Origin of the sequence: Occultella glacieicola, from assembly GCF_004353825.1 — a bacterium.
GTDB lineage: Bacteria > Actinomycetota > Actinomycetes > Actinomycetales > Beutenbergiaceae > Occultella > Occultella glacieicola.
The window spans coordinates 340897-396725 of sequence record NZ_SMNA01000005.1 but is presented as its reverse complement, the minus strand read 5'-3'; the positions used below and the strand labels follow the sequence as shown (position 1 = coordinate 396725).

Annotated in this window: 53 protein-coding genes and 1 pseudogene (2 of these 54 only partly in view); 25 read left to right on the top strand and 29 right to left on the bottom strand. The window is 72.0% G+C overall.

The window, feature by feature from the left end; translation table 11 throughout:
- From EXU48_RS12185 to EXU48_RS12170, 4 genes are all read left to right on the top strand, one after another.
- A protein-coding gene (locus tag EXU48_RS12185; RefSeq protein WP_133107915.1) for a MogA/MoaB family molybdenum cofactor biosynthesis protein crosses the window boundary here: on the top strand, positions 1-330 show its 3' portion. 156 nt of this gene lie to the left of the window's left edge; only the last 330 of its 486 coding nucleotides appear in the window; its start codon lies off the left edge, out of view; it ends in the stop codon at positions 328-330.
- Positions 327-752 (top strand): molybdenum cofactor biosynthesis protein MoaE, encoded by a 426-nt coding sequence (locus tag EXU48_RS12180; RefSeq protein ID WP_133107914.1) that lies wholly within the window; start codon positions 327-329, stop codon positions 750-752. The genes EXU48_RS12185 and EXU48_RS12180 overlap by 4 nt, the downstream gene beginning before the upstream one ends.
- Positions 749-1765 carry a GTP 3',8-cyclase MoaA gene (moaA, locus tag EXU48_RS12175; protein WP_133107913.1) on the top strand — a complete coding sequence of 339 codons (1017 nt, stop codon included), beginning with the start codon at positions 749-751 and terminating at the stop codon, positions 1763-1765. Before EXU48_RS12180 ends, moaA begins: the two co-directional genes overlap by 4 nt.
- A gap of 108 nt (positions 1766-1873) precedes the next feature.
- Positions 1874-2656, top strand: a complete 783-nt coding sequence (locus tag EXU48_RS12170) for an inositol monophosphatase family protein (protein ID WP_133107912.1) — start codon at positions 1874-1876, stop codon at positions 2654-2656.
- Between the two features lie 24 nt (positions 2657-2680).
- Here the strand turns inward: EXU48_RS12170 and EXU48_RS12165 are convergent, their stop codons facing one another.
- Together EXU48_RS12165 and EXU48_RS12160 are read right to left on the bottom strand one after the other, a co-directional pair.
- Complete coding sequence (locus tag EXU48_RS12165) at positions 2681-3304, bottom strand: TetR/AcrR family transcriptional regulator (protein WP_133107911.1); 624 nt, start codon at positions 3302-3304, stop codon at positions 2681-2683.
- A 9-nt stretch (positions 3305-3313) separates the two neighbouring features.
- Positions 3314-4039 (bottom strand): hypothetical protein, encoded by a 726-nt coding sequence (locus EXU48_RS12160; RefSeq protein WP_133107910.1) that lies wholly within the window; start codon positions 4037-4039, stop codon positions 3314-3316.
- A 128-nt stretch (positions 4040-4167) separates the two neighbouring features.
- Between EXU48_RS12160 and EXU48_RS12155 the strand changes: the two genes are divergently transcribed.
- Positions 4168-4926: a TetR/AcrR family transcriptional regulator gene (locus tag EXU48_RS12155; protein ID WP_133107909.1), complete on the top strand. Its 759-nt coding sequence runs from the start codon at positions 4168-4170 to the stop codon at positions 4924-4926.
- Here EXU48_RS12155 and EXU48_RS12150 read toward each other — a convergent pair.
- From EXU48_RS12150 to EXU48_RS12115, 8 genes and pseudogenes are all read right to left on the bottom strand, one after another.
- On the bottom strand, positions 4900-6120 hold the full coding sequence (locus EXU48_RS12150; RefSeq protein ID WP_133107908.1) for an acyltransferase family protein: 1221 nt from the start codon (positions 6118-6120) through the stop codon (positions 4900-4902). The genes EXU48_RS12155 and EXU48_RS12150 overlap by 27 nt on opposite strands.
- A gap of 21 nt (positions 6121-6141) precedes the next feature.
- A complete protein-coding gene (locus tag EXU48_RS12145) occupies positions 6142-6378 on the bottom strand; it encodes a MoaD/ThiS family protein (protein ID WP_133107907.1) in 237 nt (78 codons plus the stop codon).
- Complete coding sequence (locus EXU48_RS25070; RefSeq protein WP_133107906.1) at positions 6375-7367, bottom strand: NTP transferase domain-containing protein; 993 nt, start codon at positions 7365-7367, stop codon at positions 6375-6377. Before EXU48_RS25070 ends, EXU48_RS12145 begins: the two co-directional genes overlap by 4 nt.
- A gap of 43 nt (positions 7368-7410) precedes the next feature.
- Positions 7411-7464, bottom strand: a pseudogene (locus EXU48_RS25500) (hypothetical protein); the annotation flags it as partial.
- Positions 7465-7519: 55 nt separating this feature from the next.
- Complete coding sequence (gene moaC, locus EXU48_RS12130) at positions 7520-7996, bottom strand: cyclic pyranopterin monophosphate synthase MoaC (RefSeq protein WP_133107905.1); 477 nt, start codon at positions 7994-7996, stop codon at positions 7520-7522.
- On the bottom strand, positions 7993-9240 hold the full coding sequence (locus EXU48_RS12125) for a molybdopterin molybdotransferase MoeA (protein WP_133107904.1): 1248 nt from the start codon (positions 9238-9240) through the stop codon (positions 7993-7995). Before EXU48_RS12125 ends, moaC begins: the two co-directional genes overlap by 4 nt.
- Positions 9225-10475 carry a ThiF family adenylyltransferase gene (locus EXU48_RS25325; protein ID WP_133107903.1) on the bottom strand — a complete coding sequence of 417 codons (1251 nt, stop codon included), beginning with the start codon at positions 10473-10475 and terminating at the stop codon, positions 9225-9227. The genes EXU48_RS12125 and EXU48_RS25325 overlap by 16 nt, the downstream gene beginning before the upstream one ends.
- 119 nt (positions 10476-10594) lie before the next feature.
- Positions 10595-11359 (bottom strand): SDR family NAD(P)-dependent oxidoreductase, encoded by a 765-nt coding sequence (locus tag EXU48_RS12115; RefSeq protein WP_133107902.1) that lies wholly within the window; start codon positions 11357-11359, stop codon positions 10595-10597.
- A 218-nt stretch (positions 11360-11577) separates the two neighbouring features.
- Between EXU48_RS12115 and EXU48_RS12110 the strand changes: the two genes are divergently transcribed.
- Genes EXU48_RS12110 through EXU48_RS12095 form a run of 4 tightly spaced genes read left to right on the top strand, consistent with a single transcriptional unit; the run spans position 11578 to position 14844 of the window.
- Positions 11578-11982: a TOBE domain-containing protein gene (locus EXU48_RS12110; protein ID WP_133107901.1), complete on the top strand. Its 405-nt coding sequence runs from the start codon at positions 11578-11580 to the stop codon at positions 11980-11982.
- Positions 11979-12824 (top strand): molybdate ABC transporter substrate-binding protein, encoded by an 846-nt coding sequence (modA, locus tag EXU48_RS12105; protein WP_235856985.1) that lies wholly within the window; start codon positions 11979-11981, stop codon positions 12822-12824. The genes EXU48_RS12110 and modA overlap by 4 nt, the downstream gene beginning before the upstream one ends.
- On the top strand, positions 12821-13705 hold the full coding sequence (locus tag EXU48_RS12100; protein ID WP_133107900.1) for an ABC transporter permease: 885 nt from the start codon (positions 12821-12823) through the stop codon (positions 13703-13705). Before modA ends, EXU48_RS12100 begins: the two co-directional genes overlap by 4 nt.
- Positions 13702-14844: an ABC transporter ATP-binding protein gene (locus EXU48_RS12095; RefSeq protein WP_133107899.1), complete on the top strand. Its 1143-nt coding sequence runs from the start codon at positions 13702-13704 to the stop codon at positions 14842-14844. Before EXU48_RS12100 ends, EXU48_RS12095 begins: the two co-directional genes overlap by 4 nt.
- On the opposite strand, the gene EXU48_RS12090 is transcribed toward EXU48_RS12095, so the two are convergent.
- From EXU48_RS12090 to EXU48_RS24500, 3 genes are all read right to left on the bottom strand, one after another.
- A complete protein-coding gene (locus tag EXU48_RS12090; RefSeq protein WP_133107898.1) occupies positions 14773-16275 on the bottom strand; it encodes a sensor histidine kinase in 1503 nt (500 codons plus the stop codon). The genes EXU48_RS12095 and EXU48_RS12090 overlap by 72 nt on opposite strands.
- 1 nt (position 16276) lies before the next feature.
- Positions 16277-17014, bottom strand: a complete 738-nt coding sequence (locus EXU48_RS12085; RefSeq protein WP_133107897.1) for a response regulator transcription factor — start codon at positions 17012-17014, stop codon at positions 16277-16279.
- A 147-nt stretch (positions 17015-17161) separates the two neighbouring features.
- Entirely contained in the window at positions 17162-17827 is a 666-nt protein-coding gene (locus EXU48_RS24500) for a class I SAM-dependent methyltransferase (protein WP_165962786.1), read from the bottom strand.
- Positions 17828-17952: 125 nt separating this feature from the next.
- On the opposite strand from EXU48_RS24500, the gene EXU48_RS12075 reads away from it, so the two are divergent.
- Positions 17953-18576 carry a hypothetical protein gene (locus tag EXU48_RS12075; RefSeq protein ID WP_133107896.1) on the top strand — a complete coding sequence of 208 codons (624 nt, stop codon included), beginning with the start codon at positions 17953-17955 and terminating at the stop codon, positions 18574-18576.
- On the opposite strand, the gene EXU48_RS12070 is transcribed toward EXU48_RS12075, so the two are convergent.
- From EXU48_RS12070 to EXU48_RS12060, 3 genes are all read right to left on the bottom strand, one after another.
- Complete coding sequence (locus tag EXU48_RS12070) at positions 18536-19114, bottom strand: NYN domain-containing protein (protein WP_133107895.1); 579 nt, start codon at positions 19112-19114, stop codon at positions 18536-18538. The genes EXU48_RS12075 and EXU48_RS12070 overlap by 41 nt on opposite strands.
- Before the next feature lie 132 nt (positions 19115-19246).
- Positions 19247-20113 (bottom strand): PspA/IM30 family protein, encoded by an 867-nt coding sequence (locus EXU48_RS12065; protein ID WP_207947710.1) that lies wholly within the window; start codon positions 20111-20113, stop codon positions 19247-19249.
- 71 nt (positions 20114-20184) lie between these two features.
- Positions 20185-22314 (bottom strand): TPM domain-containing protein, encoded by a 2130-nt coding sequence (locus EXU48_RS12060; RefSeq protein WP_165962785.1) that lies wholly within the window; start codon positions 22312-22314, stop codon positions 20185-20187.
- Between the two features lie 111 nt (positions 22315-22425).
- Here EXU48_RS12060 and EXU48_RS12055 point away from each other — a divergent pair, with 111 nt between their 5' ends.
- Positions 22426-23184, top strand: a complete 759-nt coding sequence (locus tag EXU48_RS12055) for a type 1 glutamine amidotransferase (protein WP_133107892.1) — start codon at positions 22426-22428, stop codon at positions 23182-23184.
- 144 nt (positions 23185-23328) lie between these two features.
- On the opposite strand, the gene EXU48_RS12050 is transcribed toward EXU48_RS12055, so the two are convergent.
- Positions 23329-24039: a head GIN domain-containing protein gene (locus tag EXU48_RS12050; protein WP_133107891.1), complete on the bottom strand. Its 711-nt coding sequence runs from the start codon at positions 24037-24039 to the stop codon at positions 23329-23331.
- A gap of 183 nt (positions 24040-24222) precedes the next feature.
- Positions 24223-24906, bottom strand: coding sequence for an N-acetylmannosamine-6-phosphate 2-epimerase (locus tag EXU48_RS12045; protein ID WP_133107890.1), 684 nt, complete (start codon positions 24904-24906; stop codon positions 24223-24225).
- A gap of 103 nt (positions 24907-25009) precedes the next feature.
- Here EXU48_RS12045 and EXU48_RS12040 point away from each other — a divergent pair, with 103 nt between their 5' ends.
- Positions 25010-25462: a hypothetical protein gene (locus tag EXU48_RS12040; RefSeq protein WP_133107889.1), complete on the top strand. Its 453-nt coding sequence runs from the start codon at positions 25010-25012 to the stop codon at positions 25460-25462.
- A gap of 241 nt (positions 25463-25703) precedes the next feature.
- Complete coding sequence (locus EXU48_RS12035) at positions 25704-27185, top strand: arylsulfatase (protein ID WP_235856984.1); 1482 nt, start codon at positions 25704-25706, stop codon at positions 27183-27185.
- Between the two features lie 36 nt (positions 27186-27221).
- Here EXU48_RS12035 and EXU48_RS12030 read toward each other — a convergent pair whose 3' ends face one another.
- The 8 genes from EXU48_RS12030 to EXU48_RS11995 form a co-directional block, all read right to left on the bottom strand.
- Positions 27222-28877 carry a DNA repair helicase XPB gene (locus EXU48_RS12030; RefSeq protein WP_133107888.1) on the bottom strand — a complete coding sequence of 552 codons (1656 nt, stop codon included), beginning with the start codon at positions 28875-28877 and terminating at the stop codon, positions 27222-27224.
- A gap of 55 nt (positions 28878-28932) precedes the next feature.
- Positions 28933-29676: a dipeptidase PepE gene (gene pepE, locus EXU48_RS12025; protein ID WP_207947709.1), complete on the bottom strand. Its 744-nt coding sequence runs from the start codon at positions 29674-29676 to the stop codon at positions 28933-28935.
- A 41-nt stretch (positions 29677-29717) separates the two neighbouring features.
- Positions 29718-31193, bottom strand: coding sequence for an arylsulfatase (locus EXU48_RS12020; protein ID WP_133107887.1), 1476 nt, complete (start codon positions 31191-31193; stop codon positions 29718-29720).
- A 61-nt stretch (positions 31194-31254) separates the two neighbouring features.
- The gene (locus EXU48_RS12015) at positions 31255-32901 is read right to left on the bottom strand and encodes an FAD-dependent oxidoreductase (protein ID WP_133107886.1); all 1647 of its coding nucleotides are present in this window, start codon (positions 32899-32901) and stop codon (positions 31255-31257) included.
- 65 nt (positions 32902-32966) lie between these two features.
- A complete protein-coding gene (locus EXU48_RS12010; protein ID WP_133107885.1) occupies positions 32967-33869 on the bottom strand; it encodes a carbohydrate ABC transporter permease in 903 nt (300 codons plus the stop codon).
- Between the two features lies 1 nt (position 33870).
- Entirely contained in the window at positions 33871-34818 is a 948-nt protein-coding gene (locus EXU48_RS12005; RefSeq protein WP_165962783.1) for a carbohydrate ABC transporter permease, read from the bottom strand.
- Positions 34802-36145, bottom strand: a complete 1344-nt coding sequence (locus EXU48_RS12000) for an ABC transporter substrate-binding protein (protein WP_133107883.1) — start codon at positions 36143-36145, stop codon at positions 34802-34804. Before EXU48_RS12000 ends, EXU48_RS12005 begins: the two co-directional genes overlap by 17 nt.
- 59 nt (positions 36146-36204) lie before the next feature.
- Positions 36205-37245, bottom strand: a complete 1041-nt coding sequence (locus EXU48_RS11995; RefSeq protein ID WP_133107882.1) for a LacI family DNA-binding transcriptional regulator — start codon at positions 37243-37245, stop codon at positions 36205-36207.
- Positions 37246-37427: 182 nt separating this feature from the next.
- Here EXU48_RS11995 and EXU48_RS11990 point away from each other — a divergent pair, with 182 nt between their 5' ends.
- The 9 genes from EXU48_RS11990 (at position 37428) to EXU48_RS11950 (ending at position 48244) form a co-directional block, all read left to right on the top strand.
- Positions 37428-38996: an alkaline phosphatase D family protein gene (locus tag EXU48_RS11990; RefSeq protein WP_133107881.1), complete on the top strand. Its 1569-nt coding sequence runs from the start codon at positions 37428-37430 to the stop codon at positions 38994-38996.
- Positions 38989-40587, top strand: coding sequence for a beta-N-acetylhexosaminidase (locus tag EXU48_RS11985; RefSeq protein WP_235856983.1), 1599 nt, complete (start codon positions 38989-38991; stop codon positions 40585-40587). The genes EXU48_RS11990 and EXU48_RS11985 overlap by 8 nt, the downstream gene beginning before the upstream one ends.
- A 286-nt stretch (positions 40588-40873) precedes the next feature.
- Positions 40874-41821: a DUF1177 domain-containing protein gene (locus EXU48_RS11980; RefSeq protein ID WP_133107880.1), complete on the top strand. Its 948-nt coding sequence runs from the start codon at positions 40874-40876 to the stop codon at positions 41819-41821.
- A 147-nt stretch (positions 41822-41968) separates the two neighbouring features.
- Complete coding sequence (locus tag EXU48_RS11975) at positions 41969-42721, top strand: IclR family transcriptional regulator (protein WP_133107879.1); 753 nt, start codon at positions 41969-41971, stop codon at positions 42719-42721.
- 42 nt (positions 42722-42763) lie between these two features.
- The gene (locus tag EXU48_RS11970; protein WP_133107878.1) at positions 42764-44428 is read left to right on the top strand and encodes an OPT/YSL family transporter; all 1665 of its coding nucleotides are present in this window, start codon (positions 42764-42766) and stop codon (positions 44426-44428) included.
- 37 nt (positions 44429-44465) lie between these two features.
- Positions 44466-45533, top strand: coding sequence for a M29 family metallopeptidase (locus EXU48_RS11965; protein WP_133107877.1), 1068 nt, complete (start codon positions 44466-44468; stop codon positions 45531-45533).
- Positions 45533-46828 carry an alpha/beta fold hydrolase gene (locus EXU48_RS11960; RefSeq protein WP_133107876.1) on the top strand — a complete coding sequence of 432 codons (1296 nt, stop codon included), beginning with the start codon at positions 45533-45535 and terminating at the stop codon, positions 46826-46828. The genes EXU48_RS11965 and EXU48_RS11960 overlap by 1 nt, the downstream gene beginning before the upstream one ends.
- A 7-nt stretch (positions 46829-46835) precedes the next feature.
- Positions 46836-47522, top strand: a complete 687-nt coding sequence (locus EXU48_RS11955) for an AroM family protein (RefSeq protein ID WP_133107875.1) — start codon at positions 46836-46838, stop codon at positions 47520-47522.
- A complete protein-coding gene (locus EXU48_RS11950) occupies positions 47519-48244 on the top strand; it encodes an aspartate/glutamate racemase family protein (protein WP_133107874.1) in 726 nt (241 codons plus the stop codon). Before EXU48_RS11955 ends, EXU48_RS11950 begins: the two co-directional genes overlap by 4 nt.
- Before the next feature lie 9 nt (positions 48245-48253).
- Here EXU48_RS11950 and EXU48_RS11945 read toward each other — a convergent pair whose 3' ends face one another.
- Both EXU48_RS11945 and EXU48_RS11940 read right to left on the bottom strand, forming a co-directional pair.
- Positions 48254-49135, bottom strand: a complete 882-nt coding sequence (locus EXU48_RS11945; RefSeq protein WP_133107873.1) for a sigma-70 family RNA polymerase sigma factor — start codon at positions 49133-49135, stop codon at positions 48254-48256.
- A 55-nt stretch (positions 49136-49190) separates the two neighbouring features.
- Complete coding sequence (locus EXU48_RS11940; RefSeq protein WP_133107872.1) at positions 49191-50546, bottom strand: FAD-binding oxidoreductase; 1356 nt, start codon at positions 50544-50546, stop codon at positions 49191-49193.
- Between the two features lie 172 nt (positions 50547-50718).
- Here EXU48_RS11940 and mgrA point away from each other — a divergent pair, with 172 nt between their 5' ends.
- On the top strand, positions 50719-51762 hold the full coding sequence (gene mgrA / locus EXU48_RS11935) for an L-glyceraldehyde 3-phosphate reductase (RefSeq protein ID WP_133107871.1): 1044 nt from the start codon (positions 50719-50721) through the stop codon (positions 51760-51762).
- A gap of 153 nt (positions 51763-51915) precedes the next feature.
- Here mgrA and EXU48_RS11930 read toward each other — a convergent pair whose 3' ends face one another.
- Positions 51916-52425: an endonuclease domain-containing protein gene (locus tag EXU48_RS11930; protein ID WP_133107870.1), complete on the bottom strand. Its 510-nt coding sequence runs from the start codon at positions 52423-52425 to the stop codon at positions 51916-51918.
- Positions 52426-53153: 728 nt separating this feature from the next.
- Between EXU48_RS11930 and EXU48_RS11925 the strand changes: the two genes are divergently transcribed.
- Both EXU48_RS11925 and EXU48_RS11920 read left to right on the top strand, forming a co-directional pair.
- Positions 53154-54359 carry a serine hydrolase domain-containing protein gene (locus tag EXU48_RS11925; RefSeq protein ID WP_133107869.1) on the top strand — a complete coding sequence of 402 codons (1206 nt, stop codon included), beginning with the start codon at positions 53154-53156 and terminating at the stop codon, positions 54357-54359.
- Between the two features lie 102 nt (positions 54360-54461).
- Positions 54462-55829, top strand: partial view of a sensor histidine kinase gene (locus EXU48_RS11920; RefSeq protein ID WP_133107868.1) — the 5' portion only. The gene runs 294 nt beyond the window's last position; only the first 1368 of its 1662 coding nucleotides appear in the window; it begins with the start codon at positions 54462-54464; its stop codon lies off the right edge, out of view.

The following is a 55829-nucleotide window of genomic DNA, read 5'->3' as shown; positions in this document are numbered from 1 at the left end:
GTCGAGACCGCGCTGCGGGACGCCGTCGACGGCGGTGCCCGGCTCGTCCTGACCAGCGGCGGTACCGGCATCTCGCCACGGGACCGCACCCCGGAGGGGACCGTTCGGGTGCTCGAGGTGGAACTTCCCGGGATCGCCGAGGAACTGCGCCGCCGCGACGCGGCCGTCGTGCCGACGGCGATCCTGAGTCGGGGTGTGGCCGGCACCCTGGGTGGGGCGTTCGTGGTGAACGCGCCCGGGAGCCCGGGCGGGGCCGCGTCCGCGGTGGCCGTGCTGCTGCCGCTCGTCCCGCACATCCTGGACCAGCTGGACGGCGGTGACCACGGATGAGCGTGCGCCTGACCGCGATCTCCCCCGAGCCACTCGACGTCGCGACCCACATGGGGGCCGTCTCCGACTCCGGCACCGGCGCCGTCGCCAGTTTCATCGGGACCGTCCGCGACCACAGCCCGGACGCGAACGGTACGGTGACCCGGCTCGAGTACAGCGCCCACCCCGACGCCCCGCGGGTGCTCGCCGAACTCGCCGACCGGGTCGCCGGCCGGCACCCGGACGTGGCCCTCGCGGTGAGCCACCGCACCGGCGACCTCGCCGTCGGGGACCTCGCCATCGTCGCGTGCGCCGGCAGTGCGCACCGGGCGGCGGCGTTCGATGCCTGCCGCGACCTCGTCGAGGTGGTCAAGGCCGAACTGCCGATGTGGAAGAAGCAGTTCCTGGCCGACGGCAGCCACACCTGGGTGGGGTCGGCATGAGCGTCTCCCCGGAGCTGGCCCGCCCGATCATCGACCGATACGGGCGGGTGCACCGCGACCTGCGGATCTCCCTGACGGACAAGTGCAACCTGCGGTGCACCTACTGCATGCCGGCCGAGGGCGTGCCGTGGCTGCACAAGGACAACATCCTCACCACCGACGAGCTGGTCCGGGTGACCGAGGTCGCGGCCGCGCTCGGCATCGTGGAGGTCCGGCTCACCGGCGGCGAGCCGCTGCTGCGCCCGGACGCCGTGGACGTGGTGGCCCGGATGTCCGCGATCATCGGTGACGACGGGCAGCTGGAGCTGTCGATGACCACGAACGGGATCCGGCTGCCGACGCTCGCCGGGCCGCTGGTCGAGGCCGGCCTGACCCGGGTGAACATCAGCCTGGACACGCTGCGCCGCGACCGCTTCCACGCCCTGACCCGGCGGGACAAGCTGCCCGAGGTCCTGGACGGCATCGACGCCGCGTTCGCCGCCGGCCTGGCGCCCGTGAAGATCAACGCCGTCGCCATGCGCGGGGTGAATGACGACGAGCTCGTGGACCTGGTCGCCTTCGCCCGCGACAAAGGCGCCGAGATGCGGTTCATCGAGCAGATGCCGCTGGATGCCGGGCACACCTGGACCCGGGCGGCGATGGTCACCGGCGAGGAGATCCTCGCCGTTCTCGAGCAGGAGTTCGAGCTCACCGAGTTCGGGGACCGGGGCACCTCGCCCGCGGAGCGGTTCCTGATCGACGGCGGACCGACCACCGTGGGCGTGATCCGTTCCGTGACGCTGCCATTCTGCGGAGCGTGCGACCGGGTCCGGCTGACCGCCGACGGGCAGCTGCGCAACTGCCTGTTCGCGCGCGAGGAGTCCGACCTGCTCGGGGTGCTGCGCGGCGGCGGCACCGACGACGACATCGCGACCCTGATGCACACCTGCATCGCGGGCAAGCTGCCCGGGCACGGCATCGACGACCCCGGCTTCCTGCAGCCGGACCGCCCGATGAGTGCCATCGGCGGCTGACGGCCGCTGCCGGTGAGCGGCTCATGCCGGTGAACGGCCGGTGACGGCGCGGCACCGGCCGTGAGACGCGGTCGCGCCCGGTCGTCCGTCTCTGGCAGGTTGGACGGCATGGATACCGACGCCGTCCTCGACCTGCTGAAGGAGACGGCCGCCACCGTCATCACGCCACGGTTCCGTGCCCTCTCCGGCGGGCAGGTGTTCGAGAAGGCCCCGGGTGACCTGGTGACCGTGGCGGACCGGGAGAGCGAGATCGCCATCGCCGCGGTGCTGCAGGCCGCCTACCCGGACGCGCTCGTGCTCGGCGAGGAGGCCGCCTCCGCGGATGCGAGCCTGCTCGAGGCGTTCGCCGCGGCGGAGCACTCCTTCACGATCGACCCGATCGACGGCACCAAGAACTTCGTGAACGGGTCCCCGGACCATGCGGTCATGGTGGCCGAGGTGCGCGGCGGTGCGGCGGTCCGCTCCTGGATCTGGGTGCCCGAGCGGGCGGAGGCGTTCGTCGCCGAGGCCGGGGCCGGGGCGTACCGCAACGGGGTCCGGATCGAGCGGCCCGCCGTCGTGGCGGGCCTGCCCCTGCGCGGCGCGACCTCCAGCCAGCCCCTGCGCAGCAACGCCCCGGCGCCGCTGCAGATCTCCGACTCCTGGATGTGCGCCGGGGTGGACTACGCCAAGGTGGCCCTCGGTGAGGTGGAGTACGTCGCCTTCCGCAACGACTGGCCCTGGGACCACGTACCGGGCGCGCTGCTCCTGGCCGAGGCCGGCGGCTTCACCGGCCGGCTCGACGGCTCCGCCTACGCCCCATGCGGACCGCTCACGCCGTGGCTGATCGGCGCGGCCTCGTCGGAGGTGCTCGAGGCGGTGCGGGGACCGATCGCGTCCCTGGTCGGCTAGGGTCCGTTCGCTGGCCGGCGGTGGTCAGCGGCGGCCGTAGCGCGCCAGGATCGTCCGCGCGGCCTGGTCGACCACCTCGCGGGTCTCCTGCTCGTTGAGCGACCAGCCGCCGTGGACCAGGCGGGGCCAGAAGACGACCGTGGCGATCATGCCGAGGAACTGCGGTGCCGCCACCTCCGGATCGTCGACGTCGGCGGTTGCCGCATCGTTGGCCGCTCGGAAGTAGCGCTTCAGCGCCGCGAGCACGGGCAGCGCGCCGAAGTCGAAGGTCCGCTCCCGCAGTTCCGGGAACCGCGGGGACTCCGCGATCAGGGTCCGGATCAGGTCCGCGACCCGCGGGCGGGACAGCAACTCCACATAGGCGAGGCCCAGGACGACCAGACCGGCGCGGAAGTCGCCCACCGGCGGGTCCGCGAGCACCTCGTCGGGACCGGCACCGGCCGCGAGCACCGTCGCCTCGAACAGCTCCGCCTTCGTCGGGAACTGCTTGAACAGGGTCGCCTTGGACACCCCGGCGCGCTCGGCTACCCGGGCCAGCGAGGTCCGGTCGTAACCGCGTTCCAGGAACAGATCGGTGGCCGCGGCCAGGATGGCCTCGCGGTTGGCTGCGGCGACCTGCCGGTGGTACGCCGAGAGTTCGCGTGGCATCTGCCCAACCTAGCACGGTGGTGAGTCGCGTGACTCACCACGGCGCCCGCCCCACGCGGCGGCCATCAGGAGGCACCCCAGTGCGAGCAGGACGCCATGCCCGATCCGCATCGCCGGCGTACCGAAGTACTGCGCCAGGTACAGGGCCAGCATCAGTCCGGTGAGGAGTTCGCTCACACGGGCGAGGCCCCGGGACCGCCACCCCTCGCGGACGAGCAGGACGCCGGCCGCCGCAAGGGCGAGCAGCCCGAGCCCGAAGAGGACCATCGGGACGGGTGCGTAGCGGAAGGCGCCGGCCAGTTCGAGAAGGCTGGCGTCGCCGTCGGCCAGTGCGCGGGCGCCGATGACCGGGAGGCCGAACGTCTCGGCGCCGTAGTACGGCAGGATCAGTGCCGTGCCGACGGCGGCTACGACGGCGTTCGCCCAGCCCGTGCCGACCGCGACCGACCTGAGCGCCAGCGCGACCGTGAGCAGCATGAAGGCGAACATGCCCATCGTGTGGGCGGCCACCCATGCCGGAGAGGCGAACGCGGCCGCGCCGGCCAGGGTCGTCTCATCGGTCCACGGGCGCAGGGCCGGGTAGGCCGCGAAGAGCACGCCGGCCGCGGCCAGGGCGGCCCGGGCGGACATCGGCGTGCGGCTCGGGCCGCCGACCGGATCCACGGGTCCGACGGCGGTGGTCGCCTCGGTGATCGGCGTCGCCGCCGCGGTGGGCTCCGTGTGCGAGGTGGTCATGGAGAGCTCCGCTCGTCAGGACGAGAGCGATGCTCTCGGTTGTCGCCATCATGCCCGCTGCTCCACCGGATGACAAGAGCGGTGCTCACAATTCAGAGCAGCGATCTCGCTTGTGGCAGACTCCTGCCATGGCGGCCCCAGGTACGGCCCGCGCCATCGCCCGCGCGGAGCTCACCGAGCAGATCAAGAACGAGGCCCTGCGCCAGCTCGGCGACGCGGGCGCGGGGGAGCTGTCGCTGCGGGCGATCTCCCGCGAGCTCGGCATGGTGTCCTCGGCGCTGTACCGCTACTTCGCGAGCCGGGACGACCTGCTCACCGCCCTGATCGTCGACGCCTACGCCGACCTCGCCCACGCGCTCGAGTCCGCAGACCGCACTGCCGGTGCCGGCGGTGCTGCCGGCGTGCGCGCGGACACCCCGGCCGCGGGCGGCGGGGCCCGTCCCGCGGCCGCGGACCCCGCCCGGCGGTGGGCCACGGCCGCCAGCACCCTGCGGAGCTGGGCCCTGGTCCAGCCGCACCGGTTCTCCCTGATCTACGGCACCCCGGTGCCGGGCTACCGCGCGCCGCAGGAGACGACGGTTCCGGCCGAGCGGGTGATGCTCGCGTTCTTCCGACCGCTCGAGGCGGCTGAGGACCGACCGCTCGAGGCGGCCGAGGTCACCGACCCGGGCCTGGACGCCCAGCTCCGCGCCGCCGGATCGCTGCTCGGCCCGCGGGTCCCGCCCGCCCGGCTGGCGGCGGGCGTCACGGCGCTGGCCCAAGTGATCGGACTCGTCACCCTCGAGATCGGCGGCCACTTCCACGGCGGCTTCGAACCGGCCGACGCCCTGTACGCCCACGCCGTCGAGGCGCTGACGGCGTCACTGGGACTGACCGACCGACCCTGACGTCCGGGCGACCGGTGGATCCGAGGCCGGCAGGTCCGGCGTGGCGCGCGGCGGGCTGAGGCGCGCCTCGAGCCACCGGCGCATCCTCCGGTGCCACCGCTTCTCCACGAACCGGTGGATCAGCCAGGCCAGGCCCAGGCACACGCCGACCGCGACGGCCAGGGTGCCCCACTTCCCGAGCACGGGATGCAGCGCCTCGATCAGCGCCCAGCCCACGTACTCGTGGGTGAGGTACAGCGGGAACGTGAGGGTGCCGACGGCGGTCAGCCAGCGCCAGTCCAGATCCCGGATCGCCGGCACGAACGCGATCACCGCCACCGCGGCAACCACGCCCAGGACCGCCAGCGCGAGGACCAGCGGGGAGACCTCGGCTCCGGAGGAGATCGCCTCGATCGAGTCGGTCTGGGTCAGGGCCGCGACCAGCACTCCCTGTGCGGTGTTCAGGGCGACCAGCGCCCACAGCTTCACGCTGTGCCCGTCCCGGTAGATCAGGTACATGACCATGCCGGCACCGAACATCGACACCCAGCTGAGCGCCGTCACGGTCTCGGTCGCGCCTGGCATCGTCAGGGTGAGCGCCGTGCCCACCAGCGGCAGGGCCGTCGCCGTGACCAGGACCCGGCGCCGGGTCAGCCCGAGCGCCACCAGGACGGCCATGAGCAGGTAGAACTGCATCTCCACCCAGAGCGTCCAGTACACGCCGTCCACGTGCACCACGTCGAACGGCTCATGGAACATGGTCAGGTTCGCGAGCACCTCCGGCACCGAGCGCGCCTCGAACGTCGGCCAGAGCCAGCGCAGCGTCGCGGTGAGCAGCACGGCGACCCAGAACGCGGGGTACAGGCGGCTGATCCGGGAGGCCACGAACGAACCGGTCGATCGCCCCCAGGCGGACATCAGGATCACGAACCCGCTCAGCACGAAGAACAGGTGCATCCCGACATAGCCGTACCGGAGCACCTCGCTCAGGCCCGGGAACAGCTCGTGTGGAAGCACGTCGACACCCCACCGCCCGTGGTCGCGGGTGGTGAAGTGCATCAGCACCACGGTCAGCGCGGCGAGTAGTCGCAGGGCGTCGAGGGCGCGCAGGCGCGGCGCCGCCCCGGGCGCCCGGTCACGTGACCCGGTCGTCCTGGTCGCTTCGGTGGCTGCCCTGGGGGCAGCCGTGGTCGCTGCGGTGGGGGCCGGCCTCAACGGCCGCTGCCGCCGAGGTTCTCAGCCTCCCGCGAACGGGGGGAGTACGTCCACCACGGTGTCGTCATCCAGCGAGACATCATCGGGGGAGGCTACCCCGTCGACCAGGAGGGAACAACGGGAGAGCACCCGTTCCAGGGCCTCGCCGTGCCGGCTCACCATCAGTTCGCGCAGTTCCCCGACGGTGCCTGCGGCGAGCGACTCGCCGCTGCGACCAGCGGCTTCGGCGGCCGCGGCGAAGTAGCGGACCTCGGTCATCGGTCGGCCGCCGGTCCGGCGCCGGCGTGATCATCGCCACTGCGGGCGCGGGCGAGGTCGGAGGTGCGCGCGCACAGCTGTTGGACCTGGTCCACCGAGGCCCCGGAACCGGCGGCGAGTCCCACGATGAACGCACTCACCGGGGCCGCCGGGCGGTCCACGTGGTGCGCGACGTCCCGGGTCATGTCGAGCAGCGCGCGCAGGTCCACCAGCGCGGGATCGACCCCGAGCTCGGCCGCCAGCGTCTCGACCCAGTCCTGGATCGGGGGTAGTTCACGACTCATCGGTCCTCCTCGCCGTTGAACAGACTCTGCCACATCGGCGCCGACCCCAGGACCGTCCCCGGCCCGAGGCTCGCCCAGCCGCTCCCGGGCGCCCGCGACCTCCGCCCAGGTGTCGACGTCCCGGGCGTCGACACCGCCCACCCCGACCAGCCGCAGCGGTGCCACCAGGGCCCGCACGGAGGCGCCCTGGACGCTGCCGTGCCTGCCGAGCGCGCCGAGGGCACGTCGCAGCGCCTCGCGCCGGTAGGCACCGACGAGCCACTGCAGGCGGCCGTCCTGCTCGGCGCACGCACCGTCCTCGTCCTCGCCGAGCGTGGCGAAACGCTCCAGCAGGGGCCCGACGGCGGTGCTGACGTACGGGAGGTCGCAGGCCAGTACCAGCACGGGCAGGTCGGGGGGGCGGGCCGCACCGGCCCACGTCTCGAGCTCGGCCAGGCCGGCGGCGAGCCCGGCCACCGGGCCACCGAACGGCGGGTCCTCACGCACCACCCGGAGCGCCAGACCGGCCCGCACATCCGTCGAGGCGAGCTCGGCCGGGCCGACGACCACCGCGCGGACGGGGTGCCCGGCGTCGTCGGAGGCTGCCGCAAGCACCCGCTCGAGCAGTGTCTGACCACCGACCCGCACCTGCGGCTTGCTGGCCCCGCCGAGCCGCTCCGCGCGGCCGCCGGCGAGCACGATGACGTCGCGGGCGGCGCCGGTCACGGCTGCTGCCGTCCCGGCTCCGGCCGAGCCCGGCGCACCGGAACGAACAGTGCCGGAACGAACAGTGCCGGAACGAACAGTGCCGGAACGAACAGTGCCGGAACGAACAGTGCCGGGTCGATCGGGTACGGCGGGCCGACGGTCATCGTGGGTCAGCTCTGGTCCCGGTGCCAGTCCCCGGACTTCCCGCCGGTCTTGCTGAGCAGCCGGATCCCGGTGATGGACACCGCCTTGTCCAGTCCCTTGACCATGTCCACCACGTTCAGGGCCGCGACGCTCACCGCGGTCAGGGCCTCCATCTCCACCCCGGTCCGGTCGGCGGTGCGCACGGTCGCGCGCAGGTGAACGCCGTCGTCGCCGATCTCGGCCTCGACCACCACCCCGTGCACCCCGATCACGTGCGCGAGCGGCAGCAGTTCGGGGGTGCGCTTCGCGGCGGCGATCCCGGCCACGCGGGCCACGGCGAGCACGTCGCCCTTCGGCACCGAGTCCTCCCGCAGGGCCGCCACCGCGCGCGGGGCGCACTCGACCAGCGCCTCGGCGGTCGCCGAGCGGACGGTCGGCGTCTTCTCGGTGACGTCGACCATGCGGGCCTGCCCGGCGCCGTCGAGGTGGGTGAATCCGGTCATGAGGCCCCCCACAGCACCGCGACGCGGTCACCGGCACTGACCTCGTCGACGTCGGCGGCCACCCGGGCGAGGCCGTCCGCCCCGGCCAACCCACCGACCAGGTGTGAGCCCGACCCGCGCCGCGCGGAGGGGCGCACCCGCAGGAGTCCGGCGCCGCCGTCGGCCCCGTCCTGAGCTATCACGACCGGCATGTACTGCTCCCGCCCGGGCGGCGAGCGCCAGCCCACCTCGGCCACGGCGTCGACCGGGCGCGGCAGCGGCGCGGTGTCCCCGGCCAGCCGGCGCAGTCCCGGGCGGACGAACACCTCGAAGGACACGTACACGCTCACCGGGTTGCCGGGCAGCGCGAACACGACCGTGCCGTCGGCGAGGCGGCCGAAGCCCTGCGGCTTGCCCGGCTGCATCGCGAGCGGCCCGAACCACATCGACGGCAGCGGCGCGAGCACGGCCTTGACCACATCGAACGCGCCCACGCTCACCCCGCCGGACAGCACGATCGCGTCCACGTCGGGGGACACCTCGGCGAGCAGTCGCGCGAACGCGGCCTCGTCGTCGGGCACCGCGCCGATCCGCACCGGGGCGCCGCCGGCCTCGGTCACGGACTGGGCGAGCAGGTAGGAGTTCGAGTCCGGGATCTGGCCCCAGGCCGGCTCCGTGCCGGGGTCGACGAGCTCGGTGCCGGTCGAGATCACGGCGACCCGGGGTCTGGGATGGACCGGCAGCGAGCCGTGCCCGGCGCCGGCCGCCGCGGCGAGGTGCCGGGCGGTCAGCCGGGTGCCGGCGCGCAGCACCAGTTCGCCGGTGGCGAGGTCGTCCCCGGCCCGGCGGATGTGGGCCGCCTCGGCGGGCTCGGCGGTGATCGTCACCGTGGTGGTGCCGGCGTCGGTTTCCTCGACGGGCACCACGGCGTCCGCTCCCGGAGGCATCGGCGCGCCGGTCATGATCCGGGCCGCGGTGCCCGGCCCGATCTCGGGGCGTTCACCGGTCCCGGCGGGCAGGTCCGCGATCACCGGCAGGGCCACCGGATGGTCCGGCCCTGCGCCGATCAGGTCCGCCCGGCGCACCGCGTAGCCGTCCATGGCGGAGTTGTCGAAGAGCGGGATCGGCGTGCGTGAGCGCACGTCCGCCGCGAGCACCGCGCCGCCCGCCCCGCCGATCGGCACGTCGCGGGCGGGCAGCGGCTCGAGGGCGGCCAGCACGGTGCGCTGGTGCTCGGCGACCGAGCGCTTCACCGGTTCTCCCATGCGTCGATCCCCCCGGCCAGCACGGCGGTCCGGAATCCGGCACGCTCGAACGCGGTCGCGGCGCGGTCGGCGCGCGGCCCGGTCTTGCAGTACAGGATCACCTCGGTGTGGGTGTCCAGACCGGTACGGCCGGCCTCGGTGAGGGCGAACGACAGCGGGATCAGCTGGGCGCCCGGGATCGAGTTCTGGGCGAACTCGGCGGGGTCGCGCACGTCGACGAGCTCGAAGTCGTCCTCGCGCCGGCGTCGCGCCTGGAGTCGACGGTCCAGCTCGTCGGCGCTGATCCGGCCGATGCCCGACGGCGCCGGCGGGGTCGGGCGGGCCGGTCCGGTGCGGCCGGGGTGCGGCGGGTAGCCGCCCGGGGGCGGCGGGACCCGGGTGAGGGGTACTGGCGGCACTGATGGCACCGATGGCACCGGCGGCACCGACGCAGCCGGACGCGCGCCCGGCCCGGCCTGCGCCGTCGCCCGTGGGCGAAGCGGCACCTCGGTCCAGCGAGCATTCAGTGCGTCCACCACGAGGACCCGACCGAGCAGCGGTTCGCCAAACCCGGCGATGAGCTTGAGGGCTTCCGCGGCCATCACCGAACCGACCTGCCCGCACAGCACACCGAGCACGCCGGCCTCCGCGCAGGAGGGCACGGAACCCTCCGGCGGTGCCTGCGGGAACAGGTCGCGCAGCGTCACCGGCGCGGCCGGCGCGGGCGGGCGGGACCAGAACACGGAGACCTGCGCGTCGAACTGGAAGATCGAGGCCCACACCAGGGGGGTCCCGAGGCGCGCGCAGGTGTCGTTGACGAGGTAGCGGGTGGTGAAGTTGTCGGTGCCGTCGAGCACCACGTCGTACCCGCCCAGGATCTGCTCGGCGTTGCCGGCGTCCAGGCGCACGGCGTGTTTGACCAGCGTCGCCCGCGGGGCGAGCTCGGCGATCTTCTCGGCCGCGGAGTCCACCTTGCGGCGCCCGATGTCGGCGACGGTGTGGAGCACCTGCCGCTGGAGGTTGGAGCGCTCGACCACGTCGTCGTCGATGATCGCGATCGTGCCGACGCCGGCCGCGGCGAGGTACTGCAGCACGGGTGAGCCGAGGCCGCCGGCGCCCACCACGGCCACCCTCGCGGCCATGATCCGGCGCTGCCCGTCCTCGCCGACCTGGGGCAGCATCAGGTGCCGGGCCAGCCGGTCCGAATCGGCGCGGGTCAGCGGCGGGCCGGGGGCGACGAGGGGCGGCAGCGGCATGGTCCCACCGTAGCCCGTGCGTGCGCGGTTCCGACCGCCGCGAGGTTCGTCGTGTGGTGCGATTCCGACGTACCGGGTGCGTCGGAGTCACACCGCTACAGGTCCCGCCGCCGCCGCTCTCAGCGCGGGGGCATCCGGAGGGCGCCGTCGAGGCGGATGACCTCACCGTTCAGTAGCGGGTTGTCCACGAGGTGCGCGGCGAGCGCGGCGTACTCCTCGGGACGTCCGAGCCGGGACGGGTGCGGCACGAGCCCCTCCAGGGACGTCCGGGTCTCCTCCGGCAGGCCGGCCATCATCGGTGTCTCCATGACGCCCGGCGCGATGGTCACGACCCGGATGCCCAGGGCGGCGAGGTCGCGTGCGGCGGTGAGGGTCAGGGCGACCACCCCGCCCTTGGAGGACGCGTACGCGGCCTGGCCCACCTGCCCGTCGTACGCCGCGACCGAGGCCGTCATCACGACCACGCCGCGATCGCCGTCGACCTCGGTGTTGCCGGCCATCGCCTCGGCCGCGAGGCGCAGCACGTTGAACGTGCCGATGAGGTTGATCTCGACGACGGTGCGGTAGGTGTCCAGGGGGAGCAGGCCACGCTTGCCGAGGATCCGGCCGGGCGTCGCCACGCCCGCGCAGGTCACCGCGATCCGGAGCTCGCCCAGCCCGGTGGCCGTGGCGACGGCGGCGCGCACCTGGTCCTCGTCGCGCACGTCGGTCGGGGCGAACGCGGCGCGCGGGCCGAGTTCCTCGGCGAGGTCGGCACCGCGGGAGGTGGGGAGGTCGGCCAGGACGACGGCGGCTCCGTCGGCGAGGAGCCGACGGGCGGTCGCCTCGCCCAGGCCGGACGCGGCGCCGGAGATCAGAGCAACGCTGCTCGAGGTGATGCGCATGTCTCTCAATGTAACGACCGCGCGGCTCGGGCAACCACACACCGAGCCGACCCGATCGACTACCTCGCCGGTCGGCCGAGCGGGTTGCGGCCGACCGAGCGTTGCACGGCACGCTCGCTCGGCGCCGGGGGGCTCGGTCGATCGGGAACCGGGAGTAAGTCGCAGATGCATCTCACATCCGCCGCTTCGCGCGCAGTTGCGTTGATATGCTCCGCAATGTGACGCACTATCGAATCAGCGAGGCCGCTCGTCTCATCGGCGTGAGTGCGGACACGGTGCGCCGCCGGGTGGAGTCGGGGTCCCTGAACGCCACCCGCGACGAGGCCGGCCGGCAGGTGATCCCCGGGGTGGAGCTGGCCCGCTGGGCCCAACAGCTGGCCCACGCACCCGAGGACCCGACCGCTACCGCCAGCAGTGCCCGGAACCGGTTCGTCGGCCTGGTCACGAACATCGTCGCCGACACCGTGATGGCGCAGGTCGAGCTGCAGTGCGGCCCGTTCCGGGTGGTGTCACTGATGTCCAGCGAGGCCGTGCGCGAGCTCGGCCTCGAGGTCGGATCCACGGCCGTGGCCGTGGTCAAGGCGACCACCGTGATCGTCGAGACGGAGAGGCAGCCCCGGTGACCCGGTCCCTCCCGTCCTGCGCCCGGCAGCACGCCCGCCGCGGCACTCGTTCGCGCACGCTGATCGCCGTGCTCGGCGCGGCCGCGATGGGCCTGGCGCTCGTCGCGTGCTCCTCCGGCGACGGTGGTGGCGACCCGACCGACGCCGGCTCCGGGACCGGTGACGCCCAGGAACTCGGCGGCTCCCTCACCGTGTTCGCTGCCGCCTCGCTGCAGGAGCCCTTCGACGACCTGCTCGCGGCGTTCGGCGAGCTGTACCCGGACGTGGAGATCGGGCCGGCCGTCTACGACGGGTCCTCGACCCTGGTCACCCAGCTCGAGGAGGGAGCGAACGCCGACGTGCTCGCCACCGCCAACACCTCGACCATGGACGCCATCACCGCGGCCGGCCTGGAGGCGAGCGCCCCCGAGTCGTTCGCCACGAACACGCTCGTGATCGCGGTGCCGGCCGGGAACCCGGACGGGATCGCGGACCTGCCCGACCTCGACGACACCACGTTCGTAATCTGCGCGCCCGAGGTGCCGTGCGGCGACGCCACCACCCGGCTGTTCGAGGCGCAGGGGTTCACCGGCACCCCGGTGAGCCAGGAGCAGAACGTGACCGCGGTGGCCGAACGGGTGGTCAACGGCGACGTCGGCGCCGGCCTCGTCTACGGCACCGACGTGGCGTCCCGGGCCGACGACCTCGAGGCCGTCGTGCCGACCGGCGCCGAGGACGTCGTGAACACCTACCCGATCGTCGAACTCGACGGTGCCGAGCCCGCCGGCGCGCTGTTCGTGCAGTTCGTTCTCTCCGATGCCGGACGGGCGGTCCTGGCGGAGCACGGCTTCGGCGCCCCATGACCACCGACCCGAGCGCCGCCGGACCGCCGGGACCGGCCGGCCCGACGCCCGCTCCGGCCTCCGCGCGCTCGCGCGGGGAGCGCGGCGCCGCACCGCGCCCGCTGCCGGTGCTGCTCGCGGTGCCCGCGGTGCTCGGACTCGTCGCGGTGCTGCTGCCGCTCGTGGCCCTGTTCCCGCGGGTCGACTGGGCCACGTTCCCGGCGGCGATCACGTCGCCCGCTGCCCTGTCCGCGCTGAGCCTGTCCCTGCGCACGGGGCTCGCGGCCATGGTGTGCTGCCTCGTCCTCGGAGTGCCGCTCGCGCTGTATCTGTCCCGGGCGCCGAGCCGCCTGGCGGAGGTTCTCCGGATCATCGTCACCCTCCCGCTGGTGCTGCCGCCGCTCGTCGGCGGCATGGCCCTGCTGTACCTGTTCGGCGTCAACGGCTACCTCGGGCAGGTCCTGACCGTGGTCGGGATCACGGTCCCGTTCACCACCCTGGCCGTGGTGATGGCCCAGACGTTCGTCGCGATGCCGTTCCTGGTGATCTCGCTCGAGGGTGCACTGCGCACCGCGGGCACCCGGTACGAGTACGTGGCCGCCACGCTCGGTGCCGGGCGCTGGACCGTGCTGCGCCGGATCACCCTGCCGCTGGTCATGCCGGGACTGATCGCGGGCACCGTGCTCGCGTTCGCCCGAGCGGTCGGTGAGTTCGGGGCGACCGCGCTGTTCGCGGGCAACCAGCCCGGCGTCACCCAGACGATGCCGATGGCGATCTACACGGCGTTCAACGGAGCGGGCGTGACCCGGGACTCGGCGCTCGCGCTCGCCGTGCTCCTCGTGGTGGTCTCCCTGGTGATCCTGCTGGTCCTGAGGGACTGGCGCCGCCGGGAGGCGTGGTGACCGGGCCGGCGGCCGGGGTCTCGGCCAGCGTGCGGGTCGAGCGTGGCCACTTCACCCTGGACGTCGCACTCGAGGTCCCGGCCGGTGAGGTGCTGGCCGTGGTGGGCCCGAACGCCTCCGGCAAGTCCACCCTGCTGCACGTCGTGGCCGGGCTGGTCCGGCCGACCACCGGGACGGTGCGGGTCGGGGAACGGGTCCTGACCCGCCGCAGTCCGCGCGGGTCAGTGCCGGACCGGCCGGACGGGCCGGACCTGCTGGTCGCCCCCGAGCACCGCGGCGTGGGGCTGCTCGGCCAGGACCCGCTGCTGTTCCCGCACCTGAGCGCCACCGAGAACGTCGCGTTCGGCCTGCGCAGCTCCGGCATGCGGGCCGCCCCCGCGCGCGAGCGGGCCCGCGAGTGGCTGGCCCGGGTCGGCCTGGACGGCACCGGTGACCGGCGCCCGGGTGAGCTCTCCGGCGGGCAGCAGCAGCGGGTCGCGATCGCCAGGGCGCTCGCCGCCGAACCCGCCGTGCTGCTGCTGGACGAGCCGCTCGCCGCCCTGGACGCGACTTCGGCCCCGCAGATCCGGCAGCTCCTCGCCGAGCAGGTGCGGGCCACCGGCACCACCGCCGTCGTGGTCTCCCACGACGTGCTCGATGCCGTTGTGCTCGCGGACCACGTCGCGGTGCTGCGCGAGGGTGAACTCGTCGAGCGCGGCCGGTGCGCCGAGGTGTTCAGTGCACCGCGGACGGCGTTCACCGCCGCGCTCGTCGGCACGAACCTCCTGCCCGGGCGACGCGACCGCGCCGGGGTGCGCACCGCCGTCGGGCCGCTCGAGGCGGTCGCACCCGAGGCCGCGACCCGCGGCCGACCCGACGGCTCGCTCGAGCAGCCCGACGGCGGGGCGTGCGTCGTGCGGTTCCGGCCCTCCGCCGTCGAACTCTTCGAGGATCGGCCGGACGGGCCGAACGTGTTCGAGGCGACCGTGCGCTGGCTCGAGCCGGCCACCGGCGGGGTCCGGGTGCGCCTGGCCGGGACGCCGGAGCTGCTCGCCGACCTGGAGCCCGCCCAGGCACAGGGCGACTGGCTACGGCCTGGTGGGCGCGTGTGGGCGCGCGTCGACCCGGCCGCCGTCCACGTCGCCGCGGGCGACTCCTGAGGCGATCGGCAGTCGGACCACGATGGTGGTGCCACCACCGGGCGTCGGCCGGTGCCGGACGGTGCCGCCGTGCGCGGCCACGATCGTGGCGACGATGGCCAGGCCGAGGCCCGAGCCGCCGCCGGCGTTGCGGGCCCGGGAGGAGTCCGGCCGGTAGAAGCGTTCGAAGACGCGCTCGCCGTCCTCCGGGCGGATCCCGGGCCCGTGGTCGCGCACCTCGATGACGGCCACCCCGGGCTCGCCGGGTGCGGGGACCTGCGCGGGCGCCTCGGCGTGCACGGCGATCTCCACCGGGGTGCCCTCAGGGGTGTGCTGCACGACGTTGCCGATCAGGTTGGTGACCACCTGGCGCACCCGGTCGGAGTCCGCCTCGACCCACAACGGCCCGGCCGCCAGCAGCTCGCCCTCGCGGGTGGGGTCGAGCGCGCGCAGATCGGCGAGCGCGTCGGAGGCGACGGCGGTCAGGTTCACCCGGGACAGCTTGAGGGCGCGGCCCTCGTCGAGCCTGGCCAGGGCGAGCAGGTCCGCCACCAGGTTGCCCATCCGGATCGACTCGTTCTCGATCCGGCGCATCGTGGCGCCGACCTCATCCGGGGGCACGGCACCCATCCGGTACAGCTCCCCGTAGCCCCGGATCGAGGCCAGCGGGGTGCGCAGCTCGTGGGAGGCGTCGGAGACGAACCGCCGCATCCGCTGCTCCGAGGCGGTCTGGGCGGCGAACGAGGCCTCCAGCTTGGCGACCATCGAGTTGAACGAGGCACCGAGGCGGCCGACCTCGGTCGTGGTCGGCTGGGCGGGGACCCGGCGGCTCAGGTCGCCGCCGGCGACCGCGGCGGCGGTGTTCTCGATGTCACGCAGGCCGCGCAGGGAACGCTGCACCGCGATGTACCCGGCGATCGCGCCCATGACCACGACGCCGGCGCCGACGCCGACCATCACCAGGCGCATCAGGGTCAGGGTCTTGTCCATGTTGGTCAGCGGCAGCGCGATTGCGACGGCGCCCTCCTCGGCACCGGTCGCCCGGTCCTCCAACGGCGCCACCGCGACCCGCCAGCTGGGACCGTTGCCCACCGAGGACACGGTCCAGTAGACCCACCCGTCCCCGGTGACGTCGTCGAGGTCGGGGATCTCGGGGACCGCGGCCTCGGTGGTGGCCGGGAAGTTCACCGGGGCCGGATCGTCGTCGCGGACGATCCGCAGGTAGTAGTCGCTCGGCAGCATCTCGTCCGAGCCGCGGAACTGCAGCGTGTCCAGCACCTGGTTGGCGGTGCTCGCGCCGGCGGTCCGCAGTTGCTCGTCGACCTGCGTGATCAGGGACCGCTGCAGGAGCGAGTAGGCCGCGAACGAGGCGACCGACACCGCGACCAGAAGGATCCCCGCCGTGATCAGCGACAGGCGCAGCCGCAGCGGCAGCCGGGACTGCCGGACCATCTCAGGGCTCGCGCAGGACGTAGCCCACGCCCCGCTTGGTGTGGATCAGGGCCGGCGAGTCGGGGCCGAACGGGGCGTCGATCTTGCGCCGCAGGTAGGAGATGTAGGACTCGACGATGGCGCCGTCACCGCCCCAGTTGTAGGCCCACACGTGGTCGAGGATCTGGGACTTGGACAGCACCCGGCCGGCGTTCAGCATCAGGTAGCGCAACAGCGTGAACTCGGTGGGGGACAGGTCGATCTCCTGGCCGCCCCGGCGCACCTCGTGGGCGTCCTCGTCGAGCTCGAGGTCGGCCACCCGCAGCATCGAGTCCTCGAGGGCCGCGGTCGCCTGGGCGCGGCGCAGCACGGCCCGGATCCGGGCGATCACCTCGTCGAGGCTGAACGGCTTCGTGACGTAGTCGTCGCCGCCGACCGTCAGGCCCGCGATCTTGTCCGCGGTGTCGTCCCGGGCGGTCAGGAACAACACCGGGAAGTGGGCGCCCTGCTCGCGCAGGCGGCGGGTCACCGTGAACCCGTCCAGGTCCGGGAGCATGACGTCGAGGACGATCAGGTCCGGCTGCATCTCCAGGGCGCGGCGCATGGCCTGCTGCCCGTCCGCGGCGACCTCGACCTCGAAGCCGGCGAACCGCAGCGACGCGGACAGCAGCTCGCGGATGTTGGGCTCGTCGTCGACCACCAGGAGGCGCGCCTCGGTGGTGCCGGTCGTGGCCGGCGTCGGCGCTTGGCTGGTTCTCATGGGTTCCAGTGTGAACCCGGATCCTGGAAGTTTCCTGGGAGGGGCCTGGGGGATCCCCGGGGGGCCGGCGGCCCGTCCGCCGCCGGCGGTCTGAGGTGCCAGACGGCAGTGCCAGACGCTAGTGCCCGACGGCGGTGGCCGGCTCGGTCAGGTGGTCGCCTCGGCGCGGGTGTAGACGGCCAGGTGCCAGATCAGGCCCGGGTGTGCGGTGTGCACGCGGTCGAACCCGGCCGCCACGACGCGGTCGTGGATCGGGCCGATGTCATGCACGAACGCGCGGTAGCCGCCGTAGACCCGGGGCCGGGCCCGGAACCAGACGTTCCCGAGCGACAGCACGGCCCGGTTGATCAGGCCGGGCAGACCGGTGGACCGGGGCAGCACGAACGCGTAGCCTCGGCCGGCCGCGGCGAGGGTGTTGGTCACCAGGGCGTTCGGGTCCGGGTAGCAGCAGATCACCCGGTTCAGGGTGACCAGGTCACTGGCGGGCAGGGCGACCACGGCGCCGTCGGCCACCTCGAACCGGGCCCGGGCGCCGAACCCACGATCCGCGGCGAGGGTCCGCGCGGCCTCGACGGCACCGGCGCCGAGGTCGAGGCCCGTGCCCCGGGCAGCCCCGCGCTCGAGCGCGCCGAGCACGAGGGTGCCGGCGCCGGCACCGACGTCGAGGACGGAGCGCCCGGTGAGCCCCACCCGGGCGAGGGCATCGAGCAGCGCGGTCGTGACGCCGTCGGCCCCCACCCGCCGGGCCCGGCGGGACTCCGAGCGAGCCCAGTCGTCGAAACAGCAGTCCGGTCGCTGCTCGCCGTCGCTCACCGCACCAGTGTGCCCCGGCGGGCCGGGCCGGGGTAGTCCACTGCCACGGGAGGTGCGGGCGGCCCGGGAGCGTGCCGACCAGAACCTGGGATCGGTCGCGTTCGGCGGGGGGACACCCTCGGCACATGGATGCCGAGGTCAGGGGCCTGCCACGAGCGCGCCGCATCAGCGGATGGCTGTTCGTCGGCTCACTCGCGGCCGTGCTGGTCATGCCCGTCGTGGTCGTCGCTGTCGGGGCGCTGCTCGGTGCGGTGCCCGGCATGGGTGACCGGACACCGTCATGGTGGCCGTGGGACTGGCTGGGTCTGTGGCTGCCCGCCGGCCTGGGCGCTTCGGTCGTGCTCTGCCTCATCGGGATGCGGGCGCACGGGCGGGCCGGTCGGGCGATCTGGCTCCGGTACGGCAGGCATGCTCCGGCGGAGGTGACGGGAGCCCGGCTGGAGGACGACGACGACGGCCCCGACCTGCTCATCGTCACCGTGACCGTGCGGCCGCCGGGCCTCGCCCCGTACGAGGCGGACCTGTTCGAGGTGCCGCACCGGCTCGGGGCCTGGCCGTTCGCGATGGGGGCACGCGTACGGGTCGCGTACCTCCCGGACCATCCGTGGGCGGTCGGACTCCTCGAGCAGGTCTCGGCCGACCAGGTCCGGATGCTCCGGCTCGCCGGCCCGGCCGCGTTCACCGACTGGCAGGTCGGGTCGTGGTGGCCTACAGGTAGCGCAGCGGGTCGAACGCCTCCAGCGGGATGATCCGCACCCGGGGCAGCGGTGCGTTGAAGGCGTTCAGGTCGTCCTCGAGGTCGTACAGGGTCAGCCCGCGGTCGGTCAGGTCGGACAGTTTGGCGCTGACGAACTCGCGGAAGCACAGCACACCCACGCGGCGCTCGCCGTCGAGGAGCCGTTCCACCTGGGGCACGAAGTCGCCGTCGTGGCTGGCGAGCAGCACGTCGCCGGGTCGGTCCTCGAGGGCGGCGAGGGTGCGCTGGATGCCGATGTCGACGACCTTCTCGCCGCCGTGGCCGGCCAGCGGGATCGGGTGGTAGCCCATCGCGAGCAACGCCTGGATGAAGTTCATCGGCATCACGCCGGACGTCGCGTTCAGGAAGAACAGGCCGGTCACGGGCTGACCCCAGGTCTGCGTCGCGAAGTCCGTGATCCGGTCCCAGCGGGGCCGTTCGTCGGGGGTTGGCCGGTGGTTCAGGACGCTCAGCCCGAGGGTGGCATCGATGTTCTCGCCGTCGACCAGTAGGTAGGTCTGGCGCGGGGCGGGCGTCGGGGTCTCGAGCATGACTCACAGACTAGGGGTCGGCGGTCGGATCCGCCGGGCTTGCGCGGCTTGGGTCGCCCCCCCCGGGGCCGGTGCCTGGCCGGACGCCACGAGGGGCGGCACCCGGCCGGGTGCCGCCCCTCGTGAGCGGGCTCAGTACCGCTGCTCGTCCGTGGTGGGCTGACCCTCCGCGGCGGGCGAGGAGGTGTAGTCCTGCTCGCCGACCGTGGCTGAGGGCTGGTAGCCGCTGGGCTCGTCGGTGATCTGCGGGGTGGCCGGGGCCGCCCCGAGCGAGCCGGCCTTGAGTGCGGCGAACCGGGCGTCCACCTCGAGGGCGTCGCCGCTCATCTCCAGCTCGGCGAACTGCGAGTCGAGGGAGGAGGCCGCGATCTCCGCCTTGCCGGCCACGAGGGCCTCCTGGCGGCGGACGTTGTCCTCGTACCGGGCGATCTCGCTGGTCGGGTCGAGCACGTTGATCGAGGCGACGGCGTCCTGCACCCGGGCCTGTGCCTCGGCCGACTTCGCCCGCGCTGCCAGCTGGTCCCGCTTGACCTTGAGCTCGCCGAGCTTGTCCTTCATGATCGCGAGGCCGTGCTTGAGCTTGTCGACGACCTCGTTCTGGGACCGCAGGATCGGCTCGGCCTCCTTGACCTCGCTCTCGAACCCGACCTGCTTCTGCAGGGCGACCTTCGCGAGGTTGTCGTACCGGTCGGCCGCGGCGTTGTCGCCGGAACCACGCAGCTGGTCCGCCTTCTGGGAGGCGGCCAGGGCCTTGTTGCCCCAGTCGCGCACGGCGGCGACGTCCTCGTTGTAGTCCTGCTCGGCCAGGCGCAGGTTGCCGATCGTCTGGGCAACGGCCTGCTCGGCCTCGGCGATGTTGTTGGTGTAGTCCCGCACCAACTGGTCCAGCATCTTCTCCGGGTCCTCGGCGCGGTCGATCAGCGCGTTGATGTTCGCGCGGGTCAACTGGGCGATGCGTCCGAGGATGCTCTGCTTCTCAGCCACTGTGTGTCCTTTCATCGTCTGCGAAGACGTGGTTGGTGTTGCGGGCAAAACTGTTCAACCGGTGGGTTCGGGTTCGATGTGGTGCCTCAGAAGCGACCGCGCCCGCCGGACCTTCGGCTGCCACCGGAGCGGCCACCGGAGCGCCGGGAGCTGCTGGACCGGCGCGAACTGCTCGACCGGCGGGAGCTGCTCGATCGGCCGCTGCTGCCGCCCCAGGACGAGCCGCCGCCCCAGGAGCTGCCCCAGGAGGACCCGCCCCGGCCGCCGTAGCCGCCGCGGTAGCCGTTGTTGCTGCCTCCGAACATGTCTCCGAGAATCCCACCGAGGATCAGGGATCCCGGGTCGATTCCGCGCTGGGAGGAGTATCCGCCGCCTCCCGAGTACGGGCTCCGGTTCCGTTCCCAGGCGGCCACGTCCGAGGCGGCGAGGTCCTGCGCGGCCTTGGCCGAGTGCCAGGCGGCCGTGGCCAGGCGCAGTGCCTGCACCGGGTCGGACTCGGACATGGCCCGCGCCTGTTGCAGGGACTCGATCGCGGAGGCGAGCCGGGTCCGGGCGTTCGCCCCGACGGCGCCCCGGTGGGTCTCGATGTAGGTGTTCGTCGAGCGGATCAGGGCATCGGTGCGGGACAGCCCGTTCTGGAGTTGGCTCACCGCGCGCTGGCGAACCTCGTTCGCCTCCCGGTGCCCGGCGAGGACCGCATCGAGGGCCTGTTCCGCGGCGACGATCTCGGTGAGCGCGGCGAGCGGGTCGCCGTTCTTCTGCCGGGCCGCGGTCGCCGCCGTGACGGCGGCGCGGGCCCGTTCGGCCGCCGGGGCGACCTGCGGGTCCTGCGGGGTCAGGCGCTCGGCGTCGGCCAGGTCGGCGCTGACCGAGGCGATCGAGGCGTCCAGACGTTGCACCGCCTGGCTGAGGTTGTCGTGGGCGTTCGTGACCGAGTCGAGCAGCGTCACGGCTTGGGCGAGGGCGTCCTCGGCGGTGTGGGCGAACGCCACGGCGGTGCCCCGGTCGTTGCCGGTGACCCGTTCGCGCCCCTGCCCGACGGCGTCGCGCGCCGCCTCGAGCAGCTGCGCGGCCTGGTCGGGGGCCCGGGACACCGACACCAGTGCGCTCTCCGGATACGTGGCCCGCAGCTGGGTCAGGGTCGCCTCGGCCGCCGGGATCCGGGCCTCGATCTCGCCCGCGCGGGTGTTGATCTCGTCCAACAACTGGGGGGCGTTCTGCTGCAGCTTGCGCAGCTCGGCGAACGACTCGGCCTGGTCGGCGAGGGCCCGGTCGCCCTGGTCGCAGAGCAGCACGATCTGGGTCAGGATCTGCCGTTTCTCCGGCTCGGACTCGGGGGTCGTGTCGTCGAGGCGCTGCTGCAGCGCGAACGCCTGGGCCAGCTGTGCCCGGACGCCCTCGAGGACGGTCTTGAACTCCTGGGTGGACTGCAGACCGAACTGCGCCTGTGCGAAACCGAGCTCCTGTTCCGAACTGCGCACGTCGTCGTCCAGACCCACGAGGGCCGACCCGGCGCGCTTGCCGAGGTCCTCGGTGGACAGCGAGGCCAGGACCGCCTCGATCGAGTTCGGGGGCGTCGGTGCGGTCCCGGGCCCCGGCCGACCCGGAACGTTCAGCCCGCCCTGCTGGGCCTGCTGGCGCTTGCGCTTGTTGTTCGAACGGACCAGCAGGAACGCGCCGCCACCGATCACGCCGGCCCCGATCAGCACCGGCACCACCGCGCTGCCGCCGCCGCCGTTGGCCTGCTCGAGGTAGCCGTCCGCGGCCGCGACCGCGGCACCGCTCCAGTCGTCGTCGCGCAGGTGGTCCTGGAAGTCGGCCTCCACGGCGGCCAGCTGTGAGTCCGAGAGGGGAAGGTCGGCGCCCACGGAGACGGCGTACTCGCGGTCCACCACCGCGATCGCGAGCAGGATGTCGTTCTGGCCGAACCCGGAGATCGTCGCGGTCTCGTCCGCCCAGGCCTGGGCGTCCATGCCGTCGAAGGAGTCGACGTACACGGTGAACAGGTCGAAGTCGGAGCCCTCGGCAAGCCGGTCCGCGGCAGCCTCGATCTCGGCCTCGTCCCCGGCGGTCACCTGCTCGGTGGTGCGGTCGTCCACGTGACCTTCCACACGCAGCGGGGCGTCGGCGAGTGCGGGGCCGGCCAGGGTCGCGCCGGCGAACAGCGCGAGGCAGAGGCCGAGGAGGAGGCGCGTCGGCGCCGCGATTCGGGTCACCGTTCGATCTTCGCCGCTGAGCAGGCCGCGCGCAACGAGGTTGGCGGGGCAGTCCTGACCACGCCGCGCGCTCCCTGCGGACTCCCAGCGTTCTGAGGTACCTTCCCTCGGGTGACTGAACAGTTCTCCCCCGACTCCCCCCAGCATTCCGATGCCACGCCCGTGGTGACGGTGATCCAGCACCAGGACAACGTGCCCCTCGACCGGCTCGAGCCGTGGCTCGCCGACGTCGCCGTCCGGATCGTGCGTCCCGACCGTGGTGAGGATCTGCCCCCCGCCGACGAGCTCGACGGGCTGATCGTGCTCGGCGGCAGCAGCAACGCCTACGACGCCGAGTCGGCGCCCTGGCTGGCCCAGGAGGGCGACCTCATGCTCGCCGCCATCGAGCGGGAGGTGCCGGTGCTCGGCATCTGCCTCGGCGCCCAGGTGCTCGCGGTCGCCGGTGGCGGCCAGGTCAGCGTGAACGCTCCCAGCGGGCCCGAGCGCGGGATCATCGAGGTCCGGATGCGCCCGGACGCCGCCGCGGACCCGGTCCTCGGCGGGGTGGTCACGGCCCTCGGCCGCACCGTGCCGGCGCCGTCCATGCACGACGACGCGATCACCTCGCTGCCGGACGGGGCGGTGTGGCTCGCGAGCTCGGCGACGTACCCGTTCCAGGCGTTCCGGCTCGGCAGCGCCCTCGGCGTCCAGTTCCACCCCGAGGCGGGCCCGGACCTCATGCATGAGTGGGCCTCCCGGCACCCGGACACCGACCTCGAGGCGCTCGCGGCCGGGCTGGCCGCGTCGGCCGACGACCTGCCGACGCTGGCCCAGGAGATCGCCGAGGGCTTCGTGGCCCAGGTGCTCGGCGCCCGCGACCGCGTCGCCTGAGCAGAACGGGTCCGGCCCCGGACCGAGGCAGCACCCTCCCGCAGGAGGAGGATCCACGAGCCTTCCTCGGGCGGGAGGCGCTGCCTGACTGCGGGAGGTCCTGCCTGAGGGCCGGGGGTGCTGCATGACGACCGGAGGCTCGGGTCAGTCGCCCGAGATCGAACCGGCGCCGTTGATCTCCTCGGTCACCTCGGCGCCGCCGGTGTGGGTGATGTCCCCGGCGCCGGAGACCGTCGCGTCCAGAGTGCCGGTCACCCAGACGTCCATGCTGCCGGCGCCGGAGACCGTCGCGACGGCGTGCTCGGACTCGAGTTCCCCGCCCACGTAGTCGCCGGCGCCGGCGATCGTGACGCTCTGGTTCACGGCCGTGCCGAGGAGTTCCACGCTGCCGGCGCCCGAGACGGTGACGGTCAGGTCCACCACGTCCACGCCCTCGATCCGGACGTCGCCGGCGCCGCGGATGTCCAGGGTGAGGGACTCACCCGGGGCGATCTCGCCGTCGATCGCGCCGGCGCCGGAGATGCTGAGTGCCTCGACCGCGGGCAGGGTCACCTCGTAGTCGAGTTGGCCCCGGTTGCCGAAGAACGCGAAGCCGCCCTCGTTACTGAGGACGAGCACGCCGTCGCGGTTCTCGGTGCGGATGTCCTCCAGCGTGCGCTCGTGGGCCGTGACCAGGAGTTCCGGGGTGTCGCCGACCTCCAGGTAGAGGTCCCCGCTGCCCTCGACCTCGACAGCGCGGGTATCGGCGTCGACGTCCCGTTCCTCGGTGACCCGGGGGCCCGACGAGGTGCATCCGGCCAGCGCCAGGGACAGGCCTGCGACAGCGGTGACGATGGCGACGCGCGAGCGGTGCATTGGTTCCTCCGAAGTTGGTGGCCCGCCCCTCCAGCGGGCCACCACCACCCTCTCAGCCGGGGCCGCCTGGCGTCATGGGGGATCTCCCCCGATCCGACCCTGAGGTGAGTCCGGGTTCGCCCAGGGTGCCCCCCGAGGGACCACGACCTCCACCGCCGTCGCTGGGTCGTCGTGCGGCGCTGGTCATCGGGCGCGCAGCGCCCCGTCGAACCAGCCGGTGATCGTGGCAGGGTGGGTGATCGCGGTGCCGACCACCACCGCGAACGCCCCCGCGTCGGCCGCAGCCCTGGCCTGCGCGGGGGTGTGGATCCGACCCTCGGCCACCACGGCAACCCCGGGCAGCGCCTGCACCACCTCCGCGAGCAGGTTCAGGTCCGGTCCGTCGGTACGCGGCCGGGCGTCGGTGTACCCCGCAAGGGTGGTCCCGATGATGTCGGCGCCCCCCTCGGCCGCGGCCACCGCAGCGGCGAGGGTGTCACAGTCGGCCATGATCGGGGCGTCGGACTCCTCCCGGACCCGCCGCACCGTCTCGGCGAAACTCAGGCCGTCCGGGCGGGGCCGCACCGTGCCGTCGAGGGCGAGGATGTCCGCACCGGCGGCGAGGACCGCCCGGCAGTGCCGCAGCGTCGGGCTGATGAACACGCCGTCATCGCCGTCCTTCCAGATGCCGATCACCGGCACGTCCACGCGGCCGGCCACCAGCTGCACGTCGGCCAGGCCCTGAGCCCGCACGGCGACCGCGCCGCCGTCGACCACGGCTGCGGCGACCTGTGCCATCGTCTCCGGGTGCCGCATCGGCTCGCCGGGGTAGGCCTGGCAGGAGACGATCAGGCCGCCGCGCAGCGGTTCGAGCATGGGGTGGGTCATGGATGCCTTCCCTCCGAGGTGGACCGGGCCAAGTCTGCCGTGTCGTCGGCCCCGGGGCGGGAATCGGGTTGGCTCGCCGGCGCCGGCATGCCAGGGTGAAGCGATGCGGGCAACTTGGGACAGCGACCACGTCCTGCTGGATCAGCGCGTCGTGGCGGACGTGGACCGGTCGTTCTGGTCCGAGCGCGCGAGCGTCGTCATCGAAGGCGTGCCCTGGGAGTTCGGCAAGGACGGCTCCGAGCGGACCGGCACCATCGTGGGGGAGCCGGCGCCGCGGTGCCGAGCCGCCCGGCCGAGCTTCTGGCGCCAGAACTGGGTGATCGCCATCGGCCCCACCACCAGATACGAGATCGCACCCGAGGGGGCGTTCCGGCGCAACTACGTGGTGACCCGAGACGGGCGGCCGATCGGGTCCAGCGGCGTCGGCGGGTTCTGGTCGGTCAAGCCGACGCTGGACGTCACCGATGACGTACCGGTCACCGACGCCGTCTTCCTGCTCTGGATCGCGTTTCTGATGCGGTCCCGGGCGAACCAGGCCGCCAGCCAGGCCGGGTGAGGCTTGTCGGCGTCACGGGGTCACGGGAACGTACGTGCGGGCCGTCTTCGGGTTCAGCAGGTCCACGAGCGCGGCGTTGCGGACGAGACGCAGTCGCGACACCGACGACGTGCGTGGGCCGGCGAGTCGATCTGGGGGTCGACCCGTCCGCCGAGTCACAGGCTATCTACCGCAGTCTCCTGCAGGACACCGGCCGAAGGGCGACGTCCCGGCACTAGGGTCGTGGACCGGAGGGGTATTGATGACCGACAGAATGGCCGACGGGGCCGTGGGACCGGGCAACATCGTTCTGATCTGCGTGGACCAGTGGCGCGGGGACGCCCTGTCCGTGGCAGGCCATCCGGTGGTGCGAACCCCGCATCTGGATGCCCTCGCACGCTCGGGCACCAGGTTCACCAGCGCGTACTCGGCGACCCCCACCTGTACGCCCGCGCGGGCCGCCCTGTTCACCGGGCAGTCCCAGGAGCGGCACGGTCGGGTCGGCTACCGGGACGGGGTGCCCTTCCACCGCGCGCATCCGGTCACCCTCGCCGGAGAACTCTCCCGCGCCGGGTACCAGACCCAGGCGATCGGGAAGATGCACGTCTACCCCGAGCGGTCCCGCGCCGGCTTCGACGACGTCCGTCTTCACGACGGGTACCTGCACCACGCCCGGCGTCGGGGCGCGAACGGTCCCGCGCCGGCGGACGACTACCTGACCTGGCTGCACCGTCAGGACGGGCAGGCCGCGGCGGACTACACCGAGACCGGGCTGAACTGCAACTCCGTCGTTGCCCGGCCGTGGGACAAGGCCGAACACCTGCACCCGACGAACTGGGTCGTCTCGGAGTCGCTGGACTGGCTGGACCGGCGCGACCCGACCGTGCCCTTCTTCCTCTACATGTCCTTCCACCGCCCGCACCCGCCATACGACCCGCCGTCGTGGGCATTCGAGCAGTACCTCGCGGCCGAGCCCACCGAGCCGGTGGTCGGGGACTGGACGGGCGACCTCGAGGCGTTCCGCACCGACGGCGTCCACGACGCGTTCGTCGGTCGGATGGATCCGGTCACGCATCACCGCGCGAGGGCCGGGTACTACGGCCACATGGCGCATATCGACGTCCAGATCAACAGGTTCCTGGAGGCCCTGGGCGAGCACGGCCTGGCCCGGGACACCACGATCGTGTTCGTCTCCGATCACGGCGAGATGATGGGTGACCACGACCTGTACCGCAAGGGTTTCCCGTACCAGGGCTCCGCCGGGATCCCGATGCTGATCTCCTCGCCGCGGCACCCGGGTGGCGTGGTGCGGGACGAGGTGGTCGAGTTGCGGGACATCATGCCGACGCTGCTCGACCTCGCCGGCGCACCGGTGCCCGACTCGGTGGACGGTCGCAGCCTGGTGCCGTTGCTCGAACCTGATTCCGCCCCGCCGTGGCGGGAGGTGCTGCACGGCGAACACACCCTGCTCAAGCAGTCGCTGCAGTGGCTCACCGACGGGCGCCGCAAGTATGTGTGGCTCTCCGGCGAGGGCCTCGAGCAGTTCTTCGACCTGGTCGAGGACCCGCAGGAGACCCGCAACCTCGCTGCCGACCCGACCCGTGCCGGTGAGGTGGCAATCTGGCGGGCGCGGCTCGTGGAGGCATTGACGGACCGCGAGGAAGGGTACGTCCTCGACGGGGGACTGGTACCCGGACGGACGCCGATCACGGAGTTCGCGTGGGTGCGTGACCTGATCGGGTGAGGTCCGGGTCCACCCCAGGGGTGCCGCCCGGTCGCGTCAGCCGGCGTCCTCCACTGTGGCCAGGTCCTCGGCGTCGATGATCGTGTAGGCGTAGCCCTGCTCGGCGAGGAAGCGCTGCCGGTGCGCGGCGAACTCCTGGTCCACCGTGTCCCGCGTGACCACGGCGTAGAAGTGGGCCGTGCGCCCGTCCGCCTTCGGTCGCATCACCCGGCCGAGCCGCTGGGCCTCCTCCTGCCGGGACCCGAACGACCCGGACACCTGGATCGCCACCGCGGCCTCGGGCAGGTCGATCGAGAAATTCGCGACCTTGCTGACCACGAGCGTGGTGATCTCCCCGGTGCGGAATGCCGCGAACAGACGTTGCCGCTCCGGCACGGTGGTGGCGCCGGTGATCACCGGCGCGCCGACCTTCTCGCCCAGCTCCTCGAGCTGGTCGAGGTACTGGCCGATGATCAGGATCTGCTCGCCGTCGTGCTTGGCGACCAACTGGCGGACCACGTCCAGCTTGCCCTTCGCCGTCGCCGCCATCCGGTAGCGGTCCTCCGGTTCGGCGACCGCGTAGGCCATCCGGGCGTGGTGCGGCATGTCCAGGCGGACCTCGATGCACTCGGCCGGGGCGATGTAGCCCTGCGCCTCGATGTCCTTCCACGGGGCGTCGTAGCGCTTCGGCCCGATCAGGGAGAACACCTCGTCCTCGCGGCCGTCCTCGCGGACCAGGGTAGCGGTCAGGCCGAGCCGGCGGCGGGCCTGCAGGTCCGCCGTCATCCGGAAGATCGGCGCCGGCAGCAGGTGCACCTCGTCGTAGAGGATCAGGCCCCAGTCGCGGGCGTCGAGCAGCTCCAGGTGGGTGTAGACGCCCTTGCGGCGGGTGGTCAGCACCTGGTAGGTCGCGATCGTGACCGGCTTGACCTCCTTGCGGGAGCCGGAGTACTCGCCGATCTCGTCCTCGGTCAGGGTGGTGCGCTTGACCAGCTCGTCGCGCCACTGCCGGGCGCTCACGGTGTTCGTGACCAGGATCAGGGTGGTCGTGCCGGACTGCGCCATCGCCCCGGCGCCGACGATCGTCTTGCCGGCACCGCAGGGCAGCACCACCACACCGGAGCCGCCATGCCAGAAGCTCTCGACGGCCTCGTTCTGGTAGGTGCGCATCGACCAGCCGTCCTCGTCGAGGCCGATCTCGTGGGCCTCGCCGTCGACGTAACCGGCGAGGTCCTCGGCGGGCCAGCCGAGCTTGACCAGGACCTGCTTGAGGTGGCCGCGTTCGCTGGGGTGGACCACGACCGAGCGCTCGTCCAGGCGGGCGCCGACCAGGCCGGCGGTGCGCTTGGACTTGAGCACCTCCTCCAGCACCGGGACGTCCGTGGCGGTGAGCACCAGCCCGTGCGCGGGGTCGGAGGTCAGCTGCAGCCGGCCGTACCGGGACATCGTCTCGGCGATGTCGACCAGCAGGTTGTGCGGCACCGGGTAGCGGGAGTACTCGAGCAGGGTGTTGATGACCTGCTCGGCGTCGTGGCCGGCGGCGCGGGCGTTCCAGAGGCCGAGCGGGGTGAGCCGATAGGTGTGGATGTGCTCGGGCGCGCGCTCGAGCTCGGCGAACGGGGCGATGGCGCGGCGGCACGGGCCGGCCAGCGCGTGGTCGATCTCGAGCAGGAGGGACTTGTCGGACTGAACGATCAGGGGGCCATCAGGCATCCTTCCATTCTCCACCACCCTCGCCCTTGTTGGGCCGGGGTGTGAGCAACCCGACTCAGCCCAGCAGGTGGGTGAGGTCCGCGCCCGTGGTGACCTCCGCCGTCGGGAGTCCCGGCCGGTACAGTCGGGCGCCGGTGGCCTCGCCACCGAGCGTCAGCCGGTCGGCGCTGCGCCGCAACCAGGTGCCCTCGCGCATCGCGAGGACCGGGACGGTGTTCTCCTCGAGGTACTGCTGGAGGCGCTCGTCGCGGGTCTCGCCCTGGTGCGTCGAGCCCGGGTCCGGGTCGAGGTAGTGCGGGTTGATCTGGAACGGCACCAGGCCGATCCCTTCGAACGAGACCGGCTCCACGATCGGCATGTCGTTCGTGGTCCGGATGCTCGGCGTCGCCACGTTCGTGCCCGCGCTCGAGCCGAGGTACCGCAGGCCGCGTGCGACGGCGTCCCTGATCGCCCCGAGGAGACCGCGCCGTTGCAGCTGGTCCAGCAGGCGGAACGAGTTGCCGCCGCCCACGAACACGGCGTCCAACCCGTCGAGCGGGCTGCGGACGCGCTCGTGCAGTCCGACCACCTCGACGTCGAGGAAGGCGAGCCCGCGGCGCGCCTGCGCCGTGTACGCGTCATGGTCGGCGAGCGCGAACGGGACGAACCCGACCCGCTCGACGCCCGCGAACGTCTCGGCGATCGCTTCCCGGGCGTGCTCCAGGTAGGCCCGGCCAGGGGCCGTGGAGTTGGACAGCAGCAGGAGTTCCATCGTGGCCTCTCGAGTGAGGTTCGCGACGGCGATCATCGCGGGTTCCATCGTGCCATCGCGGGAGGTGCGCTGCTGGTGAGGGTCAGCTATCAGGCCGGCAAGGGGTCCTCGTCGCCCCGGCGCGGCACGGTCCGACGGCGGAGAGTCGGTCGGACAGGTCGGCCGGCCACCAAGTGACCCTCGGAGACAAAACCCTCCTCGCGGCCTCGGAGCACTCCGACGAGCACGTCGCGCCATCGCCCGACGCGTGCCTCCGTACCGGGCGAGGAGACGAGGTCGTGCGACTCGGTCGGGTCGGCGTCGAGGTCGAAAAACTGCTCGTGGCCCGTCCCGCTCCACCAGACGTACTTCTCGTGGCCGTCGGTGAGCCACTGGAAGGACTGTCCCAGGAGCGTGTGCTCGCCGTGGAGCCACGGCCGCGGATCGGCGGCGTCGAGGGTCGACGGCAGGAAGCTGCGCCCCTCGACAGTCTCCGGGACGCCGAGACCCGCGGCCTCCAGCAGTGTGGGCATGACGTCACCCAGCTCGACGACGTCGTCGCGCACTTCGCCGGCGGGGACGCCCGGACCATGAAGGATCAGCGGGATCCGCGCCGACCCTTCGTACGGGAATCCCTTGCGGAACAGGTGGTGGTCGCCGAGCATCTCGCCGTGGTCGGAGAGGAAACAGATCACCGTGTTCTCCCGCAGGCCGCGATGCGCCAACTCCTCGAGCAGGAAGTTGATCTGAGAATCCACGTGGCTCATGTGCCCGTAATACCCGGCTCGCGCTCGCCGGAGCGTCTTGTCCGAGACCTCGCCGACGAACGCCGTCGGATCCCAGGGCTTCGCCCACTCGGCGAGCCCGGCCGTCCAGTCCCCGACCGGCGGATCGGGCATCTCCGCGTCGATGTACTGCTCGAAGGCCCACGCCGGAGGGTCGTACGGTGGATGCGGGGCGTTGAACGAGGCGAACAGGAAGAACGGCTTCGTGGAGTCTCGCCGCCGCAGGAAGTCGGCCGACTCGCTGGCGACGAAGTTCGTGGGGTGGAGGTGCTCGGGCTTGTCCCACGGCCGGGCCACCCATGAGTTGGAGTCGATCCCGTGGTCGAAGAAGGTCGCATCCCGACCGAGCCGCAGCCTGAGCCAGGGCAGGTAGTCGTCGACGAGATCTGGGTCCAGTCCGCGCCGGCGCGCAGACCGGAGGATACCCAGGGGTGAGTGCAGGATGACGTTCTGGAATCCCAGCTGCGCGCGCTCCGGGAACACGTGCATCTTGCCGACGGCCTGCGTCTGGTAGCCGTTCCGCGTGAACTCGCCGGCCAGCGTCGTCGGGTAGTCCCACGGCACGTGGTCCTCGTACCCGACACGGCCGTGCGTGATCGGACGCAGCCCCGTCATCAGCGATGCCCGCGCCGGGGTGCACGTCGGCGTCGCGGAGTACGCCTTCGTGTAGCGCGTGCCCTGCCCCGCGAGTCGGTCGAGGAACGGCGTGCTCACCGTGGGATGCCCCGCGACGGAGAGGCAGTCGCCACGCCACTGGTCAGCCATGATCAGCAGCACGTTCGGGCGAGCGTCCGGTCTCATCGGTCGCGATCCTCCTGCGCTCGTTCGTCGATGGTCGGCGACGCGGCGTCCTCGCCGTTGCTCACGACGCGGATCCCGCGGTTCGGACGGGTGCCGGGACGGCGTCGGGCTGCCCTGCCCGCCGGATCTCGTCCGGCCAGGCGAGCGGCACACCGAGCTGACCCACGAGCAAACCTTGGAACGCGCGTAGTTCGTCCTCGCGGGCCAGGACTGTCGCCGGCGCCGAACCGGTGGCGAGACACCGCGCGGCCAGCGCGCCCGCGGCCTCCCCGATCGACCACTCCACCGGATGGAGGCGGTACGCCCCGTTCGTGATGTGCGTCGTCCCGATGTTCTTGTTCGCAGCGAGCAGGTTCGCGGTCCCGACCGGGATGAGGGCACCGAGCGGGATCTGGAACGGGAACGAGGCGATGTCGACGTACGTCCGACCCGACGTCGAGGGGTGCAGGTCGATTCGGTAGTGCCCGATCCCGACGGTGTCGGCGAACACCTCGGCCCCCTCCCCGGCGCCGCGCATCTCACAGCCGATGTGCGCCTCGGTCACGGTGAACAACGCCTTGATGCGCCGCGACTCGCGGATGTACGCCGCTCGTGCGAGCCCGTCGTCAGTGCCCAGGACGTTGCCCGTGAGCCGCAGCTCCGGGTAGCCGTGCCCGCCGTCCGACCGAGGCGCCGCCGTCTGAACCCAGTGCACGAACGACAGCGTGAGGTCGCGCGCCGCGAGCTCGGCCTGCTGGCGCGTCTGCGGAGGCACGCCCAGGAGCGGCAGCTCCCAGTAGTCGATCTGCGGCCAGTTGACGAGTGTGATCTCGCCACCGGGATAGTCCGGCTCGAGGTGCCGACGGGCCACGATGCGGCGGTAGTGCCAGAGGTCGCGGTCTGCCTCGTGGACCGCGGCCTCCGGCGTGCTCGCGAAGAGCGGCCGGTACCGCTCCTCCAGCGTGATCGGGTGGACGTCGTTCCACGACAGCTGCGATCCCGGCCAGCGCGGATCCACCGTGTCGCGCCAGTGCGTGTAACCGGCAGGCTCCGGGATGACATGCGACTCGCCCGGCCGGTACTCCAGAGCGGCGCACCACGTGATGGCCTGCTGGTCCATCGGGTCCGCAACCTCGGGTGCGTGCAGTTCGCCGGTCTGGGCACGCGACTCCGCGCCGATGACGTGCGGCACTCCTCCCAGCTCGAGAAGATCACCGAGCTCGGTCGCGTCCAGCACGATCGACCCCGCAAGCACCCGCCGCTCGTCCGTCGCGAGATCTCGCACGGTCACCGAGGTGATCCGGTCCCCCGACCGGATGGCCGAGACGGGCTCGTGCCGCCGCAGCACCGTGAGGCGACCCTCGGCGAGCCACCCCGCGAGCATGTCGTCCAGGACCGCCGCAGCCACTCGCGGCTCGTGGCTCAGCGCGGAGACGAACGCAGCGCCCGGGTTGAGGCGCTCGTCGGCCTGGGCCTCGGGCGTCAAGGGGTAGTGGCGCCGGTAGTGCTCGCGGACCCGGTCGCGAAGTTCCCGGTAGCCCGCAGAGGAGAAGTCCTCGATCCACGGGTTCTCGTCCGGCGGGACCGCCTGAGAGGTGAGCTGACCGCCGAGCCAGCCCTCGGCCTCGGTGAGGATGACCGAGGCCCCGAGCGTGAGGGCGGCGCGGGCCGCTGCCACACCCCCCAATCCGCCACCGATGATGAGGACGTCTGCGCTGTCGTACGGCACGTGAAGGGTCTCGCTTTCCGTTCGGATGTGGTGTGTGGGAATGAGGTCGGAGCGACGTCGCGGCGTCAGCCCTTGATCCCGCCCTCGGCGAGACCGGAGATGAAGCCCCGCTGGTTCACGAGGAACACCACCAGCACTGGGATCGTCACGAGGATCGTGGCGGCCATGAGCGCGCCGTACTTGACGTCCCCGCTTGACGCGAACGTCGTGATCGCGAGCTGGACGGTCGTGCTGCGCTCCGACGTCGAGACGACGAGCGGCCAGAGGAAGTCGTCCCAAACTCCGGTGAAGGAGAAGACGGCCACGAGCGCCAGCAGCGGCTTGGCCATCGGCAGATAGATCTGCGCGAAGATCCGCAGCTCGCCGGCGCCGTCGATCCGCGCCGCCTCCGCGAAGCCGCGGTCCATCGACGCGAAGTACTGCCGCGACAGGAAGATGTTCATCGTCCCGACGAGGTAGGGGAGCATGAGTCCTCCCACCGAGTCGAGCAAGCCGCTGCCGCCGCTGCCGAAGATGTCGTTGCCACCTGCGAGCGGGAAGTTCTTCGCCATGAGGAACAGCGGGATCAGCGTCACAGATCCCGGGATCGCGACGGTGGACAGCAAGCCGTAGAAGACGATGGAGCTGCCGCGGAAGGGCAGGTGCGCGAAGGCGTAGCCCGCTATCACCGGGACGATGCAGTTGGTCAGTACCGCCACGACCGTCACGAGCGTGGAGTTCGCGAACGCCGTGTCGAGATTGGCGGCCTGCACGGCGATCCTGAAGTTCTCGACAGTCGGCTCCGCGGGGATCAGGCTGACCGACTGTCCCTCTGGAGTGAACGCGAGGCTGATCATCCACCAGAACGGGAACAGGACGGCCAGGGTGACCAGCGCCAGCGTGAGCGCTCGGGGCCACACGGGGTCCCGGGGGCGACGACGGACCGGCGCGTCCAGTGATGCCGCTGGTACTGCAGATCTGAGGGCCATCTCAGCTTCGCCTTCCTTGTCCGACGCGGATCGCGACGATCGTGAACGCCGCGATGAACGCGAACAGCACGAACGCCATCGCCGAGGCGCTGCCCATCTGGTTGTACTGGAAGGCCTCGGTGTAGATGAGGTAGTTCACGGTCGTCGTGCTCCCGTACGGCCCGCCCTGAGTGAGCACGAAGATCTCGGGGAATCCCTGGGCGAGGAAGATGATGTCCATCGCGACGACGTAGGTCAGCATCGGCCGGAGCCCGGGCAGCGTGACAGCACGGAACTGCTGCCAGGCGTTCGCGCCGTCCATCCTGGCTGCCTCGTACAAGTCCTTCGGCACCGTCTGGAGGCCGGCGAGCAGGAGCACCATGTTGCTCCCGAGCGCCTTCCAGATGCGCATCGCCGAGACCGCGTTGAGGGCGGCGTCCTGGGTCGTGAGCCACCGTTGGGGCGCGAGGCCCAGGAAGTCCAGCACCTGGTTGACGAGCCCGCTGTCGGAGTAGATCCAGAGCCACACCATGCTGACGGCAGTCAGCGAGACGACGTGCGGCACGTACAGGCCGGTCCGGAACAGCCCGACGCCCCGGAACACCCGGTTGGACAGCAGCGCGAGGCCGAGCGCTATCGCGACAGTGAACGGAAGTACCTGGAGCACGTACCGCCCGGTGATGCCCATCGCCCGTGCGAACGACGCGTCCGTGAAGATCGACGCGTAGTTGTCCCAGCCGATGAACTCCGGACCCCCTCTGTCCAGGGGCGAGTAGTCACTGAAGCTGAGCACCAGGCCGTACGCGACCGGGATGAACTGGAAGACGACGACGTACAGCGCGGCGGGGATGACGAACAGCATCCCCATCCGGGCCATGGGGCTGCGGAGCCTGGTGCGCTTGCGCTGTGTCGGCCGTACGCCGGCCGGGGTCTCCGGCCGGCGCCCGGCGGTCTCAAGAGCCTGCGGCAATGATCTCATCCACTTCCGACGCCGATTGGTCCAGAGCCTCGGCGGGGTCGGCCTCGCCATGCAGGGCGCGCTCGAGGTGCTGGCCCATAGCGTCACGCATCTGGACCCAGCCAGGCACGTTCGGGTTCCCGTGGGCGTACGGGAGCGCCTCGACGGCCGTCACGAGCGCCGGGTTCGACGTGATGTAGTCCGAGTCGATCGCCGAGGCGTGGATCGGGAGCTGGCCGAGCTCCTGGGCGTACGCAAGGTTGGTCTCGGGCTCGACCATCGAGGCGACGAACTCCCAGGCCAGGTCGGGAACCTCGCTGTCCGCGTTGATCATGAGGCCGTTGCCCGGCCCGCCGAACGTCCCTGGCTCGGACCCCTCGAACGCGGGCGGCGGCATGAGCCGCAGGTCGCGATCCGGAGCCGCCGCCTGGTAGTCGACGATCGCACCCGCGCTGACGAGCTGCATGGACGCGGTGCCCGCGACGACCGGCTGCTCGCCCACGGGCAGCGCCGACCACTCGACGCCGAGCATGCCGTCGACGGGGTCCTCGCCCTGGTAGAGATCGGCGAAGTACTGGAGGGCCTCGACCCCCTCCGGCGAGTTCATCACCGCCTCCGTGCCATCCTCGTTCAGGAAGTCGCCGCCGTTCGACCACAACAACGTGGCGAACGACTGCTGGTTGGCGATCGGCTGGCTCCCGAGCAGGAGGCCGGACCGCGTGATCTGATCGTCGTCCCTCACCGTGAGCTGTTCGGCCGCCTCGTGGACCTCCTCCCAGGTTGCCGGGGGTGCCTCCGGGTCGAGGCCTGCCTCGGTGAAGTCCGCACCGGAGTAGACGAGCAACCTCGCGGTCATGATGAGCGGAACCATGTACGGCGTTCCGCCCACCTCGCCGCCCTCCAGCGCCACCGAGATGTCGTCGCGCAGTTCTGGGTCCATCTCGTCGATGTACGAGGAGAGGTCGAGGACACGTTCGTTCGCGGCAAGGTCCGCCGTTGCCGCCACGCCGTGGCCGATGACGTCGGGCGCGGTGCCGGCCGCGAAAGCCGCGTTCAGCTTGGGCGACAGGTCGGGCCAGTCCACGAACGTGACCTCGACCTGGGCACCCGTCTCCTCCTCGAACGCGGGCACGATCGTGTCGTTGACCAGGGCCATCTCGGCCTCGCTCTTGCCCGGGAACCACACGACCAGCGTCTCGCCCGAGGCGTCACCGCTATCGCTGTCCTCCCCGCTGTCGCCGGCGTTCCCGCTGCCGCATGCTGCCACCAGGGACACTGCCGCGACCGCGGCCGCGATGCCGGTCCACGTGCGCACGGGCACTCGTCGTGTGCGTCTCATCTGCTCTTCCTCTCGTGATGGTGATGTAGCGATCGTCGGTGCGCCGGCGTCGGAGCCGGTCACACCCCCGGCGCCGGTGCACCGAGCGTGCCGCCCGGCCGGAACGTGCAGTTCAGTCGTTCGTGGTGGGTGGGCTCCTGGCGGCCATCGAGGACGTCCAGCAGCAGCTCGACGGCACGGGCCCCCATCTCTCTGCGCGGCACCAGGAGATGGGTCCAGTCGTGTGACGCAGCGCTCGGATCGGTGATCGAGTCGAGTCCGACGACGGAGAGATCGCCCGGGATGTCGACGCCGAGCTCGTCGACGCGTTCCGCAACCTCCTCCAGTACCCCCGTGCTCTCGACCAGCAACACCGTCGCCCCGCCGTCCATGACCTGCCGGATCCAGGACGCTTCCACCTCGCCGGCGCCGGCCCACGTCTCCGCTACCACGGCCATGCCCAGTTCGGCGGCGCCGGCCCGGAACCCCTCGCGGCGCTCGAGCCGCGGCTCCGCGCGGTCGCGAAGTCCGAGATAGGCGACCTCACGGTGACCGAGAGCGTGGACGCGGCTCATGACATCCCGGACGGCGGCGGCGTACTCGGCGGAGACGTACGGCCCGAGCGTGGCCGCCCGCTCGCGACGACCCACGAAGACGAACCGGTAACCCTCGTCCGCGAGCCGGACGAGTTCGTCGTCGTGCTGCTCGAACCCAAGAATGATTGCGCCGTCAGCGATCCGCAGGCGGTTGCGACCCTCGTGAAAGATGTTCGCCTGACCGGTGTGCTGGTGGATCGACGTGAACAGCACGAGGTCGTGGCCCGCTCGGACCGCCCCCTGCTCGATCCCGACGAGGATCTCCTCGTAGTACGACTCCCGACCCGTCGGAAACAACGGCTCGAAGGCATGAACACCGATCAGTCGGTTGCGACCGCCCCGAAGGGCTCGGGCGGTGACGTTCGGGACGTAGCCGAGCTCACGGGCCGCGTCCATGATCTTCTGTTCGGTCTCAGGGTTGATGCCGTAGTCGGCCGTCTTGCCGTTGAGCGCGAGCGAGACGGTCGTCTGGGAGACGCCTGCCAACTTCGCGATGTCGAGCTGACGGGGTCGCGCGGCGGCCATCGACGCTCTCCTTCCAATTCGAATTAGATCGTCACGTTAGGCATAGGTCTCAACTGCGTCAATAGTGTTCACTCGGAATTCGCCTTACTAATTTGAATTAGATTGTTGACAGTCGCACGCGGGCCTCGCAAGGGTTGTCCGCAGGCCGGTCGACGGGGTCGGCATGACGAAGGAGAGTCGCCATGTCCGGCACCAGTCCACGACGCCTCAGCCGCCGCGGGTTCCTCGGATACACGGGCATCGGCGCGGCAGCCGTCATCGTCGGCACCGGATGGTCGGACGAGGCAGCTGCGACACCGCGCCTGCGCGAGTACCCGTTCACTCTCGGTGTCGCGTCCGGCGACCCCCTGCCCGACGGCGTCGTGCTCTGGACGCGGCTCGCCCTCGACCCCCTTGCGCCGGACGGCGCCGGCGGCATGCCATCCCGGCCCGTGCCGGTCCGCTATCAGGTTGCGACCGACGAACGCTTTCGCCGGATCGTCCGCGCCGGCCACGTTCTCGCGACGCCCGAGCTCGGCCACTCCGTGCACCCTGAGGTCACGGGTCTCGAGCCTGGACGGGAGTACTTCTACCGCTTCATGGTCGGTCGCGACGTCTCACCGGTAGGCCGTACCCGCACAGCTCCAGCGCCAGGCGAGATGCCGGGCTCGACCTCGTTCGCGATCGTGTCCTGTCAGAGCTACGAGGCGGGCTACTACACCGGCTTCCAGCACATGGCCGAGGAAGACCTCGACCTCGTGGTCCATCTCGGCGACTACATCTACGAGAAGTCCTACGTGCCCGAGCCGATCCTGCACGACGGAACACCGATGCCGGACTACCTGCGCACCGAGTGCTTCGATCTTCCCCGCTACCGGCTGCAGTACGCCCTGTACAAGGCTGATCCCCATCTGCAGGCCGCGCACGCCATGTGCCCCTGGCTCGTGACGTTCGACGACCACGAGGTCGAGAACAACTGGCTCGCCGGCCGCTCCGAGGTGGACGACGAGCCTGACCAGGACCCGGCGGTCTTCGCGCAACGCAAGGCCGACGCCTTCCAGGCGATGTACGAGAACCTGCCCCTGCGCCACACACAGATGCCGTCCGGTCCGAACATCCGGATCCACCGGCGCATCGGCTACGGCGCGCTGGCCGACTTCACGATGCTCGACGGGCGCCAGTACCGGTCCGAACGCGGCCGGGACGACCCGTCCGCCACAATGCTCGGCGGGGCCCAGCGCGACTGGCTCGTCGAGGGGTTCTCGTCATCGCCCGCCCGCTGGCAGATCATCGGCAACCAGCAACCGATGGCGCAGCTCGACAGCAACCCCGACCCGGCCGTCGAGACTTTCGCGGCGGCCTGGGACAACTACAACGTCGAACGCGAGCAGGTCCTGACCGAGGCGTACGAACGCGGCGTCGACAATCTCGTCGTCGTCACCGGCGACCGGCACAGCAACTACTTCATGGACCTCAAGGCGGACTACTCCAACCCGGACTCACCCGTCGTCGGCACCGAGATCGTCGGGACCTCGATCGCCAGCAACCGGGACGGCGCCGACATGCTGCCCGTCGGCGAGAACTACCTCGCAGCGAACCCGCACATGAAGTTCTGCAACTTCCAGCGCGGCTACTCGCGCGTGACGATGACACCGGACACCCTGACGAACGACTTCCGCGTCATGCCCTATATCTCGACGCCCGACGCGCCGATCAGCACACGGGCGAGCTACGTCGTCGTCGACGGCGTACCGGGTGGCGTCAGTGTCTGACCGCGCCACCACCTCGGAGCAGCTGCTGCCCCTGCCCCTCCGGCACGAACCGCGTCCCGGCTCGCTCGTGCTCGGGCCGGACACCACGCTCGGCGCGGACGGGCCGGCTCGCGAGCACGCGTGGCTGCTCGCGGAGTACCTCGGCGAGGCCGGAGTCCGGGCGCCCGTGCTCGGCGCCGAGAGTCCCGGCGCAACGATCGCGCTGCGCATCGACCCCGCTGTCTCGCGGGATGGCGAGGGTTACCGCATCACTGTGACGCCCGAGCGTGCCGACCTCGTGGGGGCGTCCGAGGACGGCCTCGCCCGCGGACTCCAGGCACTGCGGCAGTTGCTGCCCCCTCACGCGCTGCGCCGCTCACCCGTCGGCGGCGAGGTGTCGATCGCATGCTGCCTCGTCGAGGACGCGCCGCGCTTCGGCTGGCGCGGCGTCCACCTGGACGTGGCCCGCCACTTCATGCCGCGCGAGTTCGTGCTGCGGTTCATCGATCTCGCGGCGCTGCACCGCTTGAACGTCGTGCACCTGCACCTCACCGACGACCAGGGTTGGCGGCTCGACGTGCCGTCGTGGCCGCTGCTCGCGGAGCGGGCGTCGTGGCGTGCTGAGACGGTGATCGGCCGCCACGGCCACGACGCCGGGTTCGACGGGACGCCCCATGGCGGTTTCTACTCGGCCGACGACGTCCGGGAGATCGTCGAGTTCGCGAGACGGCGGCGCGTCACGATCGTCCCGGAGGTGGACCTCCCCGGCCATGTGCAGTCGGTGCTCGCCGCGTACCCGGAGCTCGGCAACAACGGTGATCCGGTCGAGGTGCGGACCACCTGGGGCATCTCGGACCACGTCCTCGCGCCGACCGAGGCGGCTCTGCGGTTCGCCCGCGACGTGCTCGACGTCGTCGTCGATCTCTTCCCCAGTCCGTGGATCCACATCGGGGGTGACGAGGTGCCCCGCACGCAGTGGCGAGCGAGCCCGGCCGCCGCCGAGCGCGCGACGGGGCTCGGGCTGGCATCGGTGGACGAGCTGCAGAGCTGGTTCCTGCGCGAGGTCCACCGGCACGTCACCGCTCACGGGCGGAGCGTGGTGGGCTGGGACGAGGTGCTCGAGGACGGCGGCATGCCGAGCGACACCGTCGTGATGTCCTGGCGTGGCGTCGAACCGGGACTGCACGCCCTGGAGCGCGCCCACGACGTCGTGATGTGCCCCAAGTGGACGACGTACCTCGACTACGCCTCCTCGGACGACGAAGACGAGCCGCTCGCGCCCCGCCGGACGATCACGCTCGAGGACATCGCCGCCTGGGAGCCGGTGCCGCCCGAGGCGGACGGCCTGACCGGTCGGATCCTCGGGGTGCAGGGACAGCTCTGGACGGAGTACATGCCGACGCCACGCGAGGTCGAGTACATGGCGTTCCCGCGGCTCGCCGCGATCGCCGAGGCGGGGTGGTCCTCTGCCGAGCGCCGAGGCGCCGTGGCCCTGCCGGAACGGATCCCGTACCACCTGCGGCGGCTCGACGCGCTGGGCGTCAACTACCGCCCGCCGGACGGCCCGCGGCCGTGGCAACGCGGCGGGACCGGGCGCCGTCGTCGTGCCTGAGAGGCAGGGTCGGCGAGGTCGGTCGCATCCCGTGAGCCGAAGGCCCAGCCACGATGAGCTCCAGTCCCAACATCCCGGGTGAGTGGGTGGGGCGGGCGGATACGTCGACGTGAGGTTGGCGCGACATCATTCGGTGGTCGTGACGGTTGGAGTACGTCGCCCAGTCGAGGACGGCGCACCTCACCTCATGCTCGCGCCGCCGAAAGTTGCGCCCCTCCAGAAACTGCCGGCTGATCGTGGTGCTTACTCTGGGATGAACCCAATCCTCGAACACGGGAGCCTTTCGATGCTCAAGCACGTCCTGACGATCCTCGACCTGCTCGACGACCCGCGCGTCGACGGCGAACGGGTCGCCGCCCACCTGCGCGGCCTCGCTGGTGAGGCGACGAGACAGATCGGCATCGACGTGACCCGGGTCGAGGGGGACAAGGGGCACACCGACTTCGTGACCGTGCGGGTGCCGGGCAGCGCCGGCCGAGCGGGCGGCGGGGACGCCCGCACGCTCGGCGTGATCGGCCGGCTGGGTGGGATCGGGGCGCGGCCCGAGCGGATCGGTTACGTCTCCGACGGGGACGGGGCGACGGCGGCCCTCGCCACCGCGGCGAAGGTGGTCGAGATGTACGCCCGCGGCGACCGGCTGCGCGGCGACGTGATCATCGGCACGCACATCTGCGCCTGGGCGCCGACGCGCCCGCACGAGCCGGTCCCGTTCATGGACTCGCCGGTGGACATGGGGGTCATGAACGACAACGAGGTGCTGCCGGAGATGGAGGCGATCGTCTCCATCGACACCACCAAGGGCAACCGCGTCATCAACCACCGGGGCATCGCGATCTCGCCGACGGTGCGCCAGGGGTACATCCTGCCGGTCGCCCCGGACCTGGTCTCGGTGTACGAGACCGTCTGCGGCGAGCCCGCCCAGGTGTTCCCGTTGTCGACCCAGGACATCACGCCCTACGCCAACGGGCTCTACCACATCAACTCGATCCTGCAGCCGGCCGTGGCCGCGCAGGTGCCGGTGGTGGGCGTCGCGCTGACCGCGGTCACCGCCGTCGCCGGGTCCGCGACCGGAGCGAGCCACGAGGTCGACATCGCGCTCGCGGCCCGGTACGCCCTGGAGGTCGCGAAGGGGTTCGGTGACGGTTCGCTGAGCTTCTGCGACGAGGCGGAGTTCGCCGCCCTGACCCGCCTGTACGGGGACGCCACCCACCTGCAGGGTGTCGGCAACGCCTGACGGTCCGCCGAGCGGGAAGGCCCACACGGGCGCCCGGGCCGGCCGGGCTGGCCGACCGCGGCCGACGGCGTAACGCGGCCGTCACATTCGGCTGGCACTGTTGCTACTATCGGATCGCTCGACCCGATATGAGCAACGGAGAGTCGCATGGGTGCACCGGGTGCAGGCCACCTGCAGACGGTGGGGCGCGCCCTCGCGGTGCTCCGGGCGTTCACCCACGAGCGGCCCACCCGGGGAGTCTCCGAGCTCGCCCGCGAGCTGGGGATGGACAAGTCCCAGGCGCAGCGCGTCCTGGCCACCCTCGCCGCGCAGGGGTTCACGGTGCTCGACCCGGTCACCCGTCGGTACTCCCTCGGTCCGTCGCTCGTGGTGCTCGGTCACCTCGCCGAGCACAGCGAGGGGGTGCGGCACCGCCTCGAGCCGCACCTGGCGGCGCTCAGCGTCGCGACCCGGGAGAGCGCGGTGGTGTGCGTGCCCGACGGCGCCCGATACCGCACGGTGGCTGCCGTGGACGGTCCGGGCATGGTCCGGTACAACACGGCGCTCGGCCGCACCTACCCGGGTCACCTCGGCGCCACCGGACACGCGATCTTCGCGTTCTCCCCGGCGTTGGGTGCCCGCGACGTCCTCGACGCCTACGGCGCCGCGGACCCGAGCGAAGCGGAGGTGGCGGCGCTGGAGCGCCGCCACGAGGAGGTCCGAAAACTCGGGTACGCGGTCTCGGTCGGTGAGTTCGACGACCGGGTGATGGCCATCTCGGCGCCGATCCTCCTCGAGGGTGTCATCTTCGGCTCCGTGAGCACCCTCGGCCCACCGCAGTACATGGCAGATCGCTCCACCGAGCTGATCGAGGCCGTCAGTCACGCCGCCAGCACCATCGGAGCGACCCTCCGGAGCTGATCGGGCGTTCCCGACAGAGCACCACCATGAAGGAGGCCTTCCATGGCCGAACAGTCCCCGCCCAGCACCGAGACCACCGAACGGCTGGTGCACCCCCGCGCGTTCGCGCCCGCGACGCTCATCCTGACGGTCGCGCTGTCCGTCCTCGGCGCATACATCGGGCTGCACCTGATCACCACGCTCGGCATCTCCGCGAACACCTCCGTGGTGGGTGCCCTGATCGCCATGGTGATGGGCCGGGTCGGCATCGGCTTCTTCGCGAAGTTCCGCAGCACGAACCGGCAGAACCTGGCCCAGACGGCGATCTCCTCGGCGACCTTCGGCGCGGCCAACGCGCTGCTGACCCCGATGGCGATCGGCTGGGCGTACGGGCGGATCGACCTGGTCTGGCCGTTGCTGATCGGCGCCGTCGTCGGCCTCGGCGTGGACTCCTGGGTGCTCTACCGCAGCTTCGGCTCCCGCTTCCTGCCGGCCACGGCCGCGTGGCCCCCGGGGATCGCCGCCGCCGAGACCATCAAGGCCGGCGACAAGGGCGGCAAGCGTGCCGTGGTACTCGCCGGCGGCGGCGTGGTCGGTGCGGTGCTGGCCTGGGTCGGCCTCAGCGGGTCGGCTGCGGGCGTGGCCCTGATCGGCAACGTCGTCGCCCTGCTCATGTTCGCCGTCGGGCTCGCGGTCAACCAGTTCATCACCCTGGTGCCGGGCCTGGCCGACTTCTCCCTCAGCGGTCAGTTCATCCCGCACGGCGTCATGATCGGCGCCGGGATCGTCGCCCTGGTCCAGGCCGGGATCCTGTTGAGCAACCGGCGGGGCAAGTCGGACAGTGCGGAACGGACCGGCGACCCGACCGCCCCCGATCCCGGCGCCGCGGACCCCGCCGACGCCGACTCCGTCTCCCCCGGCCAGCTGCGGCGGGCGCTGTCCTCCGGTGTCGTGATGTTCCTCGCCGGCGCGGTGCTGCTGGCCATCATCACCGGGCTCGTCACCGAGATGAGCATCCCCGCGATCATCGGCTGGGCCATGTTCGCGGCGTTCGCCGCGTTCGTCCACGAGATCATCGTCGGTCTCGCGGCGATGCACTCCGGCTGGTTCCCGGCGTTCGCGGTGACCCTGATCTTCCTGGTCATCGGCCTGGTGGTCGGGCTCCCGGAGGTCCCGCTCGTGGTGCTGGTCGGCTACTGCGCGGCCACCGGCCCGGCGTTCGCGGACATGGGCTACGACCTCAAGGCCGGCTGGGTGCTGCGCAAGGTGCACTCCCGGCACCCGCAGTACGACGCGTACGAGCGGGACGGGCGCCGCCAGCAGTACTACTCGGCGATCGTCGGCTTCGTCGTCGCGCTCGTCGTGGTCGCGCTGCTGTGGCGCTCCTACTTCGAGGACGGGCTCATCCCGCCGGTCGCGGTCGTCTACGCGGACACCATCACGGCCGGGCTGACCGACCCGGACGCCGTGCGCAACCTGGTGATCTGGGCGATCCCCGGCGCGATCATCCAGGCGATCGGTGGGCCGAAGCGGCAGATGGGCGTCATGCTCGCCACCGGCCTGCTGCTCACCGTCCCGTGGGCCTGCCTCCTGGTCGCCGGTGCCCTCGCGATCCGGCTGGTCGTCCGGAAGGTCAAGGGCCCCGAAGCGGAGGCCGAACTCTCCCTCGTCGGTGCCGGCCTCATCGCGGGCGACGCCCTGGCCTCCCTCGGCCGCGTGCTGCGCTGAGCCCGCCGAACCCCACCACAACCGAAAGGAGTGACCCGTGGAGGTCACGAACAGAATCGAGTCCCGCAGCGAGTACCTGTCCTTCGAGGCCATGGTCGGCGCACGCAAACTGATCGAGGAGATCATGTGCGTCAAACCGGGGGAGAACGTCCTGATCACCACGGACACGTCCTCCGACATGCGGGTGGCCGACCTGCTCGGCGGTGCCGCGATGGCCGCCGGCGCCCATCCCGTGATCGTCCGCTACGAGACCCGCTGGGCCTCCGCGATCGAGCCGCCGGCCCCGGTCGCCGGCGCCGCGCTCGGCGCGGACGTCTGGATCGAGCTCCAGCTCGGCTACATCATGCATTCGGACGCGTTCCGGGCCGCCATGGCGCGGGGCACCCGCTACACCTGCCTGACCGGCCTGGACGTGCAGATGCTCGTCGACACGGTGGCGAAGGTCGACTACGCCGGGGTCCGCGAGCTCGGGGACAAGCTCGTCGAGCTGCTCAGCTCCGGCGACGAGATCCGGATCACCTCCGCCAACGGCATGGACATCACCGGCCGCACGGGCGACCGCCCGATCCACGTGCGTGGCATCCCCGCGGACAAGCCCGGCATGTCCGTGATGCTGGCCGGCCAGATCTCCTGGAACCCGATCGAGGAGACCCAGAACGGCACGATCGTGTTCGACGGCGCCGCCTGGCCGCCCGATGACAACGGGCTGATCACGAACCCGATCACCCTGACGGTGGAGAACGGCGTGGTCACCGACGTTGCCGGTGAGGGCCGCGACGCCCAGATCTACCGCAACTGGCTCGCTGCCCAGGATGACCCGAACATGTACCGGGTGGCGCACTGGTCCCTCGGTTTCAACCCCGGCGTGACCCGCTCCACCGGTCGGATCGTCGAGGACGAGCGGGTGTTCGGCTGTGTCGAGTTCGGCATCGGCACCAAGGGCGCCTGGATCGGCGGCGAGCCCTGGGTCGCCCCGGCCCACACCGACGGCTCCGCGATCGCCCCGAGCATCTTCGTGGACGGCACCCCGATCGAGTCCGAGGGTCGCTACGTGCATCCCGACCTCGTCGAGATCTGCCGCCGGCTCGGCGTCGAGGGCTACTGATGGCACTGACCACGGCGGGCTACCGGATCGACGGCCACGACGTCCGCGAGCACCACCTCGAGGTGCCGCTGGACCACACCGGGGCGGTCCCCGGCACCATCGGCGTGTTCGCGCGGGAGATCGTGCGCGACGGCGGAGCGAACCGCCCGTATCTCGTCTGGTTCCAGGGTGGGCCGGGTAACCGTGCCAATCGGCCCGACTCGGTCGGCGGCTGGCTCGACCGCGCGCTCGAGGACTACCGGGTGCTGCTGCTGGACCAGCGCGGCACCGGCCGGTCGACGCCGGCGAACCGGCAGACGCTCACCGGCGACGCCGCGGCGCAGGCGGACTACCTGTCGCACCTGCGGGCCGACGCGATCGTGGCCGACGCGGAGGCGCTGCGGTCCGCCCTGATCGGGGACGAGCCGTGGACGCTGCTCGGACAGAGCTTCGGCGGCTTCGTGATCACGGCCTACCTGTCCCAGTCCCCGGCCGGCGTCCGGGAGGCCATGATCACCGCCGGCCTGCCGGGCCTGCGCACGTCCGCGGAGGACACCTACCGGCTCACCTACGCTGCCACCGCCAAGCGCAACGCCGAGTACTTCGCCAGGCACCCGCAGGACGAGGGGACAGCCCGGGCGATCGCGGCGCACCTGGACGCCGAGGAGGAGATCCTGCCCACGGGGGAGCGGCTCAGCTCCCGCCGGTTCCGGACGCTCGGGATCAGCCTCGGCACCCGGACCGGCTTCGACTCCCTGCACTACACGCTGGAGGACCCGTTCCTCACGGTCGACGGCACCCGGCGGCTGCGGGACGGGTTCCTCGACGGGGTCGGCCGGGCACTGAGCTTCGCGCCGCGACCCCTGTACGCGGCGCTGCACGAGAGCATCTACGCCCAGGGCGCCGCCACCGGGGGCGCCACGGACTGGGCCGCGCACCGGGTGCGCGAGGAGTTCGCCGAGTTCGCCCTCGACGCCGGCCCGGACGCACCGTTCTGCTTCACGGGCGAGCACATCTATCCATGGCAGTTCGAGGAGGACCCGGCCCTGGTTCCGCTCCGGGAGGCCACGGACCTGCTCGCTCGGCGTGCTGATCTGCCCGTCCTGTACGACCCTCACGTCTTGGCCGAGAACCAGGTCCCGGTGGCGGCGGCGATCTACCACGACGATATGTTCGTGCCGCGGCGAACGTCCCTGGCCACGGCGGACGCCATCCGCGGTCTCCGGCCGATCATCACCAACGACTACCAGCACGACGGCATCCGCGTCGACGGCCGCAACCTGCTCGACCGGCTGATCCGCACGCTCCGACGCTGAGGTACCCATGACGACTCTCGCCCTGATCACCATCGGCCAGGCCCCGCGCACGGACGTCACCGGGGAGGTGCTCCCGTTGCTGCCGGCCGACGTCGTGCGCGAGTACGGCGCGCTGGACGGACTCGACGCCGCCCAGATCGCGGACCTGGCCCCACGCCCCGGTGAGTCGGCCCTCACCTCACGACTGCGCGACGGCGGGTCGGCTGTGTTCGCGCATGCGGCGGCGGTGCCCCTGCTGCAAGCGGCGGTCACCCGGGCCGAGGCCGACGGCGCCGACCTCACCCTGCTCATGTGCGGCGGGCTGTTCCCGGCGCTGGAACACGAGCGCCCGCTCTTCGGTGTGGAACGACTGGCTCACGACGGTGTCCGGGGACTGCTCAGCGGGTTCGGGCCAGGCGCCCGACTGGGCGTGGTGCGGCCGCTACCCGAGCAGGTCGACGAGGCGTACGACCACTGGCAGACCAGCATCGGGGTGCGTCCGACCGCGGCCACGGCCGCGAGCCCGTACACCGACCCGGTCCGGACCATCGCCGCGGCCACCGCCACCCTGGCGCCGCACTCCGACCTGATCGTGCTCGACTGCATGGGCTTCGACGAGACGATGCGCGCGGCGGCGACCTCCGCCGTCGGGCCGGACGTTGCGGTCGTGACCATCCGCTCGGTCGCCGCCCGGCTGCTCGGAGCCGTGCTGTGACCGCGCCACGGACGGTCGGCGTCATCCGGGTGGTGACCACCGACGACTGGGACTTCCTGGAGGCCCACGGCCGGGTGCTCGAGCAGATCCACGGCTACCGCACCGTGACCGCCTGTCTGCCAGGCCAACGGACCGGTGTCCATGACGACCGGACCTTCGCCGCTGCCTCCCAGAAGATGCCGGCCGCCGCCCGGACACTGGTGGCCGAGGGCGCGGAGGCGGTGATCATCTCCTGTGCCGCCGACCCGGGTCTCGCCTGGGCTCGCGCCGCCGTCAACGTCCCCGTCATCGGGGCGGGATCGGCCGGTGCTGCCATCGCGCGGGCCACCGGTGGCAGCGTCGGGGTCCTCGGCATCACCGAGGAGGTGCCGGAGAGCGTCACCGCGGTGCTCGGGGACCGGCTCGTCGCCTCCCGGGTGCCCGACGGGGTGACCCGCACGAGCGAGCTCACCACGGCCGCGGGCGCACGCGCCGCGATCGCGGCCGCCGTCGAACTCCGGGATGCCGGCGCCACGTCGATCCTGTTCGCGTGCACCGGGTTCACCACCCTTGACCTGGCCGACCCGGTCCGGGAGGCGACCGGGCTGCCGGTGGTGGACTCGATCCGGGCGGCCGGCGCCGTCGCGGCCGAGGCCCTCGACGGTGGGCCGACTCCGACGGCGGACTGCCTCACGGCGCCGGCCCTGACTCGACTCCGGATCCCGTCCACGCAGCAGCGGTAGGGCGAGGAGTCAGGGCCGGACCGCGTGCAGGTGCGTGATCAGGCCGTCCTCGCCGGTGACGATGAGGAGCCCGGTCGGCCTGCCGTCGGTGTAGGTGAGCACACCGAACGTGTCGGCGACCTCGATGATCGCGAACTCGCGTTCGCCTCCGGCCGCGGTTGTGCGGAAGCGGCGGGCCCCGTTCGCGACCTCGGCCGCGCCCCGCACGATCCGCATGCCGCCGGCCTCCGGGTCGTGATCGACGCGAAGCACCACGTCCGGATGCAGGATCGCCAGGAGCCCGTCGAAGTCGCCGTCCCGACCCGCTGCCAGGAATGCCTCCACGAGCGCGCGCTGTCGGGCCCGGTCCTGCAGGCTGCGCGGGCGCGACGGCGAATCGGTTCCGCGGATCCGCGCCCGCCCGCGGCTCGCGAGCTTGCGGGCCGCCTGCGGCGTTCGGTCCAGCACCCCGCTGATCTCGTCGAACGGGAGCCCGAACACGTCATGGAGCACGTAGGCGAGCCGCTCGTCGGGGGAGAGGTGGTCCAGCACGATCATCAGGGCGATCCCGACCGAGTCAGCGGTCTCGGCCAGCGCCGCCGGGTCCTCACCGGAGGGTGCCGCGGTCGCCGGGTCGGCCTCGGCCACCCCGGCCAGCGGCTCCTCGCGGCGGCGCCCGCGGGACCGGAGCGTGTCCAGGCAGATCCGGCTGACCACCCGGGTGAGCCAGGCACGGAGGTCGTCGACCCGCGCATCGGAGCGCTGCAGACGCAGCCAGGCCTCCTGGACCGCGTCCTCGGCGTCCGTGAACGAGCCCAGCATCCGGTACGCGACCGTCGTGAGATACCGGCGGTGCGTCTCGAACTCGGCGGCCTGGCGACGCTCCGGTCCGCCGTCGTCCGCGTCGGTCATTCGATTCCCTCTCGCCGGGGTCCGTGTGGGCCGGCATCATGCGCAGTCATCGACGCTACCGCAGGGCCGGTTCGGGTGCCGGGGCGATGTTGTGGCTGCCCGAGAACAGGTTCTCCGGGTCGTAGTCGCGCTTGATCCGGGCCAGCCGGCCGAGGGTGTCGGGTGGGTATACGGCCGCGACGTCCGCGGGCGTCGCGGTACTGAGGAAGTTCGCGTAGGCGCCGTCGACGTGCGGCGCCAACTCCTGCCAGATGTCCCCGATCCGCTCCTGTGCCGCGTCGACGACGGGACCGGGTCCGGCCGCCGTGAGCACGACCACGAACTCCGCCGAACGGTGCGCGAACGCCGTGGCCTCCCGCGGAACCTGCGACACCGCTCCACCGAGGCTGCGCACGGTGATCGCCGGCGGCATCTCGTCCCGCGCCCGGCGGGCCAGGATCTCCATGGCGTCGGCGGCCTCCGGGCCGGTGACGAAGGCGTTGCTCGCCGAGATGCGCAGGCCCGGCGGCAGCAGAGCCCCGTCCTCGAGGATGTCGGCATAACGGTGCGGTGCCACGTCGTCGGCGACGACGGTCCCGAGCCGTCGGATCGGCTCGATCGCCCGGTCCGCGGCGGCCGGGTCCTCGCCGTGGACCGCGACCTGCACCGCCACGGGCGCCTCGCGGCCGCCGGCGAACGGGTTGGCGAGGTCCACGATCGAGGTCAGTTCGGGTGGCGCCGTGCGCATGTACTGCGCCCAGGTGGGCAGGATCCGGCTCGCCTCCTGAGAGGGGAACGCGATCCGCCCGAACCAGACCCCCGCTCCGCGGCTCGCCTGGAACTCGAATGACGTCACGATGCCGAAATTCCCGCCGCCGCCGCGCAGCGCCCAGAACAGGTCGGGATGCCGTCCGGCGTCCACGGTCACGAGGGTGCCGTCCGCGGTCACGACCTCGGCCGCGCGGAGACTGTCCAGGGTCAGCCCGTGCTGGCGGACCAACCAGCCGACGCCACCGGAGAGCGTCAGTCCGGCGACCCCCACGCTCGCGGTGTCGCCCGAGGAGATGACCAGGTCGTGCGGAGCGAGCGCGCTCGCGACCTGGGCCCAGGTCGCGCCACCGCCCACCCGGACCCGGCCCGGGCCGGGGTCGACCTCGATGTCCGCGAGGCGCGAGAGGTCGAGGACGGCGCCGGAGTCGCGGGTGCCGAACCCGGCGAACGAGTGCCCGCCGCCGCGGACCGCGAGCGGCATCCGTTCCGCGGTGACGAACCCGACGGCGCGCTGCACGTCGGCCGTGTCGGCGGGGCGGAGCACGACGTCGGGGCTGCCCCAGGCGAGCGGGGTGCGCCGGGAGGTGTCGTAGTCCGGCAGCCCCGGCTCGATGACGGAGCCGACGAAGTCCTGACGCAGGGTCTGCAGAGCCGTGGTCATGGGTGTTTCCTTCCGCTGTGGGGAGACCGCCGGGATGGCGGTTCACCTGGAGGACGTCGGACGGCGACCGAATGTGACCGGTACTACGGTGAGTGCGACGGCGCCGGTCATCCGGGCGCCCGTCCGCCACCACGCGCATCTCCCATGACCCGCCCAGCTCGAAGAAGGAACGATGACGTACACCGCTGACCCGAACCGTTACGAGACCGCCACCTACCGTCGGGTCGGTCGCAGCGGCCTGGACCTGCCCGCGATCTCCCTGGGCCTCTGGCACAACTTCGGCGACGACGTGCCGATGGAGCGGCAGCGGGCCATCCTGCGCCGTGCGTTCGACCTCGGCGTGACCCACTTCGACCTGGCGAACAACTACGGCCCGCCGTACGGTTCCGCGGAGGCCAACTTCGGCCGCCACCTGGCCGCGGACTTCCGGCCGTACCGGGACGAGCTGATCATCTCCTCCAAGGCGGGCTACGACATGTGGCCGGGCCCGTACGGGCAGGGCGGCGGCTCCCGCAAGTACTTGCTCGCCAGCCTGGAGCAGTCCCTGACTCGGATGGGCCTGGAGTACGTCGACATCTTCTACTCGCACCGGTTCGACGCGACGACGCCGCTCGAGGAGACGATGGGGGCGTTGCACACCGCGGTGCAGCAGGGCAAGGCGCTCTACGCGGGCATCTCGTCCTACTCGCCGGAGGACACCCGCCGCGCCGCGCAGATCCTCGCCGACCTCGGCACCCCGCTGCTGATCCACCAGCCGTCCTACTCGATGCTGAACCGGTGGATCGAGACCGACGGCCTGCTGGACACTCTCGAGGACGTCGGCGCCGGCTGCATCGCGTTCTCCCCGCTCGCCCAGGGCATGCTCACGGACAAGTACCTGGGCGGCATCCCCGAGGGGTCGCGCGCCACCCAGCACAAGTCGCTGAACCCGGACCTGCTCACCGACGAGGCCCTCGCCACCGTCCGCGCCCTCAACGAGATCGCTGCCGGTCGCGGGCAGAGCCTGGCCCAGCTCGCGCTCGCCTGGGGTCTGCGCGACGAGCGGGTGACCTCCGTCCTGATCGGGGCGAGCAGCGTGGGTCAGCTCGAGGACAGCCTCGGCGCACTCGACAACCTCGAGTTCTCCGGAGACGAGCTCGAGGCGATCGAGGACGCGCTCGGTGAGAAGCAGCCCGAGTCCGACGTGGACCTGTGGTCGCGGTTCCGCAAGTCCTGACACCTCGCACTCTCGGGCGCCGAGAGTGCTGAAGTGGCGACCACTTCGGCACGCTCACGCCGGGTAGGCGGGCGCGGCTCCCTCGCGCCGGTGCCGAGAGTGCTGAAGTGGCGACCACTTCGGCACGCTCACCCCGCCCGCGCGTCGGCACTCTCACGCCGGCTGCGCGAGCGCGAGCGTGCGACGAACGGTCGCGACGACCTGCTCGGCCCGGTCCCGGAGGTCGGCCCAGGTGAAGTGCAGCGGGGTGTAGCCGAGCTCGACCAACCTGTTCTGGCGCGCTCGGTCCGACTGGAACTGGTCCGGGCCGTGTGCTCGGGCGCCATCGAGTTCGATCGCGACCTTCTCGCGCTCGAACAGGACGTCCGGCCGCGCCACGATCAGACCGTCCGGCGTCTTGACCGGCACCCCCGCCCGCCACTGGGTCAGGCCCGCGGCCCGCAGGATCTCGTGCAGGCGGACCTCCGCCGGGTTGGCGGCACCGCGGCCCGCGAGGTCGGCGAAGTGCCGGAGCTGACCGGTTCCCCGATGCCCGCGGCGGTCGGCGATCGCCTCCAGCAGGTGGGCCTGGCTGAGCAGGGAGCGGCTGGACACGTAGGCCCAGAGGCGTTCGGCCTCACCGCGCGGCAGGTGGGCCAGGCAGTCCAGGATGGTCCGCCTCATGGTCGTGACCCGAAGCCCGAGGCGCTCGCGGGAGTCGATGTCGGCCCCGGGAAGGCGTCCGCGGAGCGGCTGCAGGTGACGCGTCGGCCGCCTGGCCACGGAGGTGTACACCTCGATCCGGGGACCGGGCGCCACCGGAAGCCCATACCACGCGGCGGCTGCCCGCAGCCCCACCACCCCCGTGGCCAGGTGCTGACCGCCGCCCGGATGCGCTCGGTGTCATCGACCCTGCGGGTGCGGTCCAGCACGATCCTCCCGACCACGCTCTGCCACTTCCCACTCGCCCGACGGTGCCGGATCTGGCCCCTCGTGTAGCCGCGTGCGCGCGCCTCGGTGATGGAGAACTGTTCACCGAGTCGCACCCCGGGGGGCACGTCCGGATCGGGCTGTCGCACCATCCGAGCAGGGTGGCAAGCTCGCGAAGCCGGCGCGCGAGCATGGCGCCGGCTGTGGACCGCCCCGCATCGGGCACACGGGAGTGGACGACTGCGTCGCGCGTGCGCGTGATGCTCGGCCGTGAGGGTGCTGTGATGGTTGCCGTTTCCGCACGCTCGCGCAGGGTGGGTGCGGGTCAGGCGGGGGTGGGCGGCGAGGTGCCGGCGCGCCACCCGGTGAGGGCGCCGTGGTGGTTGCCATTTCCGCACTCTCGCGAAGCGTACCCCGCGTTGCGGCGATGAGTTCCGGGCCGGCGCCGGGTCTGCCTGGGAGCACCGATCGGAAGGGACCCCATGAACGACCGTATCGATCTCGACCACGTCGCCGAAGCGCTGACGGTGGCGCTCAGCCCGATCGTGGAGGGCGGCAGCCCACCGGGGCTCACCTGGGGCATCGACGTCGACGGCGAGCGGCGGTTCGGAGCGCTCGGTCACCTGGACGCCGATGGCACCCAGGCGGCGACGACCGACACCATCTACCGGATCAGTTCCATGACCAAGCCGGTCACCGCCGTCGCGGCCCTGGCGTTGGTCGAGGACGGAACTCTCGCACTCGATGCACCCGTCGACGACCTCCTGCCCGAGCTCGCGGAGCGCCGGGTCCTGCTCCGCCCGGACGGGCCAATCGGCGAGACGGAAGCGGCACAGCGGCCGATCACAGTCGAGGATCTGTTCTCGTTCCGGCTCGGACACGGGATGGACTTCACCACGATGGGCTCACCGACACCCTTGGACACGGCGATGGCCGAGGCCGGGTTGGCCGCAGCGCCGCCGGCTCCGCAGGAACATCTGCCGCCGGACGAATGGCTCGCGCTCCTCGGTACCTTCCCGCTACGGCACCAACCGGGGGAGCGATGGCTGTACAACACCGGCGCCGAGGTGCTCGGGGTCCTCATCGCCCGAGCCACCGGGACGTCCCTCGGTGCGGTTCTGACCGAGCGGGTGTTCGGGCCGCTCGGCATGCGGGACACCGGCTTCAGTGTCCCGGCGGAGCAGTCCGGGCGGTTCGGCGCCTGCTTCTGGCCGCCGGATCCCGGCACTGGGACCGTCGCCGTCTACGACTCCCCGGACGGGCAGTGGGCCGCGCCGCCGGCATTCGAGGGCGGCGACGCCGGGCTGGTCTCCACCGTGGGTGACTACCTGACCTTCGGTGCGATGCTCCGCGACGGCGGCGCGATCGGCGGGACCCGCGTGCTCCTGCCGGGCAGTATCGCCGCGATGACGACGAACCGGCTCACGCAGGCCCAACTCGCCGCCAGCAGCCCGAGTCCGGACGGGACCACCGGCTGGGGACTGGGCGTCGGAGTCGCGTTGGTGCCGACGTTGTCGGTCGTGGGCAACTACGGGTGGGACGGCGGCCTCGGCTCCGCCTGGCGCAACGACACCGTGCGCGGGCTCAGTGCGGTCCTGCTCACGAACGAGGCGTGGGCCGCCCCGATCCCGACGACCGTGATCGAGGCGTTCTGGTCGGTGCTGGCCGCGGAGGTCCCGCCGGTGTGACGCCGGTCGGTCGGACCGTTCCGCCGGGTGCGACGTCGGACCGTCAACGGAAGAGGTGGCGCCGGTAGGGCGTCGATACCTCCCTGGCCCTACTCTGAACCGGTGTGGGGATCACCGTTGCGTGCCTACGGGCGCTCGTTCTACGTCAACCAGCCACGCCGGGCGGCGACGCAGCAGACCATCTTCATCGTGCCGGTCCTGGTGGTGTTCCCGGTGATCGCCGTGTTCCGTCCCGGGATCTTCTTCGAGCCAAGTTTCCTGGTCGGTGTGGCCATCATCGCCGGCGTGACGGTGGCCTGCGCGCTGGTGCCATGGCGCCGGACCCCGATCAAGGTTCTGGCCATTCTGCCGCTCCTGGACTTCCTTGCGATCGCACTCTGTGCCGGCACCGGTGGGGCGGAGACCTCCGCTCTGGGCCTGCTCTGCATGTTTCCGGCGTTGTGGCTCACATTGCTGTTCGACGTCGTGGGGGTGGTGATCTCGACCGCCGCAACCGTCGCGCTCTCCCTTGTCCCGGCCCCGCTCGGCACCCTGGGCCCGGTTGACGCCTTCACCGTCGTGCGCCGGATGCTGCTGCCCATGGTCATCGCCGGCGTCACGACGATGCTCGTCCTGGGGCGCAGCACGTTCCGCCGACAGCGCCGGGAGATCACCGACAACGCCCAGGAGCTCGCGTACTCGCTGCAGGAGAGCGAGCGCTCGGCGCGCCTGCTGCGTGGAATCATCGGTGCCCTCAGCGCCGGCATCGTGGTGGTGGACTCGGACGGAAACGACCTGATCAGCAACCCGGCCCAGGCCGAGATCCACGCGCTCGCCTCGCCACCGGAGAACTCCGACCGCACCGAGGCCGGGCACCTGCTGTTCCACCGCGACCGCAGCACGCCCCTCGGGCTCGAGGCGCGCCCGGTCCGCCGTGCGATCCGCGGTGAGAGTTTCACCGGCTCGATCATGTACGTCGGGGCGCCCGGCGGGACCCAGCGCGCCGTATCCGTCTCCGCTCGCGCGCTGGTCGGCGCCGATGGTGCACGTGAGGGCGCGGTGGTCGTGTTCACCGACATCACCGACCTCACCGACGCGATGCGGCAGCGGGAGACGTTCGTTTCCTCCGTCTCCCACGAACTGCGTACTCCGATCACCTCGATCATCGGCTACCTGGATCTGATCCGCGACGATCCGACGCCAAGGGCCGCGGACGTCGACGACTATCTCGACGTCGTCGAGCGCAACAGCGCCCAGGTTCTGCGGATCGTCGAGGACCTTCTCTCGCAGGCGCAGGCGACGTCCGGGAACCTGCAGCTGGCGCGAGTCCCGGCAGACCTGCCTCAGCTCGTGGAGCGCGCCATCCTCTCCGCCAGACCCGGCTTCGAAGCACGTCATGTGCGCCTCGAGGCTGACCTCGCCGCTCTGCCCAACGTGGAGGTGGATCCGTCGAGGATCATCCAGGTGCTCGACAACCTTCTCACCAACGCG

Coding starts and splice junctions, on each gene's coding strand:
- EXU48_RS12180 (WP_133107914.1), top strand. CDS start 327: ATGAGCGTGCGCCTGACCGCGATCTCCCCCGAGCCACTCGACGTCGCG.
- moaA (WP_133107913.1), top strand. CDS start 749: ATGAGCGTCTCCCCGGAGCTGGCCCGCCCGATCATCGACCGATACGGG.
- EXU48_RS12170 (WP_133107912.1), top strand. CDS start 1,874: ATGGATACCGACGCCGTCCTCGACCTGCTGAAGGAGACGGCCGCCACC.
- EXU48_RS12165 (WP_133107911.1), bottom strand. CDS start 3,304: ATGCCACGCGAACTCTCGGCGTACCACCGGCAGGTCGCCGCAGCCAAC.
- EXU48_RS12160 (WP_133107910.1), bottom strand. CDS start 4,039: ATGACCACCTCGCACACGGAGCCCACCGCGGCGGCGACGCCGATCACC.
- EXU48_RS12155 (WP_133107909.1), top strand. CDS start 4,168: ATGGCGGCCCCAGGTACGGCCCGCGCCATCGCCCGCGCGGAGCTCACC.
- EXU48_RS12145 (WP_133107907.1), bottom strand. CDS start 6,378: ATGACCGAGGTCCGCTACTTCGCCGCGGCCGCCGAAGCCGCTGGTCGC.
- moaC (WP_133107905.1), bottom strand. CDS start 7,996: ATGACCGGATTCACCCACCTCGACGGCGCCGGGCAGGCCCGCATGGTC.
- EXU48_RS12125 (WP_133107904.1), bottom strand. CDS start 9,240: ATGGGAGAACCGGTGAAGCGCTCGGTCGCCGAGCACCAGCGCACCGTG.
- EXU48_RS25325 (WP_133107903.1), bottom strand. CDS start 10,475: ATGCCGCTGCCGCCCCTCGTCGCCCCCGGCCCGCCGCTGACCCGCGCC.
- EXU48_RS12115 (WP_133107902.1), bottom strand. CDS start 11,359: ATGCGCATCACCTCGAGCAGCGTTGCTCTGATCTCCGGCGCCGCGTCC.
- EXU48_RS12100 (WP_133107900.1), top strand. CDS start 12,821: ATGACCACCGACCCGAGCGCCGCCGGACCGCCGGGACCGGCCGGCCCG.
- EXU48_RS12090 (WP_133107898.1), bottom strand. CDS start 16,275: ATGGTCCGGCAGTCCCGGCTGCCGCTGCGGCTGCGCCTGTCGCTGATC.
- EXU48_RS12085 (WP_133107897.1), bottom strand. CDS start 17,014: ATGAGAACCAGCCAAGCGCCGACGCCGGCCACGACCGGCACCACCGAG.
- EXU48_RS12075 (WP_133107896.1), top strand. CDS start 17,953: ATGGATGCCGAGGTCAGGGGCCTGCCACGAGCGCGCCGCATCAGCGGA.
- EXU48_RS12070 (WP_133107895.1), bottom strand. CDS start 19,114: ATGCTCGAGACCCCGACGCCCGCCCCGCGCCAGACCTACCTACTGGTC.
- EXU48_RS12065 (WP_207947710.1), bottom strand. CDS start 20,113: ATGAAAGGACACACAGTGGCTGAGAAGCAGAGCATCCTCGGACGCATC.
- EXU48_RS12050 (WP_133107891.1), bottom strand. CDS start 24,039: ATGCACCGCTCGCGCGTCGCCATCGTCACCGCTGTCGCAGGCCTGTCC.
- EXU48_RS12045 (WP_133107890.1), bottom strand. CDS start 24,906: ATGACCCACCCCATGCTCGAACCGCTGCGCGGCGGCCTGATCGTCTCC.
- EXU48_RS12040 (WP_133107889.1), top strand. CDS start 25,010: ATGCGGGCAACTTGGGACAGCGACCACGTCCTGCTGGATCAGCGCGTC.
- EXU48_RS12035 (WP_235856984.1), top strand. CDS start 25,704: ATGACCGACAGAATGGCCGACGGGGCCGTGGGACCGGGCAACATCGTT.
- EXU48_RS12030 (WP_133107888.1), bottom strand. CDS start 28,877: ATGCCTGATGGCCCCCTGATCGTTCAGTCCGACAAGTCCCTCCTGCTC.
- pepE (WP_207947709.1), bottom strand. CDS start 29,676: ATGGAACCCGCGATGATCGCCGTCGCGAACCTCACTCGAGAGGCCACG.
- EXU48_RS12020 (WP_133107887.1), bottom strand. CDS start 31,193: ATGAGACCGGACGCTCGCCCGAACGTGCTGCTGATCATGGCTGACCAG.
- EXU48_RS12010 (WP_133107885.1), bottom strand. CDS start 33,869: ATGGCCCTCAGATCTGCAGTACCAGCGGCATCACTGGACGCGCCGGTC.
- EXU48_RS12000 (WP_133107883.1), bottom strand. CDS start 36,145: ATGAGACGCACACGACGAGTGCCCGTGCGCACGTGGACCGGCATCGCG.
- EXU48_RS11995 (WP_133107882.1), bottom strand. CDS start 37,245: ATGGCCGCCGCGCGACCCCGTCAGCTCGACATCGCGAAGTTGGCAGGC.
- EXU48_RS11990 (WP_133107881.1), top strand. CDS start 37,428: ATGTCCGGCACCAGTCCACGACGCCTCAGCCGCCGCGGGTTCCTCGGA.
- EXU48_RS11980 (WP_133107880.1), top strand. CDS start 40,874: ATGCTCAAGCACGTCCTGACGATCCTCGACCTGCTCGACGACCCGCGC.
- EXU48_RS11975 (WP_133107879.1), top strand. CDS start 41,969: ATGGGTGCACCGGGTGCAGGCCACCTGCAGACGGTGGGGCGCGCCCTC.
- EXU48_RS11970 (WP_133107878.1), top strand. CDS start 42,764: ATGGCCGAACAGTCCCCGCCCAGCACCGAGACCACCGAACGGCTGGTG.
- EXU48_RS11960 (WP_133107876.1), top strand. CDS start 45,533: ATGGCACTGACCACGGCGGGCTACCGGATCGACGGCCACGACGTCCGC.
- EXU48_RS11955 (WP_133107875.1), top strand. CDS start 46,836: ATGACGACTCTCGCCCTGATCACCATCGGCCAGGCCCCGCGCACGGAC.
- EXU48_RS11945 (WP_133107873.1), bottom strand. CDS start 49,135: ATGACCGACGCGGACGACGGCGGACCGGAGCGTCGCCAGGCCGCCGAG.
- EXU48_RS11940 (WP_133107872.1), bottom strand. CDS start 50,546: ATGACCACGGCTCTGCAGACCCTGCGTCAGGACTTCGTCGGCTCCGTC.
- mgrA (WP_133107871.1), top strand. CDS start 50,719: ATGACGTACACCGCTGACCCGAACCGTTACGAGACCGCCACCTACCGT.
- EXU48_RS11930 (WP_133107870.1), bottom strand. CDS start 52,425: ATGAGGCGGACCATCCTGGACTGCCTGGCCCACCTGCCGCGCGGTGAG.
- EXU48_RS11925 (WP_133107869.1), top strand. CDS start 53,154: ATGAACGACCGTATCGATCTCGACCACGTCGCCGAAGCGCTGACGGTG.